The 56650-nt window shown below is 66.6% G+C and carries 55 protein-coding genes and 1 tRNA gene (1 of these 56 cut by a window edge); 32 read left to right on the forward strand and 24 right to left on the reverse strand.

All coding sequences use genetic code 11. The annotated features are described in order from the left end of the window. Window positions 1-98: 98 nt before the first annotated feature. A complete protein-coding gene (locus DIE21_RS24950) occupies window positions 99-578 on the reverse strand; it encodes a DUF721 domain-containing protein (protein WP_124500207.1) in 480 nt (159 codons plus the stop codon). Window positions 579-845: 267 nt separating this feature from the next. Between DIE21_RS24950 and secA the strand changes: the two genes are divergently transcribed. The 4 genes from secA (at window position 846) to DIE21_RS24970 (ending at window position 6373) form a co-directional block, all read left to right on the forward strand. Continuing rightward, window positions 846-3644: a preprotein translocase subunit SecA gene (gene secA / locus DIE21_RS24955; RefSeq protein ID WP_124500208.1), complete on the forward strand. Its 2799-nt coding sequence runs from the start codon at window positions 846-848 to the stop codon at window positions 3642-3644. 143 nt (window positions 3645-3787) lie between these two features. Further along, on the forward strand, window positions 3788-5029 hold the full coding sequence (argJ, locus tag DIE21_RS24960) for a bifunctional glutamate N-acetyltransferase/amino-acid acetyltransferase ArgJ (RefSeq protein ID WP_124500209.1): 1242 nt from the start codon (window positions 3788-3790) through the stop codon (window positions 5027-5029). 19 nt (window positions 5030-5048) lie between these two features. After that, entirely contained in the window at window positions 5049-5918 is an 870-nt protein-coding gene (locus DIE21_RS24965; protein WP_124500210.1) for an ATP-binding protein, read from the forward strand. Continuing rightward, window positions 5915-6373 carry an NUDIX domain-containing protein gene (locus tag DIE21_RS24970; protein ID WP_124500211.1) on the forward strand — a complete coding sequence of 153 codons (459 nt, stop codon included), beginning with the start codon at window positions 5915-5917 and terminating at the stop codon, window positions 6371-6373. Before DIE21_RS24965 ends, DIE21_RS24970 begins: the two co-directional genes overlap by 4 nt. Window positions 6374-6434: 61 nt before the next feature. Here DIE21_RS24970 and DIE21_RS24975 read toward each other — a convergent pair whose 3' ends face one another. From DIE21_RS24975 to DIE21_RS25015, 9 genes are all read right to left on the reverse strand, one after another. Next, window positions 6435-6635 carry a DNA gyrase inhibitor YacG gene (locus tag DIE21_RS24975; RefSeq protein ID WP_124500212.1) on the reverse strand — a complete coding sequence of 67 codons (201 nt, stop codon included), beginning with the start codon at window positions 6633-6635 and terminating at the stop codon, window positions 6435-6437. A gap of 28 nt (window positions 6636-6663) precedes the next feature. After that, window positions 6664-7419: a cell division protein ZapD gene (gene zapD, locus DIE21_RS24980; protein WP_006754990.1), complete on the reverse strand. Its 756-nt coding sequence runs from the start codon at window positions 7417-7419 to the stop codon at window positions 6664-6666. 109 nt (window positions 7420-7528) lie between these two features. Next, entirely contained in the window at window positions 7529-8137 is a 609-nt protein-coding gene (coaE, locus tag DIE21_RS24985) for a dephospho-CoA kinase (RefSeq protein WP_124500213.1), read from the reverse strand. Window positions 8138-8221: 84 nt separating this feature from the next. Next, complete coding sequence (locus tag DIE21_RS24990; RefSeq protein WP_124500214.1) at window positions 8222-9133, reverse strand: A24 family peptidase; 912 nt, start codon at window positions 9131-9133, stop codon at window positions 8222-8224. Between the two features lie 45 nt (window positions 9134-9178). Beyond that, window positions 9179-10384, reverse strand: coding sequence for a type II secretion system F family protein (locus tag DIE21_RS24995; RefSeq protein WP_124500215.1), 1206 nt, complete (start codon window positions 10382-10384; stop codon window positions 9179-9181). A gap of 5 nt (window positions 10385-10389) precedes the next feature. Then, a complete protein-coding gene (locus DIE21_RS25000) occupies window positions 10390-11667 on the reverse strand; it encodes a GspE/PulE family protein (RefSeq protein WP_124500216.1) in 1278 nt (425 codons plus the stop codon). Between the two features lie 82 nt (window positions 11668-11749). Then, window positions 11750-13039 carry an HlyC/CorC family transporter gene (locus DIE21_RS25005; protein WP_124500217.1) on the reverse strand — a complete coding sequence of 430 codons (1290 nt, stop codon included), beginning with the start codon at window positions 13037-13039 and terminating at the stop codon, window positions 11750-11752. A gap of 147 nt (window positions 13040-13186) precedes the next feature. Continuing rightward, window positions 13187-13263 (reverse strand) — tRNA-Pro (locus DIE21_RS25010). A gap of 146 nt (window positions 13264-13409) precedes the next feature. Continuing rightward, window positions 13410-14405 carry a polyprenyl synthetase family protein gene (locus DIE21_RS25015; protein ID WP_124500218.1) on the reverse strand — a complete coding sequence of 332 codons (996 nt, stop codon included), beginning with the start codon at window positions 14403-14405 and terminating at the stop codon, window positions 13410-13412. A gap of 210 nt (window positions 14406-14615) precedes the next feature. Between DIE21_RS25015 and rplU the strand changes: the two genes are divergently transcribed. The 4 genes from rplU (at window position 14616) to proB (ending at window position 17724) form a co-directional block, all read left to right on the forward strand. Continuing rightward, a complete protein-coding gene (gene rplU, locus DIE21_RS25020; RefSeq protein WP_006025184.1) occupies window positions 14616-14927 on the forward strand; it encodes a 50S ribosomal protein L21 in 312 nt (103 codons plus the stop codon). 24 nt (window positions 14928-14951) lie between these two features. Beyond that, on the forward strand, window positions 14952-15215 hold the full coding sequence (gene rpmA / locus DIE21_RS25025; RefSeq protein WP_006476999.1) for a 50S ribosomal protein L27: 264 nt from the start codon (window positions 14952-14954) through the stop codon (window positions 15213-15215). Window positions 15216-15402: 187 nt separating this feature from the next. Continuing rightward, window positions 15403-16515, forward strand: a complete 1113-nt coding sequence (gene cgtA, locus DIE21_RS25030; protein WP_124500219.1) for an Obg family GTPase CgtA — start codon at window positions 15403-15405, stop codon at window positions 16513-16515. Between the two features lie 90 nt (window positions 16516-16605). After that, window positions 16606-17724 (forward strand): glutamate 5-kinase, encoded by a 1119-nt coding sequence (proB, locus tag DIE21_RS25035; RefSeq protein WP_124500220.1) that lies wholly within the window; start codon window positions 16606-16608, stop codon window positions 17722-17724. An 88-nt stretch (window positions 17725-17812) separates the two neighbouring features. Here proB and DIE21_RS25040 read toward each other — a convergent pair whose 3' ends face one another. Further along, the gene (locus DIE21_RS25040) at window positions 17813-18421 is read right to left on the reverse strand and encodes a CNP1-like family protein (RefSeq protein WP_124500221.1); all 609 of its coding nucleotides are present in this window, start codon (window positions 18419-18421) and stop codon (window positions 17813-17815) included. 13 nt (window positions 18422-18434) lie between these two features. After that, the gene (locus DIE21_RS25045; protein WP_124500222.1) at window positions 18435-19085 is read right to left on the reverse strand and encodes an RNA pyrophosphohydrolase; all 651 of its coding nucleotides are present in this window, start codon (window positions 19083-19085) and stop codon (window positions 18435-18437) included. 217 nt (window positions 19086-19302) lie between these two features. Here DIE21_RS25045 and DIE21_RS25055 point away from each other — a divergent pair, with 217 nt between their 5' ends. Together DIE21_RS25055 and DIE21_RS25060 are read left to right on the forward strand one after the other, a co-directional pair. After that, on the forward strand, window positions 19303-21039 hold the full coding sequence (locus DIE21_RS25055) for a proline--tRNA ligase (RefSeq protein ID WP_124500224.1): 1737 nt from the start codon (window positions 19303-19305) through the stop codon (window positions 21037-21039). A gap of 23 nt (window positions 21040-21062) precedes the next feature. Further along, a complete protein-coding gene (locus tag DIE21_RS25060) occupies window positions 21063-21665 on the forward strand; it encodes a MarC family protein (RefSeq protein WP_012363042.1) in 603 nt (200 codons plus the stop codon). A 79-nt stretch (window positions 21666-21744) separates the two neighbouring features. Here the strand turns inward: DIE21_RS25060 and DIE21_RS25065 are convergent, their stop codons facing one another. Both DIE21_RS25065 and ffh read right to left on the reverse strand, forming a co-directional pair. Beyond that, on the reverse strand, window positions 21745-22296 hold the full coding sequence (locus DIE21_RS25065; RefSeq protein WP_059465332.1) for a hypoxanthine-guanine phosphoribosyltransferase: 552 nt from the start codon (window positions 22294-22296) through the stop codon (window positions 21745-21747). Window positions 22297-22390: 94 nt separating this feature from the next. Further along, the gene (gene ffh, locus DIE21_RS25070) at window positions 22391-23758 is read right to left on the reverse strand and encodes a signal recognition particle protein (protein WP_039317379.1); all 1368 of its coding nucleotides are present in this window, start codon (window positions 23756-23758) and stop codon (window positions 22391-22393) included. An 89-nt stretch (window positions 23759-23847) separates the two neighbouring features. Here ffh and DIE21_RS25075 point away from each other — a divergent pair, with 89 nt between their 5' ends. The 7 genes from DIE21_RS25075 to DIE21_RS25110 all read left to right on the forward strand — a co-directional run bounded on the left by DIE21_RS25075 (window position 23848) and on the right by DIE21_RS25110 (window position 31767). Beyond that, window positions 23848-24741, forward strand: a complete 894-nt coding sequence (locus DIE21_RS25075) for an inner membrane protein YpjD (RefSeq protein ID WP_124500225.1) — start codon at window positions 23848-23850, stop codon at window positions 24739-24741. 13 nt (window positions 24742-24754) lie between these two features. Beyond that, entirely contained in the window at window positions 24755-25072 is a 318-nt protein-coding gene (locus DIE21_RS25080) for a PP0621 family protein (protein ID WP_124500226.1), read from the forward strand. Next, complete coding sequence (gene ampD / locus DIE21_RS25085) at window positions 25069-25659, forward strand: 1,6-anhydro-N-acetylmuramyl-L-alanine amidase AmpD (protein ID WP_124500227.1); 591 nt, start codon at window positions 25069-25071, stop codon at window positions 25657-25659. The genes DIE21_RS25080 and ampD overlap by 4 nt, the downstream gene beginning before the upstream one ends. A 451-nt stretch (window positions 25660-26110) precedes the next feature. Beyond that, entirely contained in the window at window positions 26111-29104 is a 2994-nt protein-coding gene (locus DIE21_RS25090) for a ribonucleoside-diphosphate reductase subunit alpha (protein WP_124500228.1), read from the forward strand. A 363-nt stretch (window positions 29105-29467) separates the two neighbouring features. Then, window positions 29468-30679 carry a ribonucleotide-diphosphate reductase subunit beta gene (locus tag DIE21_RS25100; RefSeq protein ID WP_124500230.1) on the forward strand — a complete coding sequence of 404 codons (1212 nt, stop codon included), beginning with the start codon at window positions 29468-29470 and terminating at the stop codon, window positions 30677-30679. An 82-nt stretch (window positions 30680-30761) separates the two neighbouring features. Further along, window positions 30762-31088 carry a hypothetical protein gene (locus tag DIE21_RS25105; RefSeq protein ID WP_081472821.1) on the forward strand — a complete coding sequence of 109 codons (327 nt, stop codon included), beginning with the start codon at window positions 30762-30764 and terminating at the stop codon, window positions 31086-31088. A gap of 28 nt (window positions 31089-31116) precedes the next feature. Beyond that, window positions 31117-31767: a histone H1-like DNA-binding protein gene (locus DIE21_RS25110; RefSeq protein ID WP_124500231.1), complete on the forward strand. Its 651-nt coding sequence runs from the start codon at window positions 31117-31119 to the stop codon at window positions 31765-31767. A gap of 221 nt (window positions 31768-31988) precedes the next feature. Here DIE21_RS25110 and DIE21_RS25120 read toward each other — a convergent pair whose 3' ends face one another. From DIE21_RS25120 to DIE21_RS25165, 10 genes are all read right to left on the reverse strand, one after another. After that, window positions 31989-32462, reverse strand: a complete 474-nt coding sequence (locus tag DIE21_RS25120) for a glycine zipper 2TM domain-containing protein (protein ID WP_059465339.1) — start codon at window positions 32460-32462, stop codon at window positions 31989-31991. A 19-nt stretch (window positions 32463-32481) separates the two neighbouring features. Beyond that, the gene (locus tag DIE21_RS25125) at window positions 32482-33420 is read right to left on the reverse strand and encodes a carbohydrate kinase family protein (protein ID WP_124500233.1); all 939 of its coding nucleotides are present in this window, start codon (window positions 33418-33420) and stop codon (window positions 32482-32484) included. Window positions 33421-33514: 94 nt separating this feature from the next. After that, a complete protein-coding gene (gene tpx / locus DIE21_RS25130; protein WP_124500234.1) occupies window positions 33515-34018 on the reverse strand; it encodes a thiol peroxidase in 504 nt (167 codons plus the stop codon). A gap of 72 nt (window positions 34019-34090) precedes the next feature. Further along, window positions 34091-35458: a DUF3426 domain-containing protein gene (locus tag DIE21_RS25135; protein WP_124500235.1), complete on the reverse strand. Its 1368-nt coding sequence runs from the start codon at window positions 35456-35458 to the stop codon at window positions 34091-34093. A gap of 45 nt (window positions 35459-35503) precedes the next feature. Next, the gene (prmA, locus tag DIE21_RS25140) at window positions 35504-36406 is read right to left on the reverse strand and encodes a 50S ribosomal protein L11 methyltransferase (RefSeq protein WP_124500236.1); all 903 of its coding nucleotides are present in this window, start codon (window positions 36404-36406) and stop codon (window positions 35504-35506) included. Window positions 36407-36408: 2 nt separating this feature from the next. After that, window positions 36409-37776, reverse strand: a complete 1368-nt coding sequence (accC, locus tag DIE21_RS25145; RefSeq protein ID WP_124500237.1) for an acetyl-CoA carboxylase biotin carboxylase subunit — start codon at window positions 37774-37776, stop codon at window positions 36409-36411. A gap of 85 nt (window positions 37777-37861) precedes the next feature. After that, complete coding sequence (accB, locus tag DIE21_RS25150) at window positions 37862-38338, reverse strand: acetyl-CoA carboxylase biotin carboxyl carrier protein (RefSeq protein ID WP_124500238.1); 477 nt, start codon at window positions 38336-38338, stop codon at window positions 37862-37864. Window positions 38339-38402: 64 nt separating this feature from the next. Next, window positions 38403-38855 (reverse strand): type II 3-dehydroquinate dehydratase, encoded by a 453-nt coding sequence (gene aroQ, locus DIE21_RS25155; protein WP_040143361.1) that lies wholly within the window; start codon window positions 38853-38855, stop codon window positions 38403-38405. Window positions 38856-39049: 194 nt separating this feature from the next. Beyond that, entirely contained in the window at window positions 39050-39604 is a 555-nt protein-coding gene (locus tag DIE21_RS25160; protein ID WP_124500239.1) for a TlpA disulfide reductase family protein, read from the reverse strand. Window positions 39605-39611: 7 nt separating this feature from the next. Next, on the reverse strand, window positions 39612-40256 hold the full coding sequence (locus DIE21_RS25165) for a UDP-N-acetylmuramate--alanine ligase (protein WP_124500240.1): 645 nt from the start codon (window positions 40254-40256) through the stop codon (window positions 39612-39614). Window positions 40257-40490: 234 nt separating this feature from the next. Between DIE21_RS25165 and mpl the strand changes: the two genes are divergently transcribed. The 15 genes from mpl to DIE21_RS25245 form a co-directional block, all read left to right on the forward strand. After that, window positions 40491-41876, forward strand: coding sequence for a UDP-N-acetylmuramate:L-alanyl-gamma-D-glutamyl-meso-diaminopimelate ligase (gene mpl, locus DIE21_RS25170; protein WP_124500241.1), 1386 nt, complete (start codon window positions 40491-40493; stop codon window positions 41874-41876). Beyond that, complete coding sequence (locus tag DIE21_RS25175) at window positions 41873-42442, forward strand: YqiA/YcfP family alpha/beta fold hydrolase (RefSeq protein WP_124500242.1); 570 nt, start codon at window positions 41873-41875, stop codon at window positions 42440-42442. Before mpl ends, DIE21_RS25175 begins: the two co-directional genes overlap by 4 nt. Window positions 42443-42523: 81 nt before the next feature. Beyond that, complete coding sequence (locus tag DIE21_RS25180; protein WP_124500243.1) at window positions 42524-44614, forward strand: RNB domain-containing ribonuclease; 2091 nt, start codon at window positions 42524-42526, stop codon at window positions 44612-44614. Further along, the gene (aroE, locus tag DIE21_RS25185; protein WP_124500244.1) at window positions 44611-45477 is read left to right on the forward strand and encodes a shikimate dehydrogenase; all 867 of its coding nucleotides are present in this window, start codon (window positions 44611-44613) and stop codon (window positions 45475-45477) included. Before DIE21_RS25180 ends, aroE begins: the two co-directional genes overlap by 4 nt. 14 nt (window positions 45478-45491) lie before the next feature. Then, window positions 45492-46229, forward strand: a complete 738-nt coding sequence (gene mtgA / locus DIE21_RS25190) for a monofunctional biosynthetic peptidoglycan transglycosylase (RefSeq protein ID WP_124500245.1) — start codon at window positions 45492-45494, stop codon at window positions 46227-46229. A gap of 426 nt (window positions 46230-46655) precedes the next feature. Further along, window positions 46656-48266: a S10 family peptidase gene (locus tag DIE21_RS25195; protein WP_185642840.1), complete on the forward strand. Its 1611-nt coding sequence runs from the start codon at window positions 46656-46658 to the stop codon at window positions 48264-48266. A gap of 84 nt (window positions 48267-48350) precedes the next feature. Next, on the forward strand, window positions 48351-48755 hold the full coding sequence (locus DIE21_RS25200; RefSeq protein ID WP_124500246.1) for an EF-hand domain-containing protein: 405 nt from the start codon (window positions 48351-48353) through the stop codon (window positions 48753-48755). A gap of 317 nt (window positions 48756-49072) precedes the next feature. Then, window positions 49073-49972, forward strand: coding sequence for an IclR family transcriptional regulator (locus tag DIE21_RS25210; protein WP_124500248.1), 900 nt, complete (start codon window positions 49073-49075; stop codon window positions 49970-49972). Beyond that, window positions 49969-50994 carry a 2-dehydro-3-deoxygalactonokinase gene (locus tag DIE21_RS25215; protein ID WP_124500249.1) on the forward strand — a complete coding sequence of 342 codons (1026 nt, stop codon included), beginning with the start codon at window positions 49969-49971 and terminating at the stop codon, window positions 50992-50994. The genes DIE21_RS25210 and DIE21_RS25215 overlap by 4 nt, the downstream gene beginning before the upstream one ends. Window positions 50995-51025: 31 nt before the next feature. Beyond that, a complete protein-coding gene (locus tag DIE21_RS25220; protein WP_124500250.1) occupies window positions 51026-51703 on the forward strand; it encodes a 2-dehydro-3-deoxy-6-phosphogalactonate aldolase in 678 nt (225 codons plus the stop codon). Then, window positions 51703-52482 (forward strand): SDR family oxidoreductase, encoded by a 780-nt coding sequence (locus DIE21_RS25225; protein ID WP_124500294.1) that lies wholly within the window; start codon window positions 51703-51705, stop codon window positions 52480-52482. Before DIE21_RS25220 ends, DIE21_RS25225 begins: the two co-directional genes overlap by 1 nt. A 97-nt stretch (window positions 52483-52579) precedes the next feature. Next, on the forward strand, window positions 52580-53575 hold the full coding sequence (locus tag DIE21_RS25230) for an arabinose ABC transporter substrate-binding protein (protein ID WP_124500251.1): 996 nt from the start codon (window positions 52580-52582) through the stop codon (window positions 53573-53575). Between the two features lie 67 nt (window positions 53576-53642). After that, entirely contained in the window at window positions 53643-55154 is a 1512-nt protein-coding gene (gene araG / locus DIE21_RS25235; RefSeq protein WP_124500252.1) for an L-arabinose ABC transporter ATP-binding protein AraG, read from the forward strand. Between the two features lie 90 nt (window positions 55155-55244). Continuing rightward, the gene (araH, locus tag DIE21_RS25240; RefSeq protein WP_124500253.1) at window positions 55245-56261 is read left to right on the forward strand and encodes an L-arabinose ABC transporter permease AraH; all 1017 of its coding nucleotides are present in this window, start codon (window positions 55245-55247) and stop codon (window positions 56259-56261) included. A gap of 23 nt (window positions 56262-56284) precedes the next feature. Beyond that, window positions 56285-56650, forward strand: partial view of an SDR family NAD(P)-dependent oxidoreductase gene (locus DIE21_RS25245; protein ID WP_124500254.1) — the start only. It continues 450 nt past the right edge of the window; the window shows 366 of its 816 coding nt (coding positions 1-366); the start codon lies at window positions 56285-56287; the stop codon falls past the right edge of the window.

Raw genomic sequence — 56650 nt, forward strand, 5'->3', positions numbered from 1 at the left:
TGAAATACAAAACGCCCGATGCGGTGCATCGGGCGTTTTAGGTCAAAACTACTGTCAACCTATTCCAGGACTTGACACGGCTGCGGCCGGCGGTGCGCTCAGCGCGACGACTTCGCGCCGTGCCGCGCGGCCATTCGCGCGAGCGCGGCCTGCAGTGGCGACGGCTCGAGGTGATCAGCGAGTTCGCGCAACGCGGCGGCGCCGACGGTCGTCATGCGCGCCTGCTTCACGTGCGGCGGCTCCGGCGCGTCCTTCGGCCGCACGCGCACGCGCAGCGCCGAAACCGGCCAGCCGCGTTTCTGGAGATCGGCGAGCAGGCGCGGCTCGACCTGCCGGAGCCGGGCAGCGAGCGCGTTGTGCGCGGCAAAGAGGGTCAGGGTGCCGTCCTTGATGGAGCCCGGTTCGACATGATTCGCAAGATAGTCGGGCAGCAGCGCGGCGAGGTCGCGCTGCAGCGACGCGACCTGTTCGACGCCGGCGCGCAGCGCCGCGAACGCGTCGGTGCGGTTGAGCACTTCGGACACGGGTTGCGGGCGATACGCGGGGAGCGGGCCGAAACGCTTGGAAAATCGGTTCATCGAGGCATTCTTCGGGCGCGCACGGGCGCGGACGTTGACGCCGATTGTACCCGCGCCGGCCCGCGCACGGGCGGCTTTCGGGCCGTGTGCCCGGTTGCCCGCGCGGGTTCGGCACGCGGCGCGAGTCCAGCCGGGACACGGGCGCATGCTTTCCCGCGTGCTAAAATTCCTCGTTTGATTCCACTAATTCGCTAAGCCGCCGAGGCTCGGGCGTCGGGGCGCGCAACACGCGCCGGGCGCCGGTGCTGCGACGCAGGATCCGATCCGATGACAACCGGTTTTCTCCAGAAAATTTTTGGCAGCCGCAACCAGCGGCTCGTCAAGCAATATCAAAAGACCGTCGCGACGATCAATGCGCTCGAAACGCAGATCGAGCAGCTGACGGACGACCAGTTGCGCGGCAAGACGGATGAGTTCCGCCAGCGGATCGCGGGCGGCGAGTCGCTCGACAAGCTGCTGCCCGAGGCGTTCGCGGTCTGCCGGGAGGCGAGCCGCCGCGTGCTGAAGATGCGCCACTTCGATGTGCAGATGATCGGCGGCATGGTGCTCCACTACGGCAAGATCGCGGAAATGCGCACCGGCGAGGGCAAGACGCTCGTCGCGACGCTGCCGGTGTACCTGAATGCGCTGGCAGGCCGCGGCGTGCACGTCGTGACGGTCAACGACTACCTCGCGCAGCGCGACGCCGAATGGATGGCGCGCCTCTACAACTTCCTCGGGCTGTCGGTCGGCATCAACCTGTCCGGCATGGAGCACGACCAGAAGCAGCAGGCCTACGCGTCGGACATCACCTACGGCACGAACAACGAGTTCGGCTTCGACTACCTGCGCGACAACATGGTCTACGAGACCGAGGCGCGCGTGCAGCGGGCGCTGAACTTCGCGGTCGTCGACGAAGTGGACTCGATCCTGATCGACGAGGCGCGTACGCCGCTGATCATCTCGGGCCAGGCGGAAGACCACACCGAACTGTACGTGCGGATGAACGCGCTGCCGCCGCTGCTCGAGCGCCAGATCGGCGAGGAGAAGGCCGACGGCACGGGCGTCGAGAAGCCGGGCGACTACACGCTCGACGAAAAATCGCGCCAGGTGTTCCTGACAGAGTCGGGCCACGAGAAGGCCGAGCGGCTGCTCGGCGAGTGGGGCCTGATCGGCGAGGGCGAGAGCCTGTACGCGCCGCAGAACATCACGCTGATGCACCACGTGTACGCGGCGCTGCGCGCACACACGCTGTTCCACAAGGACCAGCACTACGTCGTGCAGAACGGCGAAGTGGTGATCGTCGACGAATTCACGGGCCGCCTGATGGCGGGCCGCCGCTGGTCCGACGGCCTGCACCAGGCGGTCGAGGCGAAGGAACACGTGAAGATCCAGAGCGAGAACCAGACGCTCGCCTCGATCACGTTCCAGAACTACTTCCGGATGTACGGGAAGCTCGCGGGCATGACGGGCACGGCGGACACCGAAGCGTACGAATTCAACGAGATCTACGGCCTCGAGACGGTCGTGATCCCGACCAACCGTCCGCCGAAGCGGATCGACAAGCAGGACCAGATCTACAAGACGGCCAAGGAGCGCTACGACGCGGTGATCCGCGACATTCGCGAGTGCTACGAGCGCGGCCAGCCGGTGCTGGTCGGCACGACGTCGATCGAGAACTCGGAGCTGCTGTCGCACCTGCTGAAGCAGGCCGGGCTGCCGCACGAGGTGCTGAACGCGAAGCAGCACGAGCGTGAAGCCGCGATCGTCGCGGAAGCCGGCCGTCCGAACCGCATCACGATCGCGACCAACATGGCCGGTCGCGGTACCGACATCGTGCTCGGCGGCAACGCCGAGAAGCAAGCCGCGTTCATCGAAGTCGACGAAGCGATCCCGGCCGACGAAAAGGCGCGCCGCATCAAGCAGCTGCACGACGGGTGGGAAACGCTGCACGAACAGGTGAAGACCGCGGGCGGCCTGCACATCATCGGCACCGAGCGTCACGAATCGCGCCGGATCGACAACCAGCTGCGCGGTCGTGCGGGCCGCCAGGGCGACCCGGGTTCGTCGCGCTTCTACCTGTCGCTCGACGATCCGCTGCTGCGCATCTTCGCGGGTGACCGCGTGCGTTCGATCATGGATCGTCTGAAGATGCCGGAAGGCGAGGCGATCGAGGCCGGCATCGTCACGCGTTCGATCGAATCCGCGCAGCGCAAGGTCGAAGCGCGCAACTTCGACATCCGCAAGCAGCTGCTCGAATACGACGACGTGTCGAACGACCAGCGCAAGGTGATCTACCAGCAGCGCAACGAACTGCTCGAAGCGCACGACATCACCGAGACGATCGCGGCGATGCGTCACGGCGTGATTACCGAAGTCGTCCGCCAGTTCGTGCCGGAAGGCAGCATCGAGGAACAGTGGGACGTGCCCGAGCTCGAGGAAGCGCTGCGCAACGACTGGCAGCTCGACCTCGCGATCCAGGAAATGGTGAACGAGTCGTCGTCGATCGCGGCCGATGAGATTCTCGAGGCCGTGACGACCGCCGCCGACGAGCAGTACGAGGCGAAGGTCGCGATGGTCGGCCGCGAATCGTTCAGCGCATTCGAGCGTTCGGTGATGCTGCAGACGGTCGACCGCCTGTGGCGCGAGCACCTTGCGGCGCTCGACCACCTGCGCCAGGGCATCCACCTGCGCGGCTATGCGCAGAAGAACCCGAAGCAGGAATACAAGCGCGAAGCGTTCGAACTGTTCGCCGCGATGCTCGAGGCGATCAAGCAGGAAGTCACGCGCATCGTGATGAACGTGCAGATCCAGTCGCCCGAGCAGCTCGAGGAGGCGGCCGAGCAGATCGAGGAGCGCGGCGGCCATCTCGAGAACGTCGAGTACCAGCATGCCGACTACGCGGAATCCGGCGCACCGGTCGCGAACGTCGCGGCCGCTACCGCGGCGACGGCGACGGCCGACATGGTCGGCAGCGCGATGACCCATAGCGGCCCCGGGGGCGAGATGCCGAAGGTCGGCCGCAACGACCCGTGCCCGTGCGGCAGCGGCAAGAAGTACAAGCAATGTCACGGGAAGCTGTCATGATCGGCGGCGGCGCGCATTCGCGTGCCGCTTCGTTCGCAGCTTCGAGTCAGTGAAGTGAGTTGCGGCGGCCGGCTCGTGCGGCCGTCGGTTCTTCCAATCAATGCCGGCGCGTGCCGGCATTTTCCATCCGGCAGGTGTGCCCCATGGCTGTCAATTTTCCGTCGATCGATCCCGCCCAACTGCATCCCGTCGCCGGCGTCACGCTCGGCTGGGCGGAAGCGAACATCCGCAAGCCGAATCGCAAGGACGTGCTGGTCATCTCCGTCGACGAAGGGGCGACGGTCGCCGGCGTATTCACCGAGAACCGCTTCTGCGCCGCACCCGTGATCGTGTGCCGCGAGCACCTGGCCAAGGTGCGCACGGGCGGCGCGGGCATCCGCGCGCTCGTCGTCAATACGGGCAATGCGAATGCGGGCACCGGCGAGCCGGGCCTCGCGAACACCCGCGAAACCTGCGCGGAACTCGCACGCCTCGCGGGCATCGAGGCCGCACAGGTGCTGCCGTTCTCGACCGGGGTGATTCTCGAGCCGCTGCCGATCGACCGCCTGAAGGCAGGGCTGCCGGCCGCGCTCGCGAACCGCAAGGCCGCGAACTGGCACGACGCCGCGCAGGCGATCATGACGACCGACACGCTGCCGAAGGCCACGTCGCGCCAGGTGACGATCGACGGCCACACGGTCACGCTGACGGGCATCAGCAAGGGCGCGGGCATGATCAAGCCGAACATGGCGACGATGCTCGGCTTCCTCGCGTTCGATGCGAACGTCGCGCAGCCGGTGCTCGACACGCTCGTGAAGGAAGTGGCCGACCGCTCGTTCAACTGCATCACGATTGACGGCGACACGTCGACCAACGACTCGTTCATCCTGATCGCGTCGGGCAAGAGCACGCTGCCCGCGATCACGTCGACCGACTCGCCGGCCTATGCGGCGCTGCGCGACGCGGTCACGCAGGTCGCCCAGGTGCTGTCGCAGCTGATCGTGCGCGACGGCGAAGGCGCGACGAAATTCATGACGGTGCAGGTCGACGGCGGCAAGAGCGTCGCCGAGTGCCGCCAGATCGCGTATGCGATCGGTCATTCGCCGCTGGTGAAAACGGCCTTCTACGCATCCGACCCCAACCTCGGCCGGATTCTCGCGGCGATCGGCTATGCGGGCGTCACGGATCTGGACGTCGGCAAGATCGATCTCTATCTCGATGACGTGCTCGTCGCGAAGGCCGGTGGCCGCAACCCGGCCTACCAGGAAGAGGACGGCCAGCGCGTGATGAAGCAGAGCGAAATCACGATCCGCGTGCTGCTCGGCCGCGGCGACGCGCAGGCAACCGTCTGGACGTGCGACCTGTCGCACGATTACGTGAGCATCAACGCGGATTACCGCTCCTGATCGGGAGCGCTCGAACGACATGGACAAGCTCGAACAGTTCCTGACGCGCGCGGAAGCGCTGCTCGGCCGCCTCGAGGGGATGCTGCCGCCCGCACCGGCGGCAGTCGACTGGAATGCCGCCACCGCGTTTCGCTGGCGCAAGCGCCAGGGGCGCGGCTATCTGCAGCCGGTGCCGGCCGCGTCGACGATCACGCTCGGCGACCTGCACAACATCGATCGGCAGAAAGGGCTGATCGAGCAGAACACGCGACAGTTCGTGCAGTGCAAGCCGGCGAACAACGTGCTGCTGACCGGGGCGCGCGGCACCGGCAAGTCGTCGCTGATCAAGGCGTGCCTGAACGCGTACGCGAAGGACGGGCTGCGCCTGATCGAAGTCGACAAGGACGACCTGCACGATCTCGGCGACATCGTCGAGCTGATCTCGCAGCGTCCGGAGCGGTTCATCGTGTTCTGCGACGACCTGTCGTTCGAGGAAGGCGAATCGGGCTACAAGGCGTTGAAAGTCGCGCTCGACGGTTCGATCGCCGCGCAGTCCGACAACGTGCTGATCTACGCGACGTCGAACCGCCGCCATCTGCTGCCCGAGTACATGAGCGACAACGAATCGTACAAGCATCTGCCGGACGGGGAGATCCACCCCGGTGAAGTCGTCGAGGAAAAGATCTCGCTGTCGGAGCGCTTCGGCCTGTGGGTCAGCTTCTACCCGTTCAAGCAGGACGACTATCTCGACATCGTCGCGCACTGGCTGCGCCATTTCGGCTGCGCGGCCGCGGAGATCGAGACGGCGCGCGGCGACGCGCTCGTCTGGGCGCTCGAGCGCGGTTCGCGCTCGGGGCGCGTCGCGTGGCAGTTCGCGCGCGACTGGTCGGGTCGCAAGGAGCAGGCATGAGCGTGGATTTCGCAGCGGGCGCCATGCAAGCGCCCGACGGCCGCAAGGTGACGGAAGTCGCGGTCGGTGTCATGGTGCAGCCGGACGGCCCGGTCGGCCGCTGCCGCTACCTGCTTGCGCAGCGGCTGCAGGGCAAGCCGTACGAAGGCTACTGGGAGTTCCCGGGGGGCAAGCTGGAAGCCGGCGAGAGCGTCGAGGATGCGCTGGCGCGCGAGTTGCACGAGGAACTCGGTATCGTCGTCACGGCCAGCCATCGCTGGCATACGCTCGAGCACGATTACCCGCACGCATACGTGCGGCTTTATTTCTGCAAGGTGACGGGCTGGACAGGCGAGCCGCACAGCAAGGAAGGGCAGGCGTTCGTGTGGCAGCAACTGCCGGTCGACGTCGCGCCGCTGTTGCCGGCTGCGCTGCCGGTGCTGGACCTGCTCGAGAAGGAAGCCGCGTCGCAATGACGCCGCGGCGGCCCGCCTGAAAAGCGGGCCATATCGACGGACGGGCGGTGCCGGGCGCCGCTCAACTGTCGTGGCGGCCGTCGGTGCCGTCTTCCTCCGACGACGGACCTTCGTCGGAGGATCCGCCGATCCGGTACTTTTCTGCGGCCCATGCGCCGAGGTCGAGCTGCTTGCAGCGGGCCGAACAGAAAGGGCGGAACTTGTTTTCAGGTGTCCAGCGCACTTCTGCGCCGCACGAAGGACATTTCACAACGGTAGTCATACGAAAGCGTCGAACCGGCGCACGGCCGTTACAGATTGCACAGTGTCAGATGGAACGGCACGTCGATGTCCACCGCGCGCGGCCGCACGTCGCCGTCCTGCATGGTGAACCGTACCCACAGCATGTATTTGTTGGCGCTTGCTTCGGGAATCACGCGCAGCTCCGGCGGCACGCGCACCTGCATCAGTTGGTAGCTACGCCCCGACAGCATCTGCTGGTAGCTGCCCTGCATCGCCATCACCTTCGACGCCTGACCCGATTCGCGTGCGAGCCGCAGCACGATTGCCGCCGCGTCGCGCAGCGGCAGCAGCGGCATGATCCATTTCGCGATGTCCTGGCGCCGCTGCTCGGCGGGCCATTGCTGCCACGCGTAGTACGACGGCAGGTCGAACTTGCACGTGCCGCCGGGAATCACCGCGCGGCTGCGGATGCTGGCGAGCCACTCGTTGTCGACCAGATGCTGCCCGGTCTTGCCCTGCATCTGCGCAAGATTGGCGAGCGTCTGCTCGATTTCGCCGAGCACGGCTTCGAGCGCATTCTGTTCGATGCCCGGATTGCCGCGAAAGGGAGCGAGCGTCTGACGCTGACGTTCGAGCTCCTTCATCAGATCCGATTTCAGGTCCGCGCGGCCCGTGACCTCGGCGATTTCGAACAGCGTCGTCAGCGCGACGTGATGTTCACGCGGGTCCTCCTGAGCCAAAAAGAACGCGAAGCGCTCGAACAGGTCTTCGAGGCGCAACAGCGTGCGAATTCGCTCGTTGAACGGATACTCGTAAAGAATCAAGCGCGCTCGCCTCTAGGGTAGGGATTGAAACAATGCAGGACATTCTAATGCTCACGCTCTACCCTAGCAACGCACCAATTTCGTACACCATCACGATCTCGCGCGGTGGTCAGCGCGCGGCGGCCGCGAATCCGAGATAGCGTTGGTGCAGTGCATCGACCTGCGCGGCGAGCGCTTCGGGTGTCGTCGCATCGTTGACGATCACGTCGTCAGCCGCCGCGAGACGCGCTTCACGCGTCGCCTGTCGTGCGATGATCGCTTCGACCTGTTCGCGCGTGAAACCATTGCGCCGCATCACACGTGCAATCTGCGTTTCGACCGGGCAGTCGACGACCAGTACGCGATCGCTGCGCGCCTTCCAATTACCTGACTCCACGAGCAGCGGTACGACGAAGATCACGTACGGGCCCTGCGCTTCGCGGGCCTCGCGATCGGTCTCCGCGCGGATCAGCGGATGCGTGATCGCTTCGAGGCGCCGGCGTGCGTCGTCGTCGCTGAAAATCAGTGCGCGCATCTTCGCGCGATCGAGCGAGCCGTCGGCCGCGACGAAGTCCGGTCCGAATGCGTGCTCGATCGCGGGCATCGCGAGACCGGCCGGTGCGGTGATGCGGTGCGCGATCAGGTCGGTATCGACGAGCGATGCACCGCGTGCGGCGAACATATCGGCGACGGTCGTTTTGCCGCTGCCGATGCCGCCGGTGAGTCCTATTGCAAACATGTGAGCCTCCGCCGGGCCGCCACGAGGAAGCAAGTCGCCTCCCCGCGACGCAGCGAACAAAGCGGACGCGGGCGGTGCGTCATGTCAGCCGCCGAGCGCCGAATAGAAGGGGGTACCGAAAAACAGCGTGGCGACGCCGCCTGCCGCGAGGAACGGGCCGAACGGAATCGGCTCCTCGAAGCGCATGCGTCCGCGCCAGGTCGCGACGAGCCCGACGATCGCGCCCGTTACCGCGGCAAACAGCACGACCTGCGGCAGCGCGGCCCAGCCCATCCATGCGCCGAGCGCGGCGAGCAGCTTCAGGTCGCCGAAGCCGATGCCCTCGATGCCGCGCAGCCATTTGAACAGCCAGTAGATCGACCACAGGAACAGGTAGCCGGCCATCGCGCCGACCACGGCCGAACGCAGCGACGTGAACGTGCCGCCGAGGTTCAGTGCAAGCCCCGCCCACAGCAGCGGCAGCGTCATCGAATCGGGCAGGTAGCCGGTCCGGATATCGATCGCGCTCATCGCCAGCAGCGCGGTGCAGAGTCCGAACGCGGCGAGTGCGGCGACGGTGGGGCCGAACGCGGCGAGCGACCCGGCGGCGAGCAGCGCACCCGCGAGCTCGACGAGCGGATAGCGCGCGCCGATCGCATGGCCGCACTGGCGGCAGCGCCCGCGCAACATCAGATAGCTGACGAGCGGGATGTTTTCCCACGCGCGCAGCACGTGACCGCAGTGCGGGCAGGCACTGCGCGGGCGCCACAGATCGTAGTGCTGCGGATAGCCGTCGTCCGGCGGTGCGCTCGCGCTGCCGGTCGCTTCGGCGATTTCGGCCTGCCATGCACGCTGCATCATCACCGGGATCCGGTGTACGACGACATTCACGAAGCTGCCGACGCACAGGCCGAGCACGACGGCGAATGCATACTGCACCGCGGGCGGCAGCATCGCCAGCGCGAGCAACGTGCCGTCGGGCGAATCGAAAACGGTGGTCAGGGGCGCGGGCGTCATGGGGCTCGGGTTCGGGCTTGAAAGGCGACAGAATCGGTTGCGATGCTACACCACGTTGCCCAACTGAAGGATGGGCAGATACATCGCGATCACGAGGCCGCCGACGAGTGCGCCCAGCACGATCACGATCAGCGGCTCGCCGAGTGCGGCAAGCGCATCGAGACGTGCGTCGAGCTGGCGCTCGCAGAGTGCTGCGATGTCGGCGAGCATCGTGTCGAGTGCGCCGGTTTCCTCGGCGACGGCGATCGGTTGCACGACGTCGTCCGGGAAGCAGCCCGCCGCGTGCATCGCATCGGCAAGACGCGCGCCGCGCAGCACGCGCGTGGCGATCTGCGCCGTGGCCTGTTCGAACACCGGGTGGCCGGCCGTGCGTTCGAGCGTGGCGAATGCATCGGCAAGCGGTACGCCGGCACCGAGCAGCGTGGCAAGCGAGCGGCACCAGCGTGCGGTCGCGAACCGCGTGAGCGCGCTGCCGACGAACGGCGCATTCAGCACGTGCCGCGCGGCCATGTAGCGCAGCGATGGCGAGCGCCGCAGCGCGTGGCGTGCGGCGAGCCCCGCCGCTGCTGCGCCGGCGACGAACGTGCCGCCCCAGGCCGATGTCGCGGAGGAAAGGGCGAGCAGGGCGCGGGTGGGTGCCGGCAGTGCCGCGCCGAAGCCGTCGAAGATCTGCCGGAACGTCGGCACGACCCATACCATCAGCGCGGCCGAGATCGCGAGCGCGAACACGATGACGGCGACCGGGTAGGCAAGCGCGGCACGCAGCTTGCGCCATTGCACGTCGGCGCGTTCGCGGTGCTCCGCGACGCGGGTCAGCACGGTGCCGAGCGCGCCTGACGCTTCGCCCACCTCGATCAGCTGGCGATACAGCGTGCCGAATTGGGAAGGATAGCGTGCAAGTGCGGCGGCGAAGCGCTGCCCGCCGACGATCTCGCGCGCGAGACCCGCGGCGATGCGCGGCAGCCCGTCGTGCGTACGGGTGCGGGCGAGCATCTCGAGCGACGGTGCGAGCGGCAGTCCGGCCTGCAGCAGGCTCGCGAGCTGACGCGTGAAACGCGTGATCTCCCGTGCGCCGGCTGTCGGTGGCCGGGCCGTGCCGCGGATGTCGAGCGACAGCACCGCGACGCCGTCGCGCGCGAGCGCTGCACGTGCGGCGGCTGCGTCGAATGCGATGATGCTTCCGCGGCACGGTGTGCCGTCGCGACGACGGCCGCGCCACGCGAAGCGGGTCTCGTGCGGCGGTGCATGCATTGCGATCACGCGTCAGGCGTCGCGGCCAGCGCTTCCGCGACGCTCGTCGTGCCGTCGCGAACGTGCGCGAGTGCCGCGTCACGCAAACTGCGCACGCCTTCTGCCGCCGCGCATCGCGCGAGCGCGCCGACGCTTGCGCGCGCGACGATGCGCTCGGCCATCTCGGGCGAAACCGGCATCGTCTGATGCAGGCCGACCCGGCCTCGATAACCGATACCGTGACAAGCGGCACAGCCTTGCGCGACGAACGGGCGCCATCCGGATGCCAGCGCCGCCGAATCGCAGCCCGCATCGCGCAGCGCGCGCGCCGGCGCGTCGGAACGCACACGGCAGGTGACGCACAGACGGCGGACGAGACGTTGCGCGGTGACGAGGCGCAACGCGGCCGCCAGGTTGTACGGCGCGACGCCGATGTCGAGCAGTCGCGCGACGGCTGCCGGCGCGTCGTTCGTGTGCAGCGTCGACAGCACGAGGTGCCCGGTCTGCGCGGCCTTGATCGCGACGTCGGCCGTTTCCGCATCGCGAATCTCGCCGACCATGATGACGTCCGGGTCCTGGCGCAGCAGCGCGCGCAGCGCAGTGGCGAAGGTGAGCCCGGCTTTCTCCGCCACGCCGACCTGGTTGATGCCATCGAGCTGAATCTCGGCCGGATCCTCGACCGTGCATACGTTGTGCGCGTCGCGATCGAGCATCTGCAGCGCGCAGTAGAGCGACAGTGTCTTGCCGCTGCCGGTCGGACCGGTGACGAGCACGAGACCGTGAGGCGTGCGTATTGCGGCCTCCATCGCCGCGGCCTGCCGCGCGTCGAAGCCGAGGCGCGCGAGCGTGAGATCGGGCGGCAGCGTTTCGAGGCGGCGCAGCACGAGCTTCTCGCCGAACAGCGTGGGCAGCGAGCTGACCCGGTAGTCGCCTCGCAGGCCGCCGTCGACCGCGATGCGCAGCCGGCCGTCCTGCGGAAGCCGGCGCTCGGCGATGTCCATGCGGGCGAGCACCTTGATCCGCGTCACGAGCGCGTCGCGCAGATGAGCGGGCGGCCGCACGTGTTCATGCAGGACGCCGTCGATGCGCAGGCGAATGCGCCAGCCCGCTTCGAACGGTTCGACGTGGATGTCGGACGCGTCGCGCACGCGGGCGGCGTGCAGCGTGTCGGTCAGCAGCCGTACGGCGGGCGAGTCGTCGAGTTGCGTCGCATCGAGCGAGCGGGGTGTTTCAGCGGGCGATGCGTCGGTGGTGACAGGCGGCCGCTGCGTGCGCAGCGGCGCCCCGGGAGATGGGAAGTGCATGTTTGCCGGCACGCTGCCGCCTGTTGATCGTGACCGGCAAATGGTCGCGTATCGCGAGCGGCGCCGACAGTCGGCCGTTCGGCTAGCGCGTGGCGGCGCGTGCGCGCGAGCTGCGCGGCTTGAAGAGCTTGACGGTGCGCACGGCCTGGTCGTCGCTGCGCATGACCTCGAGCATCGTGTCGCGGATTTTCATGCACACGTCGCCTTCGGGAATTTCCTCGAGGATCTCGAGGATCAGGCCGTTCAGCGTCTTCGGTCCGTCGGTCGGCAGTTGCAGGTGCAGCCAGCGGTTCAGTTCGCGCAGCGGCGTGCTGGCGGCGACGATGCATTCGCCATTTTCGTCCCAGCCGCCCGCGCGTTCGCCGCGCGGCATCGACGTCGTGAATTCGCCGATCAGTTCCTCGATGATGTCCTCGGGCGTGACGAGCCCCTCGAGTTCGCCGTACTCGTTGACGACGAGCGCAGTGCGCTGCCGGCTTTCCTGGAAGTACTGGAGTTGCTGGACGACCGGCGTGCCCGACGGCACGTAGTACGGCTCGGCAAGCAGCGTGCGCAACGTTTCGCGGTCGAAATCCTGGTTGTGCAGCGCGGTGAGCGTCTTGCGGACGTGCAGCACGCCGAGCACCTTGTCGATGTCGCCTTCGTAGACGACCAGGCGGTTGTGATAGCAGGTCTCGAGCTGATGCAGGATGTCGTCGAGCGGCGCGTAGAAGTTGAGCGACTCGATCTGGCGGCGCGGCACCATCACGTCGTCGACCGTGATGTTCTCGAGGTCGAACAGGTTGAGCAGGATGCTGCGGTGCTTGGTCGGCATGAAGCTGCTCGACTCGAGCACGATCGCGCGCAGCTCATCGGCGGACATCCGCTGGTCGCGGCCCTTCTTCGTATTGATGCGCAGCACCCAGAGCACGCCGTTCGCCAGCGCGTTGACGAACCAGACGACCGGCTTGAACACGCGCATCAGCGGCGCGATCACGAGACTCGCGGGCAGCGCGATGCGCTCGGGAAAGGTCGCGCCGACGATCTTCGGCGCGATTTCCGCGAACACGATGATCAGGAACGCGACGATGCCGGTCGCGATCGACAGCGCGAGGTTGTTACGGCCGAACGTGTGCAGCGCGAGCGACGTCGTGAGGACCGGGATGATCGTGTTGAACAGGTTGTTGCCGATCAGGATCACGCTGAGCAGCAGGTCGGTGCGCGTGAGCAGACCCTGCGTGGTTTTCGCGCCGAGCACGCCCTGGCCGGCGAGGTGCTTCAGCCGATGGCGATTGAGCGCCATCATCGCGGTCTCGGAAATGGAAAAGAAGCTGGAGCAGAGGAGAAGCAGGAAGACGGCGCTGATTTGCGCCCATAAGGGAATTTGGTCCACGCGTCAGAAGGGCAGTGAAGGACAGGGATGGAGGAAATATAGCAGAGGCCGGCGGCCGGGATGTGTCGTGCGTGGCACGAGGGTTCACGCGACCAGGTAAAAAAGGCAAAAAAAAACCGTGCACATGGTGCACGGTTTTTTCAAATCTGGTCGGGGTGAGAGGATTCGAACCTCCGGCCTCTACGTCCCGAACGTAGCGCTCTACCAGGCTAAGCTACACCCCGATTTGGACTCTTCCGACTTCGCCGTCTTCTTCAAGACCGCTGCGTCGTCGAGCAAGAACGTAACTATAACGATGTTTTTTCGAAAAGGGAAGACCTTGGCGAAGAAATTTTTCGAGACAGGCTATCGCTTCTCGTTCGCGGCGCGTTTACGACTGCCGCGACGTCGAGTACGAACACAACGCGAGCAGGCTTTCCTTGTAGATCGAATCCGGGAACGCCGTGATCGCGGCAGCAGCGGCCTGTGCTTCCTGGCGCGCGCATTCGAGCGTATGGTCGAGCGCGCCCGAACGCGTGATCGCATCGAAAATCGTGTCGAAGCGATCGGTGCCGCCTTGTTCGATTGCCTCGCGTGCGAGCGCAGACTGTTCGGGCGTGCCGCGTTCGATCAGATAGATGAGCGGCAGCGTCGGCTTGCCTTCGCGCAGGTCGTCGCCGGCATTCTTGCCCATCGCTTCGGCCGTCCCCGCGTAGTCGAGCCAGTCGTCCATGATCTGGAACGCGGTGCCGATCCGGCGGCCGTATTCGGCCGCGGCGGCTTCGGTCGGCGCATCGGCGCCGGCGAGCACCGCGCCCAGGCGGGCCGATGCTTCGAACAGTTTCGCCGTCTTGTAGCGGATCACCTGCATGTAGCGCGTCTCGTCGACGTCCGCGTCGTGCATGTTCAGAAGTTGCAGCACTTCGCCTTCGGAAATGATCGTCGTCGCTTCCGACAGGATTTCCATCACGCGCATCTTGCCGACGCCGACCATCATCTCGAACGAGCGCGAATAGAGATAGTCGCCTACCAGCACGCTTGCCGCGTTGCCGAACAGCGCGTTGGCCGTCTGGCGGCCGCGACGCAGTTCGGATTCGTCGACGACGTCGTCATGCAGCAGCGTGGCCGTGTGGATGAACTCGACGACGGCGGCCAGCACGTGCCGCTGGTGCGACGTCTCGCCGAGCGCGCCGGCGACGAGCAACAGCAGGGCCGGACGCAGCCGCTTGCCGCCCGCGCCGATGATGTACTCGGCGATCTGGTTGATCAGCAGCACGTCGGACGCGAGGCTTTGCCGGATAACGCGATTCACCTGCTCCATGTCGCTGGCGATCGGAGCGAGCAGGTGGGCGGCGCTGAGTGTGGGGGAGGCGGTGGACGACGACATGATGATCGAAATGGGTGATGCGGCGGATTATAAGTCGAATCCGAGATATCCCGGTCTGTCGGACGTGCCCGCACCGTGATTTTGGCCGTCCGGCCGGCGCTTGCGCGCGGCAATCGTGGATCGGCTTTGACTTGGGCGCTAACCCCATGTATAATCACGTGTTTTCCGCGCGTGGTGTGCGGAAAAATTGGATCCAGAGTGAGGTTCTCAATGTACGCGGTCATAAAAACCGGCGGCAAGCAGTACAAGGTTGCCGTTGGCGAAAAACTCAAAGTAGAACAGATACCGGCTGACATTGACGCTGAAATCACGCTCGACCAGGTTCTCGCAGTGGGCGAAGGCGAATCGATTAAGTTCGGTACGCCGCTGGTCAGTGGGGCTTCCGTCAAGGCCACCGTCGTATCGCACGGTCGTCATGCCAAGGTCACCATCTTCAAGATGCGTCGCCGGAAGCACTACCAAAAGCACGGCGGCCACCGCCAGAACTACACTGAGCTGCGCATCGACGCGATCAACGCGTAAGCGCCTCGGTAAAGGAGCAATCAGATGGCACACAAAAAGGCAGGCGGCTCTTCCCGGAACGGCCGCGACTCCGAGTCGAAACGTCTCGGCGTGAAAGTGTACGGCGGCCAGGCGATCAACGCCGGCGGCATCATCGTGCGTCAGCGCGGTACGCGCATGCACGCTGGCGAGAACGTCGGCATGGGCAAGGATCACACCCTGTTCGCGCTGGTCGACGGTCACGTCAAGTTCGCGACCAAGGGCGCGGACAAGAAGCATCTGGTCATCGTCGTCCCGGCGGCTGCCTAAGTTCAGGCACCCACGGGCTTCGTAGCCGAAAGGCCCCGCAGTCTTCGCGGGGCCTTTTTTTATTTGGCCGCCGGGCGCATGTGCGCGCCGGCGGCTGTCGCGCAACGGCGGGCAATCGGCCGAATGGCAGATTGTTCAAGCGCGCCGGCGCGCGGCACAATAGCGGAAATACTGGTCGGAGTGACGAATGAAGTTCATTGACGAAGCACGAATCGAAGTCATCGCCGGCGACGGAGGCGATGGCAGCGCGTCGATGCGCCGTGAGAAGTTCGTTCCGTTCGGCGGGCCGGACGGCGGCGACGGCGGCCGGGGCGGCAACGTCTACGCGATCGCCGACCGCAACATCAACACGCTGATCGACTACCGTTACGCGAAGAAGCATCTGGCGCGCAACGGCGAGAACGGTCGCGGCTCGGATTGCTATGGCAAGGGCGGTGACGACGTCACGCTGCGCATGCCGGTCGGCACGGTCGTGACCGACATGGACACGGGCGAGCTGATCGCCGATCTGACCGAGCACGATCAGCAGGTAATGCTCGCGAACGGCGGCGCCGGCGGTCTCGGCAACCTGCATTTCAAGTCGAGCACGAACCGCGCGCCGCGCCAGAAGACCGACGGCAAGCCCGGTGAACGACGCATGCTGCGGCTCGAGCTGAAGGTGCTCGCCGACGTGGGGCTGCTCGGCATGCCGAACGCCGGCAAGTCGACCTTCATCTCGTCGGTGTCGAACGCGAAGCCGAAGATCGCCGATTATCCATTCACGACGCTCGCGCCGAACCTCGGCGTCGTGCGGGTCGGCCCGAGCAAGAGTTTCGTGATCGCCGACATCCCGGGGCTGATCGAAGGCGCCGCCGAAGGCGCGGGCCTCGGCCACCAGTTCCTGCGACACCTGCAGCGCACCGGCGTGCTGCTGCATCTGGTCGATTTGGCCCCGTTCGACGAAAGCGTCGATCCGGTCGCGGAAGCGAAGGCGATCGTCGGCGAACTGCGCAAGTACGACGAGGCGCTCTACGAGAAGCCGCGCTGGCTCGTCCTCAACAAGCTCGACATGGTGCCGGAACACGAGCGCGAGGCGCGCGTTGCCGATTTCCTCGACCGTTTCGGCTGGGACGGCCCGGTGTTCGAGATTTCGGCGCTCACGGGCCAGGGCTGCGAAGCGCTGTGCTACGCGATCTACGATTATCTCGCCGAGCATTCGGACGCACATCGCGCGGCGGAAGAGGAAGATCTGGCCGCAGACGTGCGATTCCGCGATGCGCCGCCCGCCGATGGCGGTGCGGCGTCCGGCGACGACGTCTGAGCGGGCCCGAAACGCACCGGGCGTCGGGCCCGGTGCCGGAATTCAATCGCGCCCGGCCGGGCAGGCAGCAGATACAGGAGACAGCGCACGATGCGTTCGATCATCGCGGACTCAAAGCGATTGGTGGTGAAGGTGGGCTCGAGCCTCGTGACCAACGACGGCAAGGGGCTCGATCATGCTGCAATCGGCCGCTGGGCGGCCCAGATTGCCGCGCTGCGCGTGCAGGGCAAGGAAGTGGTGCTCGTCAGTTCGGGTGCGATCGCCGAAGGGATGCAGCGGCTCGGCTGGAGCAAGCGTCCGCGCGAGATCGACGAGTTGCAGGCCGCCGCCGCGGTCGGCCAGATGGGGCTCGCGCAAGTCTATGAAAGCCGCTTTACCGAGCATGACATCCGTACCGCGCAGATCCTGCTCACGCACGCCGACCTCGCGGATCGCGAACGCTACCTGAATGCGCGCTCGACGCTGCTCACGCTGCTGCGGCTCGGCGTCGTGCCGATCATCAACGAGAACGACACGGTCGTCACCGACGAAATCAAGTTCGGCGACAACGACACGCTCGGCGCGCTCGTCGCGAACCTGATCGAAGGCGATGCGCTGATCATCCTGACCGACCAGTCGGGGCTGTTCACCGCCGATCCGCGCAAGGATCCGAACGCGACACTGGTCGCGGAAGCCAGCGCGGGCGCACCGGAGCTCGAGGCGATGGCGGGCGGAGCCGGCTCGAGCCTCGGCCGTGGCGGGATGCTGACGAAGATCCTGGCCGCGAAGCGCGCGGCGCACAGCGGCGCGAACACCGTGATCGCGAGCGGCCGCGAAGCCGGCGTGCTGGTGCGGCTGGCGGCGGGCGAGGCGATCGGCACGCAGCTGATCGCGCGCACCGCACGGATGGCGGCACGCAAGCAATGGATGGCCGATCACCTGCAGGTGCGCGGGCACGTGGTGATCGATGCGGGCGCGGTCGAGAAGCTGACGGCCGGCGGCAAGAGCCTGCTGCCGATCGGCGTGATCGGCGTGCAGGGCGCGTTCGCGCGCGGCGAGGTGATCGCGTGCGTCGGTCCCGACGGACGTGAAGTGGCGCGCGGCCTCACGAACTACAGCAGCGCGGAAACGAAGCTGATTCACCGCAAGCCGAGCGGCGAGATCGAGACGGTACTCGGCTACATGTTAGAGCCGGAGCTGATTCACCGCGACAACCTCGTGCTCGTGTGACCGTCCGGCGAGACGTCGGCCGGCCATGAAAAAGCCCGCATCGTGCGGGCTTTTTCATGGCAACGGGCAGGTAGCCCGTGTCGCGCGGTCAGCGCAGCTGGCTCATCGCGGTGCGATGGAACTTGATGTTCTCGAGAATCTGCTGGGTCGTGCCCTGCGGCATCTTGTTCGAGCAGAAGTAATCCTGGTACAGCGCCGAGTGGTACGCGTTCAGTTCGCCGTTCTCGATACGACGCCAGTCGTTCTCGACCGTGCGGTCCCAGCCGTCGTGATCCGAATTGAGGCCTGCATACTGACGCCATTCATAGGTGTCGCAGCGGATGCCTTCGTAGTTCACGTTACGCGCGCCGGCCGGGCTCGTGATGACGACCGCATAGCGCACGACGCCGTCGGTGCCGACCGCGAGCGACTTCGCATCGACGGAGAACTTGAGCGGCGTGTTCTGCGACACGTTGAACGGCAGCAGGTCGCCCGCTTGCGGCAGCGGCGGCAGCGTGTCGACCGGGTTTTCCTTCCAGTTGCCCTGGCGGTCGAGCAGATAGACGAACTCGCTGTCATCCTTGTTGGAGGGCGCTTTCGAATTCGCGCAGCCGGCCAGGGCCGCCGCCGCGGCGATCGATGCGAGCGCGAGAGCAATCGCTTTCAATATGCATTCCTCGTAAAAAAAGGGCGCGACACCAAGGTCGCGCCCGGTCATGCAGTCCGACTCGTCATTTGCCGACGATCACGCGGGGCGACATCTCGTCGAGCGTGCTCGCCTCCACTTCGATCTCCGAACAGACTACCGATGTGTCGACAATCGTCAGCGTCTGCTGGGCCTGCGCACCGATGACGCGCGGATAGCGCGACGGACGCGGCCCACGCGGCTTTTCGGCTCGCTGCGCCGCCGGGCGGCGCAGGAAGCGCGACAGTTCCGTCAGCGCCAACTGATAGACATCCCGCTTGAACTCGATCACCGCATCGAGCGGCACCCAGTACTCGTTCCAGCGCCATGCATCGAACTCCGGGTGATCGGTCGCGCGCAAACAAATGTCGCAATCGCGTCCGACCATCCGCAGAAGGAACCAGATCTGCTTCTGGCCGCGGTAATGGCCGCGTACTTCGCGTTTGATGAACTTGTCAGGCACCTCGTAACGCAACCAGTCGCGGGTGCGGCCGATTATCTTGACGTGTTCCGGGTGCAGGCCCGTTTCCTCGTGCAGTTCCCGGTACATCGCCTGCATGGGGGTCTCGCCGTACTTGATCCCACCTTGAGGAAACTGCCAGGAGTGCTCGCGGAGCCGCTTGCCCCAAAACACCTCGTTGCGCGCGTTCAAGAGGATGATGCCGACGTTCGGGCGAAAGCCTTCACGATCCAGCATACAACCACCTTCGAATCCTTTAAAATTGCTTTGATTATAAACAGATAACGGGCGCTGCGCACCGTGACGGAGCGAATCCGCGCGGGGTGCACCGGCTGAATTGTCCCTGATTTGTCTGCTACGTCATCTGCGCCATCGTCGTTCGTCGCGCGCAGCTTTTTCACCTTGAAACTTTTTCGGGCGCCCCGCCTGGGGCGCCGTATTTGGAACCGTCCGCATGAAAGCTTCCCGTTTCTTTATCGGCACCCTCAAAGAGGCACCGGCCGACGCAGAGATCGTCAGCCACAAGCTGATGGTGCGCGCCGGCATGATCCGTCGTGTCGCCGGCGGCATCTATAACTACCTGCCGGTCGGCCTGCGTTCGATTCGCAAGGTCGAGGCGATCGTGCGCGAGGAAATGAACCGGGCAGGCGCCATCGAGCTGCTGATGCCGGCCGTGCAGCCGGCCGAGCTGTGGCAGGAGTCGGGCCGCTGGGAACAGTACGGCCCGGAGCTGCTGCGCTTCAAGGACCGCAAGGACAACGACTTCGTGATCGGGCCGACGCACGAGGAAGTCGTCACCGACATCGCGCGCAACCAGATCAAGAGCTACCGGCAGATGCCGGTGAACTTCTACCAGATCCAGACGAAGTTCCGCGACGAGATCCGTCCGCGCTTCGGCGTGATGCGCGGCCGCGAATTCCTCATGAAGGACGCCTATTCGTTCGACAAGGACGCAGCCGGCCTGAACGAGTCGTACCGCAAGATGTATGACGCGTACGTGCGCATCTTCACGCGCCTCGGCCTCGAGTTCCGGGCGGTCGCGGCCGACAGCGGTTCGATCGGCGGCAACTTCTCGCATGAATTCCACGTGATCGCCGATACCGGCGAGGACGCGATCGCCTACTGCCCGACGTCCGACTTCGCGGCGAACATCGAAGCGGCGGAAGCGCTGCCGCTGACGCCCGCGCGCGCGGCGCCGGCCGAAGCGATGGAGAAGGTCGCGACGCCCGGCAAGGCGAAGTGCGAAGCCGTCGCCGAGCTGCTGGCGATCCCGCTCCAGCGCACGATCAAGTCGATCGTGCTCGCCACCGAGAACGAAGGCGCCGAGCCGACCATCTGGCTCGTGATGCTGCGCGGCGACCATGACCTGAACGAGATCAAGGTATCGAAGCTGCCGGGGCTGAAGAACCACCGCTTCGCGACCGAGCAGGAAATCGTCGAATGGTTCGGCACGCCGCCGGGCTATCTCGGCCCGGTCGGCACGAAGAAGCCGGTGAAGGTGATCGTCGATCGCACGGTCGCGAACATGAGCGACTTCGTCGTCGGCGCGAACGAGGTCGACTATCACATCGCGGGCGTGAACTGGGGCCGCGACCTGCCGGAGCCGGAAGTCGCCGACGTGCGCAACGTGAAGAAGGGTGATCCGTCGCCGGACGGCAAGGGTGAGATCGACATCTGCCGCGGCATCGAAGTCGGCCACGTGTTCCAGCTCGGCACCAAGTATTCGGAAGCGATGGGTGCGACGTTCCTCGACGAGTCGGGCAAGCCGCAGCCGATGCTGATGGGCTGCTACGGCGTCGGCGTCACGCGCATTCTCGGCGCGGCGATCGAACAGAACTTCGACGACAAGGGCATCATCTGGCCCGAGTCGATCGCACCGTTCGAGGTCGTGCTGTGCCCGATGGGCTATGACCGCAGCGACATGGTCCGCGAGGCCGCCGACAAGCTGTACGCGGAACTGGCCGCGGCCGGCATCGACGTGATCCTCGACGATCGCGGCGAGCGCCCGGGCGTGATGTTCGCCGACTGGGAACTGATCGGCGTGCCGCATCGGCTGGTGATCGGCGAACGCGGCCTGAAGGAAGGCAAGATCGAGTACCAGGGCCGCCGCGACGCCGAGGCGACGCTGCTGCCGGCTGACGCGGCTGCGGCGGCGGTGACGGAGAAGATCCGCGCCGCCCTCGCGCACTAAGCACCGCGACCCCGGGGGACACGGTGGAATACACCTTCCTGTCGGCCACCGTGCTCCTCGTGCTGATCACGGATCCGCTCGGCAACATCCCGCTGTTCATTACGGCGATGCGGGACGTGCCGCGCGAGCGGCGCGTGAAGCTGATCCTGCGTGAAGTGGGGATCGCGTTCGTGATCCTGCTGTTCTTCATGGTGGTCGGCGACCGCTTCCTGCGGATGATGAGCCTCACCGACCTGTCGCTGCGGCTCGGCGGCGGGATCGTGCTGTTCCTGATCGCGCTGCGGATGATCTTCCCGCATCCGGACGGCGCGCTCGGCAGCGATCCGCGCGCGGGCGGCGAACCGTTCATCGTGCCGCTCGCGATTCCGGCGCTCGCCGGGCCGTCCGCGCTCGCGACGGTGATGCTGCTGACGTCGCAGGCGCCGGGCAAGATGTTCGAGTGGGTCGGCGCGCTGACGGTCACGATGATCGTCTGCGCGATCACGCTGGTGCTGGCCGAACGGATCCAGCAGTGGCTCGGCGAGCGGACCGTCGCGGCGTTCGAGCGGCTGATGGGCCTCGTGCTCGTCGCGATCTCGGTCGAGATGCTGCTGGCCGGCATCCGGGCGTTCGTGCACCAGCTGTAGCACGGGCGGCGTGGCCGACGAAAAAAAGCGGCGCTCCGGGAAACCGGCGCGCCGCTTTTCTATAGGGTGGGCAGGGCGATCAGACGTTCGCGGTCAGCGCACGGATCGTCGGCAGGTTGCGCCAGTAGCCCTTTGCGTCCATCCCGCAGCCGAACACGTAGCGGTCCGGCACCGAGAACCCGCAGAAGTCGGGGTGCAGCGGCTTCGCCTTCGCGAGCGTCTTCTCGCACAGCACGGCGGACATGAAGCGCTTCGCGCCCATGTCGAGGATGCGGTCGCGGATCGCGGCCATCGTCTCGCCTTCGTCGAGGATGTCGTCGAGCACGAGCACGATCCGGTCCTTCACCGATTCGCGCGGTGCGACGCGCCAGTGCATCTCCGGGCTGCCCTGCGTCGTGTTGCGGTAGCGGGTCAGGTGGATGTAGTCGAATTCCAGCGGGAAATCGAGATGCGGCAGCAGCATCCCGGTAAACACCGCGGCGCCGCCCATCACCGAGAGGACGAGCGGGAACGCGTCGCCGATGTCGGCGCGGATCGCGTCGGCCATCCGGGCGATCGATGCGTTGACGGCATCGGCCGAGACGATCTCTTCGGAGTGGTCGAAAATGTGGAGGGCTTCTTCGCGGTTCATGGGTTCTGGCGGGCAGTCGGTATACAAATAAGAATGAAGCAGAACGGCCGGCGCGCGCTACGGCAAAAACCCGCGCGCCGGCCGATGGGCGGAATCAGCGCATGCCGGGCATCATGCCCTTCAGGCCGCGCATCATTTTCTGCATGTTGCCGCCCTTCAGCTTCTTCATCATCGTACGCATCTGATCGTACTGGTTCAGCATCCGGTTGACTTCCTGCACCGGCACGCCCGCGCCGGCTGCAATGCGGCGCTTGCGCGTCGCCTTGATGATTTCGGGTTTCGCGCGCTCGGCGGGCGTCATCGAGCTGATGATCCCTTCCATCCGGCGGATCGACTTCTCGGCCTGGCCCATGTCGGCGCCGGCCGCGGCCTGCTGGAACTGCGCGGGCAGCTTGTCCATCAGCGACGACAGGCCGCCCATGTTCTTCATCTGCGAGATCTGCGCGCGGAAATCGTTCAGGTCGAAGTCGCCGCCTTTCTTCACCTTGTCGGCGAGCTTCTGCGCGGCCTGCACGTCGACGCCGCGCTGCGCCTCCTCGACGAGTGCCAGGATGTCGCCCATGCCGAGGATCCGGTTCGCCATCCGGTCCGGGTGGAACACCTCGAGGCCGTCGAGCTTTTCGGCGACGCCGACGAACTTGATCGGCTTGCCCGTGATGTGGCGCACCGACAGCGCGGCACCGCCGCGCGAATCGCCGTCGAGCTTGGTCAGCACGACACCGGTGAGCGGCAGCGTGTCGTTGAACGCCTTCGCGGTGTTGACCGCGTCCTGGCCGAGCATCGCGTCGACGACGAACAGCGTTTCGGCCGGCTTCAGCGTGCCGTGCAGCGCGGCGATTTCCTGCATCATCGCCTCGTCGATACCGAGGCGGCCGGCCGTGTCGACGATCAGCACGTCATGGTAGTGGCGCTTCGCCCAGTCGACGGCCGCGAGCGCGATGTCGACGGGCTTCTGGTCCGGCGTCGACGGGAAGAAGTCGGCGCCGACCTGTTCGCTCACCGTTTTCAGCTGCATGATGGCGGCCGGGCGATACACGTCGCACGACACCGTCAGCACCTTCTTCTTGTACTTCTCGCGCAGCAGCTTCGCGAGCTTGCCGGCGGTCGTGGTCTTGCCGGCGCCCTGCAGGCCGGCCATCAGGATCACGGCGGGCGGCGTGACCGCGAGGTTCAGCTCGGCGGCCTTGCCTTCGTAGTCGCCGCCGATCACGGCGGTCAGTTCCTTCTGGACCACACCGACGAGCGCCTGACCCGGCGACAGGCTGCTGATCACTTCCTCGCCGAGCGCCTTTTCCTTGACCTTGGCGATGAATTCGCGGACGACGGGCAGCGCAACGTCGGCCTCCAGCAGCGCGAGACGCACCTCGCGGAGCATCTCCTGGGTGTTCGCCTCGGTAAGCCGGGCCTCGCCGCGCAGCGTCTTGACGACGCGCGCCATCCGTTGAGTGAGATTGTCGAGCATGGGGAGCGATGGACAGTGGGGCCCGAAGGCGCAACGGAACCGAACAAAGGGAGCCGTCGCGGGAAGGGGGCCTAGTGTAAACTTCGAACATGGATATTGTACTGTATGCCCTCACCGCATTCCTGTACGGCGGCCTCGCCGTCGCAGGCTGGCGCACGCACCGTCAAGGCGGGGCGCCGCTCGTCGCGAGCGTGCCGGCCGTGCCGGTTCCGGCGTCCGCCGCGTCGGGGATGAGCGGGGCCGGCCGCGCGCTGCTGTTCGCGGCGCTCGTCGCGCACGGCGTGCTGCTGCACATGACGATCTTCCCGCACGACGCGATGATCTTCGGCTTTGCGTTCGCGCTGTCCGCGATGTTCTGGCTCGGCGCCGGCATCTACTGGATCGAGAGCTTCTTCTTCCCGCTCGACAGCCTGCGCCTGCTGGTGCTGCCGCTCGCGTGCGGCGCGTCGCTGCTGCCGCTCGTGTTCGGCGGCGTGCGGGTGCTGCCTTATGCCGCGGCACCGCTGTTCAAGATGCACTTCCTGATCGCGAACATCGCGTACGGCCTCTTTGCGATCGCCGCGCTGCACGCGGTCCTGATGCTGATGGTCGAACGGCGCCTGCAGTCGCTGCGAAGCGGCGGGCGCGACGGTTCGACCGGCTGGATCGCGAGCTGGCTCGAAACGCTGCCGCCGCTGCTCACGCTCGAGAAGCTGCTGTTCCGCCTGATCGGCGCCGGCTTCGTGCTGCTCACGCTGACGCTCGCGTCGGGGATCCTGTTCAGCGAGCAGGTCGATGCGCGCGCGCTGCGGCTCGACCACAAGACCGTGTTCGCGGTGCTGTCGTGGCTGATGTTCGGCGGCCTGCTGGTTGCCCACAAGACATCGGGCTGGCGCGGGCGCGGCGCCGCGCGCTGGGTGCTCGTGTCGTTTGCCGCGCTGCTGCTCGCGTATGTCGGCAGCCGGTTTGTTTTAGAGGTGCTGCTGCACCGCTCCGTGGTTTGAACGCAGGTTTCCGATGCGACAGATTCTTCTCCTGATTCTCCTTTTCTTCGCGGGTTCGTGGCTCACGCGCAAGCTGCGCCAGGCCCAGGAGCACGCGCAGGCACGCACCGGCCGCGATGGCGGCCACGACGGCGCGCCCGGTCACGGCGGCGCCGGTTCGGCACGCCCGAACGGCGATGCGCGCTCGCTGCCCGAGCCGATGGTGCGCTGCGCCGAATGCGGCGTGCATGCGCCGAAGGGCGACGCCGTCGCCGCAGGCGGCGAATACTTCTGCAGCACCGAGCACGCGCAGCGCCACGGCGCACGCGCGAGCGGCCACGACGCGCGATGAGCGACGCAGCGCTGCTGTCGGTCGACGCGCACGGCTGGGTGCGCGAAGCGCGCCACGCGCCTTCGCCGAATGTCGAGGCGCGGCCCGCGGGCGCGGTGCCGACGCTCGTCGTCGTCCACAACATCAGCCTGCCGCCCGGCGAGTTCGGCGGCGACGCGATCGAGTCGCTGTTCCTGAATCGCCTCGATTGCGATGCGCACCCCTATTACCAGAGCCACCTGCGCGGCGTGCGCGTGTCCGCGCACTTCCTGATCCGTCGCGACGGCGAACTCGTGCAGTTCGTGTCGTGCGACGAGCGCGCATGGCATGCGGGCGCGTCCGAGTTCTTCGGCCGGCCGAGCTGCAACGACTTTTCGATCGGCATCGAGCTCGAAGGCGCGGACGACGTGCCGTTCGACGCAGCGCAGTACGCGACGCTTGGCGTGCTCGCACGCACGCTCGCCGCGCGCTACCCGATCGACGCGGTGGCCGGGCATTCCGACGTCGCGCCGGGCCGCAAGACCGACCCGGGGCCGCGCTTCGATTGGCAACGCTTCGCAGGCGATGCCGGCTTTTCCGCCGAATACTTTCCTTTCCGTCAGCACTGAGCGCAGGGTTTTTTGACCGGGGAAAGTTTTTTCTCCGACCAATGCCTTGTCGTGTCTGCACGCGAGCGATGTCAAGACCTCCATCGCAAATTATCCGTTTTGACCTCGTCCGAATGTCCACTATACTTGGTGCCAGTTGAGCGGTTCTGTACTAGATATAGTGTGTGTCGCAGGTGAAACCCGAGCGGCACCGGCCGGCGGGCAACGCCGGCGGACAGGGTTCTCAGGGCGGCGCGCCAGGCCGGGCGGTCCGGGCGTCGCGATCAAGCGCAGCGAACTTCGACGGGGCAGGTATTCATGACGAAGCACACGACCGGACCGGTTGTCGCGCATCGACCGAACCGGCTTCCCCGACGCATCGCTCGCCTCTTACCGCTCGCGCACCCCAATGCGCAGCGTTCGTTTTAATCCGCGGTTCTCTCCGCACCATCCAACACCAGGAGCTTTGCACATGCAAACCACCGACAACGCGACGTCCCAGTACGAGAGCGCCTCGAGCCGTCCGCTCGGCGGGACCGAACAGGGCGCGCAGGCGCTCGCGCCGCAGGCCACGTTCGCCGACTACAAGGTGATCCGCCGCAACGGCAGCGTGGTGTCGTTCGAGCCTTCGAAGATCGCGATTGCGGTGACCAAGGCTTTCCTGGCCGTCAACGGCGGGCAGGGCGCGGCATCGGCGCGCGTACGTGAACTCGTCGAGCAGCTGACGCACAACGTCGTGCGCGCGCTCGTGCGCAGCCGTCCGAACGGCGGTACGTTCCATATCGAAGACATCCAGGACCAGGTCGAACTCGCGCTGATGCGCGGCGGCGAGCACAACGTCGCGCGTGCGTACGTGCTGTATCGCGAGAAGCGTCACCTCGAGCGCCAGCATGCGGGCGAGGAAGCAGCGGCAGCAGGCGGCGAGTCGAGCACCGGCATCAACGTCGTCGACAACGGCGTCGCGCGCCCGCTCGACCTGAACGCGCTGCGTGCGCTGATCGTGTCGGCATGCGACGGCCTCGGCGCTGCGGTTAACCCTGACCCGATCGTCGCGGAAACGGTGAAGAACCTGTACGACGGCGTGCCGATGAGCCAGGTCTACGACTCGGCGATCCTCGCTGCGCGCACGATGATCGAAAAGGATCCGGCGTACAGCCAGGTCACGGCCCGCATCCTGCTGCACACGATCCGCCGCGAGATCCTCGGCGAGGAAGTGGTCCAGGCCGAGATGTCGACCCGCTACGCGGAATACTTCCCGCAGTTCCTGAAGCGCGGCGTCGACGCCGGCCTGCTCGACGACAAGCTGCTGCAGTTCGACCTGAAGCGTCTGGGCGAAGCGCTCGACGCGAACCGCGACCTGCAGTTCGGCTACCTCGGCCTGCAGACGCTGTACGACCGCTACTTCCTGCACGTCGAAGGTTCGCGCATCGAAATGCCGCAGGCATTCTTCATGCGCGTCGCGATGGGCCTGTCGCTGAACGAGATCGACCGCGAAACGCGTGCGATCGAGTTCTACAACGTGCTGTCGAGCTTCGACTTCATGAGCTCGACGCCGACGCTGTTCAACTCGGGCACCCACCGCTCGCAGCTGTCGTCGTGCTATCTGACGACGGTCGCGGACGACCTCGACGGCATCTATGAAGCGCTGAAGGAAAACGCACTGCTGTCGAAGTTCGCCGGCGGTCTCGGCAACGACTGGACCCGCGTGCGTGCGCTCGGCTCGCATATCAAGGGCACGAACGGCAAGTCGCAAGGCGTGGTCCCGTTCCTGAAGGTCGTCAACGACACGGCCGTCGCGGTCAACCAGGGCGGCAAGCGCAAGGGCGCGGTGTGCGCATACCTCGAATCGTGGCACCTCGACATCGAGGAGTTCCTCGAGCTGCGCAAGAACACCGGTGACGATCGCCGCCGTACGCACGACATGAACACGGCGAACTGGATTCCCGACCTGTTCATGAAGCGCGTGATGGAAGGCACCGACTGGACGCTGTTCTCGCCGTCGACCTGCCCGGACCTGCACGACAAGTTCGGCGCCGAGTTCGAGGCGGCTTACACGGCTTACGAAGACAAGGTCGCGCGCGGCGAGATCAAGCTGTTCAAGAAGATCCCGGCGCAGCAGCTCTGGCGCAAGATGCTCGGCATGCTGTTCGAGACGGGCCACCCGTGGATCACGTTCAAGGATCCGTGCAACGTGCGCTCGCCGCAGCAGCACGTCGGTGTCGTCCACTCGTCGAACCTGTGCACGGAAATCACGCTGAACACGAGCGACACCGAAATCGCGGTGTGCAACCTGGGCTCGGTGAACCTCGTCGCCCACCTGGTGAAGCAGGCCGACGGCAGCTACGCGCTCGACCACGACAAGCTGAAGCGCACGGTCAGCGTCGCGATGCGCATGCTCGACAACGTGATCGACATCAACTACTACGCGGTGCCGAAGGCGCGTAACTCGAACCTGAAGCACCGCCCGGTCGGCATGGGCATCATGGGCTTCCAGGACTGCCTGCACCTGCTGCGCACGCCGTACGCGTCGGACGCGGCGGTCGAGTTCGCCGACCGTTCGATGGAAGCGGTCTGCTACTACGCGTACTACGCGTCGACCGAGCTGGCCGAGGAACGCGGCCGCTACTCGAGCTACCGCGGCTCGCTGTGGGATCGCGGCATCCTCCCGCAGGACACGCTGAAGCTGCTGACGGAAGCGCGCGGCGGCTACGTTGAGGTCGACACGTCGGAGTCGCTCGACTGGACGACGCTGCGTTCGCGGATCGCCGCGCATGGCATGCGCAACTCGAACTGCGTCGCGATCGCGCCGACGGCGACGATCTCGAACATCATCGGCGTGTCGGCGTGCATCGAGCCGACCTTCCAGAACCTGTACGTGAAGTCGAACCTGTCGGGCGAATTCACGGTGGTCAACGAGTACCTCGTTCGCGACCTGAAGGAACGCGGCCTGTGGGACGAAGTGATGGTCGCCGACCTGAAGTACTTCGACGGCATGCTGTCGCGCATCGACCGCATCCCGGCCGATCTGCGCGCGATCTACGCGACCGCGTTCGAAGTCGACCCGACGTGGCTGGTCGAAGCGGCATCGCGTCGCCAGAAGTGGATCGACCAGGCGCAGTCGCTGAACATCTACATGGGCGGCGCGTCGGGCAAGAAGCTCGACGAGGTCTACAAGCTCGCATGGCTGCGCGGTCTGAAGACGACCTACTACCTCCGCACGATGGCGGCGACGCACGTCGAGAAGTCGACGGTCGCACACGGTGCGCTGAACGCAGTGCCGACGAGCGGCGGCTCGGGCAGCGGCGGCGCGCAAGGCGCTGCAGGCGGCTTCGGTGCGGCAGGCGGCGATGCATCGTCGGGCGCGGTCAATGCGGCACCGGCGCTGGCGCCGGTCGAGGCAGACGGTCCGGTGTGCACGATGCGTCCGGGCGATCCGGGCTTCGACGAGTGCGAAGCCTGCCAGTAACGCGGCGCGCATGACCTGAAGAAGGTTCGGGCGGCGCGCACGACAACCGATCGAGGTTGAAGTGTGCGCCGCTCTCAACTAAAAAAATGATAAGGAATCTGTAACGCGGCACTTGCGTTGCAGGCAGTGACAAGCGATCGAAACATCCCCGACGACGTCGCGTTTCGATCAGCGTTCGATGCGTCGAGCGCACCTCGCGAACCATGCGCGTCACGCGTCGCGCTCTGCATGAACGACGATGCGTTGCTCAAAGTGTTGTATCGAGGTCGCAACGCGAATCGAAAAAAGGATTTTTCGTGAGCGAACCCTTTTATCGCTCAGGAAAAGATGGTACAAACCGTTCTAAATTGATGGTGAGAATTTATGCTCAACTGGGATGACGAGAAGACTGCCGTAACCCCCGCGAGCGGAGCGCAGCAAAACGCGTTGCGCACCTCCGCAGGGATGGCTGTCGGAATGCAGGCTGCAGCGTCTGCCGCCCATCAGGTCCGTGACATTTTCGAAGGCGATCTTGCGGTGCCCCCGCGAGCATCGGCTGTTCCCGCCGGCGGTTCGGAAGCGCGGGTCAATGTCGCCGACAAGCGCATCATCAACGGCCAGACTGACGTCAATCAGCTGGTGCCGTTCAAGTACAAGTGGGCGTGGGAAAAGTATCTGGCGGGCTGCGCGAACCACTGGATGCCGCAGGAAATCAACATGTCCCGCGACATCGCACTGTGGAAGGACCCGAACGGTCTGACCGAGGACGAGCGCCGCATCGTCAAGCGCAACCTCGGCTTCTTCGTGACGGCCGATTCGCTCGCGGCGAACAACATCGTGCTCGGCACGTACCGCCACATCACGGCGCCCGAGTGCCGGCAGTTCCTGCTGCGCCAGGCGTTCGAAGAGGCGATCCACACGCACGCGTACCAATACATTGTCGAATCGCTCGGTCTCGACGAAGGCGAGATCTTCAACGCGTACCACGAGGTCACGTCGATCCGCGCGAAGGACGAATTCCTGATCCCGTTCATCCATACGCTGACGGACCCGGCCTTCAAGACCGGCACGCTCGAAGCGGATCAGAAGCTGCTGAAGTCGCTGATCGTGTTCGCCTGCATCATGGAAGGCCTGTTCTTCTATGTCGGCTTCACGCAGATTCTCGCGCTCGGCCGCCAGAACAAGATGACGGGTGCTGCAGAGCAATATCAGTACATCCTGCGCGACGAGTCGATGCACTGCAATTTCGGCATCGACCTGATCAACCAGATCAAGCTCGAGAACCCGCATCTCTGGACCGCGGAATTCCGCGCCGAGATCCGCGAGCTGTTCAAGCAGGCTGTCGAACTCGAATACCGCTACGCCGAGGACACGATGCCGCGCGGCGTGCTGGGTCTGAATGCGTCGATGTTCAAGAGCTATCTGCGCTTCATCAGCAACCGCCGTTGCCAGCAGATCGGCCTCGACCCGCTGTACCCGAACGAGGAAAACCCGTTCCCGTGGATGAGCGAGATGATCGACCTGAAGAAGGAACGCAACTTCTTCGAGACGCGAGTGATCGAGTATCAGACGGGCGGCGCGCTGTCCTGGGAATAACCCGCAGCAGCGAACCCGTCACATGATGGAGCAGCCGGTGGCCTCTCGGCCCCGGCCCAAGGTTTAGGAGCAAGAACGCCTGATGCAAAGCATGCCCGGTGCCTTAACGGCCCAACGACATGATCGGCACTTTGCGAACCCTTCAGTGGGATGGGCAAACTTCCCTCCGGAAAAAGCGGACGGCCGTGTGGCGGTCCGCTTGATCAAGCGATTAGGGGTGGCGGCGCGAGGTGCGCCGGCTACCGACTTGATTTGGCGCGCGAGGCCATGGGGTCACGCGCGCCATACCGTATTCATTAGCGTAAGCGCGCGGTATCCGCGTACGCCGATGAATAGCCCGCTTCGAAGCGCACGTCCTGAACAGCGTCCGCGGGAAGCGGGTTTTGACGAAGGGTGTAGTTTGAACTGACTCTCATCTGAACCTGAAGGAGAACAACATGGCTACTGCCAAGAAGAAACCGGCTGCTAAGAAGGTTGCTGCCAAGAAGACCGTTGCGAAGAAGGCTGCGGCTCCGGCGAAGAAGGCCGCTGCAGTGAAGAAGGTTGCTGCCAAGAAGGTCGCGGTGAAGAAGGTTGCCGCGAAGAAGGCCGCACCGGCGAAGAAGGCCGCTGCGAAGAAGGTCGCGGCCAAGAAGGTCGCAACGAAGAAGGTTGCTGCTAAGAAGGTCGCGGTGAAGAAGGTTGCCGCGAAGAAGGCCGCACCGGCGAAGAAGGCCGCAGCGAAGAAGGTTGCAGCCAAGAAGGTCGCAGTGAAGAAGGTTGCTGCGAAGAAGGCCGCACCGGCGAAGAAGGCAGCTGCGAAGAAGGCCGCGCCGGCGAAGAAGGCTGCTGCCAAGAAGGCTGCGCCTGCGAAGAAGGCTGCTGCGAAGAAGGCTGCGCCCGCCAAGAAGGCTGCCCCTGCGAAAAAGGCTGCCGCACCGAAGGCTGCTGCCCCTGCGAAGAAGGCTGCTGCTCCGAAGAAGGCCGTCGTGAAGAAGGCTGCACCGGCAACCACCGCGTCGACCGCATCGGTTGCGCCGGCATCGGGCGTGAAGACCGCGCTCAACCCGGCAGCGGCATGGCCGTTCCCGACCGGCAGCCGTCCGTAATCGCGGCTGACCAGTACCACCCGGACACTCACGTGGTGTCCGCGGGTTGAGTAGCGCTACTCAATCGATCCCGCCATCTGGCTCAGGTGGCGGGATTTTTTTCGTCCGTATTCATCGAAGCGCCGGCCGGCGGCCGGCAGCGCATTGCGGACAAAAAAAACGCATGTGCAGCTTCGCACATGCGTTCGACCGCGGCTTGCGCCGCGTGCTGAGGATGCTCGTTAGTGCGTGACGCGCGTGACGCCGCCGCTCGACAGCAGCCGCACACGCTCGCCGGCGCGGAACATTTCGCCGCTTGCCGCTTGCGTGATCGAGCGCAGGTCGCCGTTGTCGAGGCGCACGGTGATTTCGACACCGTTTGCCGTGCTGAGGTTTTCGCCGACCGCGTTGCCGGCGACCGCGCCGACGAGACCGCCCGCGATGGCCGTCAGGATCGATCCCTTGCCGCCGCCGATCGCGCTGCCCGCGACTGCGCCGAGCGCACCGCCGCCGAGCGTGCCGATCGCGCTGCCGCCGCCGTCGGACTGGATGCGCACCGCGCGGACGCTTTCGACCGTGCCCATGCGCACCGTCTGTTCGCGCTGCGCCTGGCCGACGCTATAGACATCCGCCGAGCCCGGCGCCGTGAAGCAGCCGGCGAGCGTCAGCGTGGCCGTCAGCATGGCCGCGAGCGTGAGGGTTTTCTTGGTCAACATCTTTGCTCTCCCACAATATTCATTTGAGACTGTAACCGAAGGCAGCCTCGAAGCGCGCGTCGATTTCGGCGCGCGTCAGTGCGTAGGTCTGGGGCCCCTGGTGGGCGATCTTGATCGAGCCCATCAGGCTCGCGAGGCGGCCCGTGGTTGCCCAGTCGAGGCCGTTCTCGATGCCGTACAGCAGGCCGCCCCGGAACGCGTCGCCGCAGCCGGTCGGATCGACGACACGTTCTGCTTGCACGACCGGAATCTGTTCTTCGCCGTTTTTGTGAAGAATGGTGGCACCGTGCTCGCCGCGCGTGATGATCAACGCCTGAACCCGGCTGGCGATTTCCTGTTCGGACCAGCCCGTCTTGTCGCTGACGAGCTTGCCCTCGTAGTCGTTGACCGCGACGAAGGTCGCGAGTTCAATGATGCGGCGCAGCGTCGCGCCATCGAACAGCGGCAGCCCCTGGCCCGGATCGAAGATGAACGGGATGCCGGCCTTCGCGAATTGCTCGGCGTGCTGGACCATCCCGTCGAAGCCGTCCGGCGCGACGATGCCGAGCTTCACGCCCGGCACTTCGTCCGCGCGGTTCAGGTGCGACTCCATCATCGCGCCCGGGTGGAATGCGGTGATCTGGTTGTTCTCGAGATCGGTCGTGATCATTGCCTGCGCGGTGTGCGTTTCAGGCACCACGCGCACGCTGGCCTTCGACAGGCCGAGGCTGTCGAGACGCTCGAGATAGCGATCGGCGTCGTTCGCGCCGACCGTCGCCATGATGCGCGCGTCGCCGCCGAGCATGTGCAGCGCGTAAGCGATGTTCCCCGCGCAACCGCCGAATTCGCGACGCATCGTCGGCACGAGGAAGCTCACGTTCAGAAGGTGAACCTGGTCGGGCAGGATGTGCTCGCGAAACCGGCCTTCGAAGGTCATGATGTTGTCGTAGGCGAGCGAGCCGCAAATCAGCGTAGTCAAGGCGTGCGTTCCTGTAGAGAGCAAAGGGAAGCGGCCGCCCGGCCGGTGCGCGCAGACCGTCGGGCCTCGCGCGGCAGGGCCGGGCGGCAGCGGATTACTTCAGTGCGGCGAGCGCTGCGTCGTAGTTCGGCTCGTCCTTGATCTCGCCGACGAGTTGCGCGTGGATCACCTTGTCCTGCGCGTCGAGCACGACGACCGCGCGGGCCGTCAGGCCGTTCAGCGGGCCGCTCGTCACGTCGACGCCGTAGGCGTTCGCGAATGCGCGGCCGCCGCGGAACGTCGAAGCCGTCACGACGTTCGCGAGGCCTTCGGTCGTGCAGAAGCGCGTGGCGGCGAACGGCAGGTCGCCGGACACGACGACCACGACCGTGTCGTCGAGCGACGACGCGGCTTCGTTGAACTTGCGGGTCGACGTCGCGCAGGTCGGCGTGTCGAGGCTCGGCACGATGTTCAGCACCTTGCGCTTGCCGGCGAAGCTGGCGAGCGACAGGTCGGCGAGATCCTTGCCGACCAGCTTGAAGTCGGGGGCTTGCGAGCCGACGGCCGGGAACGTGCCGGCGAGATCGATCGGGTTGCCACCCAGCGTAACTTTGCTCATGTTCGTGCTCCGAAATAGCGCGCCGCTGCGGCGCGCGGGTTGAGACGGCGCGCATGCGCGCGCCGCGGGGCGTCACGGATAGAAGATCTGGACGCGGAAATTCGAGGCGGGCGCGCCGTTCGTGTCGAGACGGACGACCATCGTCTGTGTCGTGCCGGGCGGCAGCCCGGCGTCGATCGGCGTGCCCGGGCGCACGTAGTCGCGCGGCGCGAGCACACGGCGCACGGTCACGTGATTCGTGTCGTCGAGCAGCGTCAGCTCGAGCGACGGGTAGGCGAGCGCGACGCGGTAGCGGTTCGTCAGCGGCACCTTCAGCTCCAGCACGCGCGGGCCGTCGAGCTGGCGCAGGTCGGTCGCGTCGAGCCGCAGGCCGTCGATCGCGCGCGGCGGCGCGACCTTGCAGCCGAGCGGCGCGCACGCCTGGCGGAACCAGCCCTGCGTGACGGGCCAGTAGATCATCACGATTTCGCGCTGCCACCACGCAAGCTGCGCGACGAGCAGCACCGCGAGCGCGGCGGCGACGAGCCCGCCGAAAAAGCCGCCGAGCATCCCGCGGCGCTGCGGCGCGCGCGTCTCGCGCGTGACGGCGAAGTGCGGGCGGTCGTCATCGGTCAGTGCGGCGGGGAAGGGGACGGCCAGTTGGACGGCCAGTTGGACGGCCGGTTCGCTGGCGGCCGCGGCCGGTGCGGCGGTGCGTTCGCCGGCGTGGGTGTCGGGTCCGGATGCGGGTTCGGATGCGGCTTGCGCCGGCCTGAACGCGAAGCGCGGTTCGCGCGGTGCGTGCTCGTCGTCGGGCACCGCGAAGCGCGCGTTGCCAACCGGTTCGGCGGGCTCTGCTGCGGCTTGTTCGGCCGATGGCGTGTGCGCGACGAAGCGCGGTTCGCGCAGGTCGGGCTCGGCAGTCGGCGCAGCCCGCGACGTGCCCGATGCGTCGGTTTCGTGCGGCGTCGCTTCCGGTTCGGCCGGATGCGCGACCGCGGCGTGCAGCTCGGCAGGGGCGGAGGCGATCGGTGCGGGCGTGCCGGACAAGTGAACGACACCGGCCTCCGTGGCCGGCAGCGCGAGCGGCACCAGCGGCTCGGCGCGCACGGTCTGTCCGGTGTGCTGCAGGGACGGGTCGACACCGGCATCGAGCCACGGCGCCCACATGTCCCAGCCTTCCGGCTTGTAGTCGGTATCGGACGCCGACCCGACCGGTACGTCGGTGGCGAAGAGCCGCGCGGGCGCGACGTCGTGTTGCAGGGTGGCGGCCGGCTCGGCCGGCCCCGCTTCGGTCAACGCCGGCTCGGGCTGCTGCGCCGGGTCGGGCACGAGCGACTGCGATGCGTTGAAGACCTGCTGGCAGTGTCCGCAACGCACGAGCCCGTCATGCAGCGAGAGCTGTTCCTGCTGCAGCCGGAAGACGGTTTCGCAATGAGGGCAGCGCGTCGCAAGAAGCATGTCGAGCCGGGCGGCCTGCTGGCCAGAGTGAAGGACAGCGCTATTCTAATGGCTTTCCCGCCGGGTTCCGGCGAGGCATACCCAACCTTCGTGTTCGCGCCAGACCGAGATGTCGACGTAGCGCGCATAGACGGCCGCGACTTCGTCCGCCTGGCGTGCGAGCACGCCCGACAGCGCGATGCGCCCGCCCGGTTTCACCTTCGATGCGAGCATCGACGCCATCAGCTTCAGCGGGTTCGACAGGATATTCGCGACGACGATGTCGAATTCGCCGGCCGGACATGCGTCGGGCAGCCCGTACGTGACATCCGCATGGTTGCGTTCGCTGTTCTGCCGCGCCGATTCGACCGCTTGGCGGTCGATGTCGATGCCGACCACGGGGTTCGCCCCGCATTTCTGCGCGAGGATCGCGAGGATGCCCGAGCCGCAGCCATAGTCGAGTACCGACTGGCCGGGCTTCACCGACTGTTCGAGCCATTCCATGCACAGGCGCGTGGTCGGGTGGCTGCCGGTGCCGAAGGCGAGACCGGGGTCGAGTTCGAGGATCAGCGCGTCGGGGTCGGGTGCGTCGTGCCACGACGGCACGACCCAGATCCGCTCGCCGATCGGAATCGGCTCGAATTGCGACTGCGTGAGCCGCACCCAGTCCTGTTCCTCGACTTCGCGCACGTCGAACTTCGGTGTCTCGGCGACGCCGATTTCGTTCGCGGCCGCCGCGAGCAGCACGGCCGGCTCGTGATCGGGCGACAGCAGCGCGATCACGCGCGAGTGCTGCCACGCGGTGCGTTCGGGAACCAGGCCCGGCTCGCCGAAGAGCGGCTGCTCGTCGGGCGTGTCGGCGTCGGCGTCCTCGACGGACACCGACAGCGCGCCGAGTTCGAGCAGGGCGTCGGACAGCGCCTCCGCATGCTCACGGGCCAGTTCGACGACGAGTTCGCGATAGCTCATGCTTACGCTTCTTCCGGTGCGACCTGCTGCTTCTGGGCGAGCCGGTGTTCGAGGTAATGGATGCTGGTGCCGCCCTCGACGAACTTCGAGTCGATCATCAGCTCGCGGTGCAGCGGGATGTTGGTATGGATGCCTTCGACGACCATTTCCGACAGCGCGATGCGCATCCGGCGGATCGCCTGGTCGCGCGTCGCGCCGTAGGTGATCACCTTGCCGATCATCGAATCATAGTTCGGCGGCACGAAATAGCCATTGTACGCATGCGAGTCGACGCGCACGCCGGGGCCGCCCGGCGTATGCCACGACGTGATCCGGCCCGGCGACGGCGTGAACTTGAACGGATCTTCCGCGTTGATCCGGCATTCGATCGCATGTCCGCGGAACTGGATGTCGCGCTGGCGCAGCAGGAGCTTCTCGCCGGCCGCGATGCGGATCTGTTCCTGCACGATGTCGACGCCCGTGATCATCTCCGACACCGGGTGCTCGACCTGCACGCGCGTATTCATCTCGATGAAGTAGAACTCGTTGTTCTCGTACAGGAATTCGAAGGTGCCCGCGCCGAGGTAGCCCATCTTCTTGCACGCGTCCGCGCAGCGGTCGCCGATACGCTCGATCAGGCGGCGCGGAATGCCGGGCGCAGGCGCTTCCTCGATCACCTTCTGGTGACGGCGCTGCATCGAGCAATCGCGCTCGCCGAGCCAGATCGCGTTCTTGTGCGCGTCCGACAGCACCTGGATTTCGATGTGGCGCGGGTTCTCGAGGAACTTCTCCATGTACACCTGCGGGTTGCCGAACGCACGGCCGGCTTCCTCACGGGTCATGTTGACCGCATTCACGAGCGCGGCCTCGGTGTGCACGACGCGCATCCCGCGCCCGCCGCCGCCGCCCGCTGCCTTGATGATGACCGGATAGCCGATCGCGCGCGCGATCTTCACGATCTCCTTCGGATCGTCCGGCAACGCGCCTTCCGAACCCGGCACGCACGGCACGCCGGTCTTGATCATGGTCTGTTTCGCGGTGACCTTGTCACCCATCAGGCGGATCGTTTCCGGACGCGGGCCGATGAACGTGAAGCCCGACTGCTCGACGCGTTCCGCGAAGTCGGCGTTCTCCGACAGGAAGCCGTAGCCGGGGTGGATCGCCTCGGCATCGGTGACTTCCGCGGCGCTGATCAGCGCCGGCATGTTCAGGTAGCTCAGGTTCGACGGGGCCGGGCCGATACAGACGGCTTCGTCCGCGAGGCGCACGTACTTGGCTTCCTTGTCGGCTTCCGAGTAGACGACCACCGTCTTGACGCCGAGCTCGCGGCACGCACGCTGGACGCGCAGCGCGATTTCACCGCGGTTGGCAATGAGGATTTTTTCAAACATAGCGAGTATTCGTCTCTTCGAGGGGCGCGCGAACGGCGCCTGGCGAGCATCGGCGGCGCGCGGCCGGGTGGGCCGCGCGGGGGACTTAGCCGATCACGAAAAGCGGCTGGCCGTATTCGACGGCCTGGCCGTTCTCGACGAGGATTTCCTTGATCACGCCGGCCTTGTCCGACTCGATCTCGTTGAGCAGCTTCATCGCTTCGATGATGCAGATGGTCTGGCCTTCCTTGACCGTGTCGCCGACCTGAACGAACGGGTCCGCGCCCGGCGACGGCGCGCGATAGAACGTGCCGACCATCGGCGACGTCACGACGTGGCCTTGCGGGACGGCCGGTGCGGCAACGCCTGCGGCGGCCGGCGCGGCAGCCGCGCCGTCGGCCGGCAGCGCGACCGACGGGGCCGGTGCGCTGATCTGCGGGGCAAATCCGCCCGTCGGCTGGACATAGACCGGCGGCGCGTTCTTGACGATACGCACCTTGCCTTCGCCTTCCGTCACTTCCAGCTCGGAGATGCCGGATTCGGAGACGAGGTCGATCAGAGTTTTCAGCTTACGAAGATCCATCGGGAATTCCCCTTTCAATACGTAAAAGCGCCGGTGGGACCGGCGCTGAATCTAGATCGCGAAATCAGCCGCGCGACGCGCCTTGCAGCTTGTCCAGCGCGTACTCGAGCGCGTACAGATAACCTTTCCAGCCGAGCCCGCAGATCACGCCTTCGGCCTGGTCGGAAAAGTAGGAGTGGTGCCTGAACGCTTCGCGGCGATGCACGTTCGACAGATGAACCTCGACGAACGGGATGCCGACGCCGGCGATCGCGTCCCGGATCGCGACGCTCGTATGCGTATACGCGGCGGGATTGATCAGGATGAAATCGGTCTGTTCCTCTCGCGCGGCCTGGATGCGGTCGACGAGCGCGCCTTCATGGTTGCTCTGGAACGACGACAGTTCGGCGCCGGCTTCCTGAGCCCGCGCGGCAAGCGCCTGATCGATCTGCGCGAGCGTGACGCGGCCGTACACCTCCGGTTCCCGGGTGCCGAGAAGGTTCAGGTTGGGGCCGTGCAGCACCAGCAATCGTGTCATGGTCGCTTCTATTTCTGCGGAATTGCGCGAACTTTAGCGCTATTTAGAGAAATTTGTCTAGTTTTGCCGAACGACCGATCGCGCCGGACCTGCAAGAATTACCGGCGCGGCGGCAAAGTATCAGCGAATTCACGTGAATTTGCGGCGATCGACGCACAAATCGCCGCCAACGTGCGCGCGGCCGTTCGGGACGATCACAATGCGTCGAGGGTCTTTTTCAGCTCGGCCGGTTTGATTTGTCCTAATTTTGTCTCGCGAATCTTGCCGTTTTCGTCGATGACGACCGTAAACGGCAGCGCGCCGGCCGTATTTCCGAAATTACGGGCCAGATCGGCGCCCGCATAACCACTGACGAAAACCGGATAGTCGACCTTCACCTTCTGCAGAAAATTCTTCACGTTCTGGTCGGAATCGACGCCGATCCCGATGAAGCGAATGCCTTTCTGCCTGTATTGATGCGACAGCGCGACGAGTTCCGGCATCTCCTCGACACACGGGCCGCACCACGACGCCCAGAAATTGACCACAACCTTCTGGCCCTTGAAGGAAGCGAGCGATGCCGGCTTGCCGTCGACGCCGGTCAGCGACGCCGCCCACAGCTGTTCGACCGGATTGCCCTGTGCGGCGGGCGCCGCGACGGCGATGCCGTCGTCGGCGCTGCCGCCCCGGAACCAGTGGCCGGCGGCGATCCCGCCGGCGACGGCGGCCGCCGCGACCACCGCGAGCGCCAACATGCGTTTCATCATCATTCTTGAATCATTCCGGTTCGGAAGGAGCGTGGCCGGCTTCGAGCAGCACGCGCAAGGCGGCGGCGTCCGCGCGCGCGACCCGGCCGCGGGCATCGGCCTTGACCGCGCCGCGCAGGTCGTCGCTCGCGTAGAGCGCGACGTGAATGCCGATCGCGTCGACGTCACGCCGCGGGCGCCACAGGAAGCTGAGCGTCTCGACGTCGGCGCGGCCGGCGAAATGCCGCGTCTCGGACACGTCGTACTGAACGTTCTGGTTCAGCAGGTAGATCGCGACGTCCTTCGGGTTGTCGGTGAATATCTGCAAATGGATGTCCGAATGCGCGTTCGCGGTGCCGTTCAGCACCGCGCCCGTCACATACGGATTGAACTCGGCGAGCCGGCGCATCCAGTCGAGCGCGATCTCGCGCAGGCGGCGCAGTTCGTCCGGCTGCGTGTCGCTCTGGAACAGGGCGAGGTACTCGCGCAGTTCTTCCTCGATCAGGTCGTTATCCGGCAGCCATTCGCCGGCAACGCGCGTATCGCCGAGCAGTTGGCGCGCGGCCTTGCGCTTCGCGCTGGCGTAATCGAGGCCGTCCTCCGCGATCAGGCGGGCGGCGGACTGGGCGATTTCCTCGCGGGCGCGCCGCGGGTCGACAAGGGGTTTGCGAGACATGATCCGGCAATCATACTCGATCACCGCCACGCCCGAACGCGATGCGGCTGCGTGCCGCCCGCCGCGCCGGCCGGCATCCGGATCCGTCGTTCGGGCCGCCGGGCAGGGCGGACCGTCAGTTACAATAACGGTCTTTGTGTCGCGGCGAAAGTCGTTGGCCGGGTGGCCTGCCCGGCGTGCCGCAGACCTTCCTTTCCGAATCGACGGCGCCCGGCGGCGCGAAAGCATTCATCTATGCACATCCACATTCTTGGCATCTGCGGCACCTTCATGGGCGGTCTCGCCGTGCTCGCGCGCGAGGCGGGCCACACGGTGACGGGTTGCGACGCGGGCGTCTATCCGCCGATGAGCACGCAGCTCGAGGCGCAGGGCATCACGCTGATCGAGGGCTACGGCGCCGAGCAGATCGACCTGAACCCCGACCTGTTCGTGATCGGCAACGTCGTCACGCGCGGCAACCCGCTGATGGAGGCGATCCTCGATCGCGGCCTGCCTTACGTGTCCGGCCCGCAATGGCTCGGCGAGCACGTGCTGGCGGGCAAGTGGGTGCTGGCGGTCGCGGGCACGCACGGCAAGACGACCACGTCGTCGATGCTCGCGTGGCTGCTGGAAGATGCCGGCCTGAACCCGGGCTTCCTGATCGGCGGCGTGCCGCTGAACTTCGGCGTCTCGGCGCGGCTGACCGATTCGAGCTTCTTCGTGATCGAGGCCGACGAATACGATACGGCGTTCTTCGACAAGCGCTCGAAGTTCGTCCACTACCGGCCGCGTACCGCGGTGCTCAACAATCTCGAATTCGATCACGCCGACATCTTCCCGGATCTTGCCGCGATCGAAACGCAATTCCACCATCTCGTGCGCACCGTGCCGGGCGTCGGCCGGATCGTGACCAATGGCCGTTCGGATGCGCTGGAGCGCGTGCTCGCGCGCGGCTGCTGGAGCGAGGTCGAGCGCTTCGGCGTCGATGGCGGCTGGCAGGCGCTGCCGGCCGAGGACGGCGTGCCGGTCGACGAGCGGTTCGCGGTGTATCGCCACGCCGAGCGCGTCGGTGAAGTCGCGTGGCAGGTGCAGGGCGACCACAACCGGATGAACGCGCTCGCGGCGATCGCCGCCGCCCGCCACGTCGGCGTGCCGCCCGCGCAGGCCGCCGAATCCCTCGCCTCGTTCCGCAACGTGAAGCGGCGCATGGAAGTGCGCGGCAGCGTCGACGGCGTGACCGTCTACGACGACTTCGCGCACCATCCGACCGCGATCGACACCACGATCGCCGGCCTTCGTGCGCGCATCGGTCGTCAAAACTCCCGCATTCTGGCCGTGCTCGAGCCGCGCTCGAACACGATGAAGCTCGGCGTGATGAAGGCGCAACTGCCGGCAAGCCTCGCCGACGCCGATCTGGTGTTCGGCTATGGCGCGCCGACCGGGCGCGACGCGCTCGGCTGGAACCTCGGCGACGCGCTCGCGCCGCTCGGCGACAAGGCACGCGCGTTCGACGATCTTCATCTGCTGGTGAAGTCGGTCGTCGCGGCCGCGCGCCCGGGCGACCACGTGCTCGTGATGAGCAACGGCGGCTTCGGCGGCGTGCACCAGAAGCTGCTCGACGCGCTCGGGAGCCGCGCGTGATCCTGTACCTGCACGGGTTCCGGTCGTCGCCGGAGTCGCAGAAGTCGCGGCTGCTCGCCGCGCGCATGGCCGAACTCGGCCGCACGCACGAGTGGCGCTGCCCGTCGCTGTCGGTGTCGCCGCTCGACGCGATCGCCGTCGCGGAAGCCGAGGTGGCCGGTGCGCGCGACGTGACGGTGATCGGCAGCTCGCTCGGCGGCTACTACGCGACCTGGCTCGCCGAAAGGCACGGCTGGAAGGCCGTGCTGCTGAATCCGGCGATCGCGCCGCAGCGCGATCTCGAACAGCATCTGGGCGAACAGCCGTTGTGGCACGGCGGCGGCTCGATCGTCGTCGAACGCCATCACCTGCAGGAGCTCGATGCGCTGCGCGTGCCGGCGATTTCGCGGCCCGAACGCTACTATCTGTTCGCGGCGACGGGCGACGAAGTGCTGGACTACCGCGAGATGCTCGCCCATTACCCGGGCGCGAAAACGCGCGTGATCGAAGGCAGCGATCACGGAATCAGCGAATTTGCCGACTATGTCGACGACGTTCTCGCCTTTTGCGACGACAGAACGTCATGAACCCGGCGTCATGCCGATCGAATTCCCATCATCATGCGGCGCCGCCGGTGCGGCGCCCGGCAGTCTGAACGAGAGTACTGAGTGAACGTTTTCTTCGAGGAATCGGGCAGTTTCAAGGCGGGCAGCGTGCTGTCGCGCCAGGGCGACGCGTTTCAGGTCGAGTTGCCGGGCGGGCGGCGGGCGAAAGTGCGCGCAAAAGACGTGCTGATCGAATTCGAGAAGCCGGCCGCGGGCGAACTGATGCAGGAAGCCGACACGGCCGCGCAGCAGATCGACCTGGATTTCCTGTGGGAATGCGCGCCGGCCGACGAATTCGCGTACACGGCGCTGGCCGCGGAATACTTCGGCGCGACCTACGGCCCGGTCGAGCGCGCGGCGCTGGTGCTGCGGCTGCACGGCTCGCCCGTCTACTTCCGCCGCAAGGGGCGCGGCCAGTACCAGCGCGCGCCGGAAGAGCAGCTCAAGATGGCGCTCGCGTCGCTCGAGCGCAAGCGCCAGCAGGCGCTCGTCCAGGCGCAGTATGAAGAGGAGCTGAAGGCCGGCAAGCTGCCGGAGGCGTTCGCGGGCAAGGTGCTCGGGCTGCTGACGCGGCCGGACAAGAACGCGATCGAATACAAGGCGCTCGAGGCGGCGGCCGGTGCGCGCGGCGTGTCGCCGGCGCGGCTGATGCTCGATTGCGGCGGCATCGCGTCGCCGCGTGCGCTGCACGAGGCGCGCTTCCTCGCGGAATTCTTCCCGCACGGCACGGGCTTCCCGGCCGTCACGGTCGGCGCGCTGCCGGACGACCTGCCGCGCGCGGACGTCGAGGCGTTCTCGATCGACGACATCACGACGACCGAAATCGACGACGCGTTCTCGGTCGAGCACCTGTCCGACGGTCGCGTGCGGATCGGCGTGCACATCGCGGCGCCCGCGCTCGGCATCGTGCGTGGCGACGCGGTCGACGCGATCGCGCGCGCGCGCCTGTCGACCGTCTACATGCCGGGCGACAAGATCACGATGCTGCCGGACGACGTCGTCGACGTGTTCACGCTGAAGGAGGGCGATTACCGCCCGGCGCTGTCGCTGTACATCATCGTCAACCGCGAGACGCAGGACATCGTCGCGAACGAGACGCGCGCCGAACTCGTGTTCGTGAAGAACAACCTGCGCCACAACACGCTCGACGAGCTCGTCAACGAAGAGACGCTCGCGGCCGGCACCGGCGACTACCCGCACAAGGACGACATCGCCGTGCTGTGGCCGCTCGCGCAGGCGCTGTTCGAGAAGCGCCAGGTCGCGCGCGCGGGCTATGGCCTGAAGCGCGAAGTGCAGCGCAACACCGACTACAACTTCTACGTCGAAGGCGAGCACGTGTCGATCACGCCGCGCCGCCGCGGGTCGCCGCTCGACCTGATCGTGTCGGAGCTCGCGATCCTCGCGAACTCGACGTGGGGTGCGTTCCTGCACGATCACACGGTGCCCGGCATCTACCGCTCGCAGCGCGGCTTCGGCGCGCCGGGCCCGAAGCGCACGCGGATGCAGACGACGGCCGCGCCGCACGAAGGCCTTGGCGTCGCGCAGTACGCCTGGAGCACGTCGCCGCTGCGCCGCTACGTCGACCTCGTGAACCAGTGGCAGCTGCTCGCGTGCGTGCAGCACGGCGTCACCGCGAAGCTCGCCGCGCCGTTCAAGCCGAAGGACGCCGACCTGTACGCGGTCGTGCAGGGCTTCGACGACACCTATACCGCGTACGCCGACTACCAGCGCCGGATGGAATACTTCTGGTGCCTGCGCTGGCTCGCGCAGGAGCAGAAGAAGCAGGTGGTCGCGAGCGTCGTGAAGGGCGATCTCGTGCGTCTCGAGGACATTCCGCTGCTGCTGCACGTGCCGGGGCTCGGCGTGCATGCGCGCGGCACGCGCGTGCTGCTCGACGTGATGTCGCTCGACGAGCTGACGATCGAGGCATCGGTGCGGCTGCTGAACGTGCTCGACGCGCCGACCGTGACGAGCGGCGAAGCGGCTGACGACGAGGATGAGGCCGAAGGCGGCGACGACACGCTGGTCGATGCGGAAGACGCGTCGGCGGAAAGCGAGGCCGAAGCGCTGGCCGAATCGGACGGCGTGACGGTCGATGGTGGCGATGCCGCGACCGGCAACGGCCAGGAAACCGAAGAGGGGCGCGCATCATGACCGCAAACGCGTCGACGAGCGGCGCCGACCGCTACGTGGTGTTCGGCAATCCGGTGGCGCACAGCAAGTCGCCGTTCATCCACGCGCAGTTCGCCGCGCAGACGGGCGAGGCGATCGTCTATGAGCACCGGCTCGTGCCGGTCGACGGTTTCGAGGCCGCCGTGCGTGCGTTCGTCGCCGAAGGCGGCCGCGGCGCGAACGTGACGGTGCCGTTCAAGCTCGACGCGCATGCGCTCGCCGACACGCTGTCGCCGCGCGCGGCGGCAGCGGGCGCGGTAAACACGCTGCGCATCGACGCCGACGGCCGCATCCATGGCGACAACACCGACGGCGTCGGCCTGGTGCGCGACATCGAATTGAATCTCGGCGTGTCGCTCGCGGGCGCGCGCATCCTGCTGCTCGGTGCGGGCGGCGCGGCGCGTGGCGTCGTGCTGCCGATGCTCGAGCGCGCACCGCTGTCGATCACGATCGTGAACCGCACCGCGAGCAAGGCCGAGGCGCTCGTCGGCCAGTTCACGCAGGCCGCCCACGATGCGGGCTGCGTGCTGTCGGGCGGCGGCCCGGATGTCGTGCGCGCGGAACCGTACGACGTGATCGTCAACGCGACGGCCGGCAGCCTCGATGCGGCGCTGCCAGAGTGCGACGCGGCCGCGTTCGGCGCGGGCACGCTCGCGTACGACATGATGTACGGCGCGCAACCGACGGTGTTCATGCAGCATGCGGCGACGCTCGGCGCGCGCACGGCCGACGGTCTCGGGATGCTGGTCGAGCAGGCGGCAGAATCGTTCTTCATCTGGCGCGGCGTGCGGCCGGACGGCGCACCGGTGCTGGCCGCGCTGCGCCAGGCGCTCGCGGCGGCCTGACCGGAGCGCGGCGGGTGGTGGCGGTAAGCGGCACGCAGCGTACGCGCACGGTCAGCCCGACCCGCTGGATCGTCTATGCGGGTTCGGTGTTCGCGGGCGCGTGGCTCGCGACGCAGTTGTTCTATCTCGTGCAGATCGCGCTGTGGTCGTTCGTCAATCCCGGTTCGTCCGCGTTCATGCGCACCGACGCATGGTGGCTGTCGCGCGACAAGCCGCCCGCGCAGATCCAGCACCAATGGGTGCCGTACGACCAGATCTCGCGCAACCTGAAGCGCGCGCTGATCGCGTCGGAGGATTCGACCTTCGCGACCAACAACGGCTACGACGTCGACGCGATCCTGCAGGCGTGGGAGAAGAACAAGGCGCGCGGCAAGATCGTCGCGGGCGGCTCGACGATCACGCAGCAGCTCGCGCGCAACCTGTTCCTGTCGCGCGAGAAGAGCTACATCCGCAAGGGGCAGGAACTGATCGTCACGTGGATGCTCGAGACGGTGCTCGACAAGGAGCGGATCTTCGAGATCTACCTGAATTCGGTCGAATGGGGCCGCGGCGTGTACGGCGCCGAGGCCGCCGCACGCTATTACTACAGGATTCCCGCGAGCCGGCTCGGCGCGTGGCAGTCGGCGCGCCTCGCGGTGATGCTGCCGAAGCCGCGCTGGTTCGACGCGCATCGCGGCTCGGCCTACCAGGCGCAGCGCGCGGCCGTCATTGCCCGCCGGATGGGCGCGGCCGAGCTTCCTCAATCGCAGTGAGCGGCGCGATCGCGCCGTCGCATTGTCCGTTCCGTCGCCCGCGCGCCATTGCTGCGCCGCAGCGCATTCGTGTCGCCCGCATGTCGGACCACATCCATTAGACGAAATCGTCTATTTCGCTTGACTGAGCAATGCCTGCGGCGGCGCGGTTTTATTTGCCGACATGGCACGAAATCCGCGTGATTTTAGTGTTTCCCGGTAAACGCGCAGACCGCTGAAAGGCAGCCGAAAAACGATGGTTCGCGAATCGAAGCATTCCTGAAAGGTGTGCACTGCACCGGCCATCAAGCCAATATTTCCAAATTTTTCAAAGCCGACCCGCTCGCGTATATTGGCCAGCGCCTCGGCTTATCGGCCGTAATCGAGGCGGGGGGCGGCCTATCCGGCTGCTCGACACAAAAAACATTCGAGAGAAGGAAGGCAACGATGCCAGCGAGCAAAGCGAAGCTGTTGTTGGGGGTTGTGTTCTCTTCGCTGATTCTGACGGCCTGCAACGACGACGTGACGTCGTCCGCCGCAGCAGGTACCGACAATTCAGCCGATCCCGCCGCGCAGGTGGACAGGCCGTACAACGATCCCAACCGTTATTCGTCGAGTGCGAGCGCGTCGCTCGACGCGTCCGCCGCGGTCGAAAAGGCCGCCGTCACGCATCACCAGATCACGCTGAACGGCCGGACGATCCGTTACACGGCCACCGCTGGCCACCTCGTCGCGCGCAATCCGCAGACGGGTGCACCCGAGGCATCGTTCTTCTACATCGCGTACACCGCCGACAACCAGCCCGCCGCGAAACGGCCCGTCACGTTCCTGTACAACGGCGGCCCCGGTTCCGCATCGGTATGGCTGCATCTCGGCTCGTTCGGTCCGAAGCGGATCCAGACGGGTGACCCGGACGCGAACACGTCGACGTTCCCGTTCGGCGACAACGCGGAAAGCCTGCTCGACACGACCGACCTCGTGTTCGTCGATGCGATCGGTACCGGCTTCTCCGAAGCGATCGCGCCGAACACGAACCAGACGTTCTGGGGCGTCGACCAGGACGCCGGCGCGTTCCGCGATTTCGTCACGCGCTACCTTGCCGTGAACCAGCGCAACGATTCTCCGAAATACCTGTTCGGCGAGTCGTACGGCACGCCGCGCACCGACGTGCTCGCGAACCTGCTGGAGACGGCCGGCGTGAAGCTCGCCGGCATCGTGCTGCAGTCGTCGATCCTGAACTACAACACGAACTGCGACATGGCGAGCGACTATGTCGGCAACTCGAACAACGGCGCGAGCCCGGTGAGCTGCGCGGGCTTCGTGCCGTCCTACGGCACGGTCGGCGCGTACTACCAGCTCGACAATCCGAACCCGTCGAGCCTGCCGCAATACGCGGACCAGATGCGCCTGCTGACGGCCGGCAGCTACGCGCCCGCCGTGAACGCATACCTTGCGGGCCATACGCCGCCGCCGTCGAGTCTCGTCACGACGATGGTGAATTCGACCGGCGTGAAGCAGTCGCTGTGGAATGCGGACTTCAACGTGGTCCCGACCTTCTTCGACAACAGCTTCCAGGTGTCGCTGATCCCGGGCACGCTGATCGGCCGCTACGACGCACGTGTGAACGTGCCGTCGTCGAGCCCGCTCGCCGCGGACGGCGACCCGTCGAGCACGTTCATCACGAAGCCATTCACGGACACGATCGGCAGCTACCTGCCGAACGTGCTCAGGTACAGCGCACAGTCCGCGTATTCGCTCAGCAGCAATGCGATCCAGACCTGGGACTGGTCGCACGACGGCCTCGCGATGCCCGACACGATCCCCGATCTCGCCGCGGCGCTGACGCTGAATCCGTCGCTGAAGGTGTTGTCGCTGAACGGCTATCACGACATCGCGACGCCGTTCTACCAGACCGAGCTCGACCTCGCGCGGCTCGGATCGCAACCGAACCTGACGATCAAGGACTATCAGGGTGGACACATGGTCTATCTCGACGATACGTCGCGTCCGCAGGAGAAAGCCGACCTCGTGACTTTCTACAACGCGGCCGCGCACTGATGCGATGTGCGGGCCTGGCGACGCGCGCCCGTGGGCTCGCCGTTCGCCGGCCGTCGACGACCTCATTCCAGACTGGAGCCTGACATGAAGAAACGTTTCATCGTCGTTGCCGCGGCGCTTGCATGCGCCGGCGTTGCAGCATCCGCATCGGTGTCCGCGTTCGCGCAGGCGAGCGACGCCGCCATCCCGGCACGCGCGCGCCAGGCGCAGCTCGGCGATCCATACGTGCCGCCGGCCGCGCGCAAGCCGACCGCCGGCACGCAGACGACCGGCGCCGCGCTGCATGCGCAGGTGGTGCGCAAGCTCGCGCGGCAGTTCGGCGCGGCCGATACGCAGAACACCGGTTCGATCACCGAAGCGCAGGCGCGCGCGGCCGGCCTCGGCTACGTCGCGAACCACTTCCGGCAGATCGACGCGACCGGTAGCGGCCGCGTGTCGTTCTCCGACGTGCAGCGCTACATGCAGGCGCGCGGCACGAACCAGCAGTAAGCGCGGCGCGCGTGGATAACGGGGGCGGAACCCGCGGCACGTCGGGTTCCGCCCCCGTGCACATGGCATGGCCGTTTTCTCATTATCTGGACAACGCATTCAAATATTGGAGGCGAGTGCGTGCGCTCCTACAATCCGAAGCACATCGACAGCTTCGGACCCACGCATCGCGCGGCGCCCGACGCACACGGAGACACATTCCATGAAGTTCGCCGGGCGCTTTCCTCGGTGCATCGACCGCCGCATTGCCGCGACGCCCGACCTCGTTCCGGCCTCGCGACCGCGGCTTCACCGATTCCGTTGAAGAAGCCTGTTCCATGACCAAGATGCCCGATTCCCTTGCTCTCGACGCCCGGCGCGCGACGCCGGACGATGCGCCGCTGACCGACAGCATCGGCGCGACCAGCACGCCGCTCGACCTTGCCGCGCAGCAGGCCGGCACGCAGACGCTGTTGCGCGGTCTCGCGATCCTCGAAGCGATCGCAAACGGCGCGCGCGACATGCGTGCGATCGGCGCGGCGCTCGGCACGACGCGCAGCACGACGCACCGCCTCGTCAGCAGCCTCGTGCAGGCGCGCTACCTGCGCCAGGTGCAGGGCGGCTACCTGCTCGGCCCGAAGCTGATCGAGCTCGGCACGATCGCGCTCGAGCAGATGCCGCTCACGGCGGTCGCACGGCCGCACCTCGAGGCGCTCGCGGAAGCGACGCTCGACACGATTCACCTCGGCGTGCGCGACGGCGACGACGTGCTGTACATCGACAAGATTCCCGGCACGCGCGGCCTCGAGATGCGTTCGCGCGTCGGCCACCGGATGCCGCTCGCGTCGACCGGCATCGGCAAGGCGATGATGCTTGATCTCGATCCAGACCTGTGGCGCTCGCTGTTCGAGGCCGCGCGGCGCGCGCTGGCCGGCGTCAATTTCAAGCCGGACAACCGCCCCGAGACGAGCGCGTTCCTGCAGCGCATGGCGCATTACGCGGCCGGCGGCTATACGTTCGACCTCGAGGAAAACGAGGCGTCGATCCGCTGCGTGGCCGCGCCGATCCGCGACGCATCGGGCGCGATCGTCGCGGCCGTGTCGGTCGCGAGCACGATCCCGTACATGCCGCACGACCGGATGGACGAACTGATTCCGCTCGTGCGGCGCGAAGCGCGAGCCATTTCCGCGGAGCTGGGCTGGAGCCCGCCGCAGGGTACCCGCAGGATCAAACGATGACCAATTCGACCCGGACCGCTCCGGACGCCAGTTCCGCCGCACCGTCGCTGATCGCGCTCGACTGGGGCACGACGTCGCTGCGCGCGTATCTGTTCGACGCGCACGGCGCGCTCATCGACACGCGCAGCCGCGCGGCGGGCGTGATGCACGTGCCGGCCGGCGGCGCGCGTGCATTCGACGTCGTGTTCGAGGAAGCGTGCGGCGACTGGCTCGACCGCGCGCCGGGCGTGCCGGTGCTGGCCGCCGGGATGGTCGGCAGCGCGCAGGGCTGGCGCGAGGCGCCGTACGTCGCGGTGCCGGCCGGCGCCGACGCGCTCGTCGCGGGCCTCGTCACGGTGACGACGGCGCGCGGCACGACGGTGTCGATCGTGCCGGGCGTGATCGCGGCGGGCGAACTGCCCGACGTGATGCGCGGCGAAGAAACGCAGATATTCGGCGCACTGGCGAACGATCCCTTGCTTGATGCCGATCGTTCAGGGGTACTGATCGGATTGCCGGGCACGCATGCGAAGTGGGCATGGGTGAAGGACGGGCTCATCGAGCGCTTCCAGACCTTCATGACGGGCGAGCTGTTCGCGGCGCTGCGCGATCACACGATCCTCGGCCGCACGATGCGCGCGAGCGCGTTGCCCGACCGAGCGGCATTCGCGCGCGGCGTCGCGGTGGCCCGCGGCGCGCAGCACACGGGGCTGCTCGCGACGATCTTCAGCACGCGCACGCTCGGCCTGACCGACCGGCTTGCGCCCGACGCGCAGGGCGACTACCTGTCCGGTTTGCTGATCGGCCATGAATTGAACGCGCTCGACGCGATGCTCGCGGAGCGCGGCGTCGCGCTCGCGAACCAGCCGCTGCTGCTGATCGGCGACGACGGATTGTGTGCGCGCTACGTCGACGCGCTGCGCGTGTTCGGCTGCACCCATGCGCGTGTCGTCGCGCAGGCGACCGAGCGCGGCCTGTGGTGGATCGCGTCGCGTGCCGGACTCGTGCGCGCGGACGGCGAACCCGTCTGCGCCGATCAATGAACCGATTGAAGAGATTGAAGAGGAACTGCCGATGTCGTCCGACCTTAAGCTGCCCGCGCCGTACACGCCGCATCCCGCACTGATGCGTGCGTTCGACGCGTGCCCGCTGATCGCGATCATGCGCGGCATCACGTCCGCCGAAGCGGCCGACCACGGCCTTGCGCTTCATGAAGCCGGCTTCCGGATCGTCGAGGTGCCGCTCAACTCGCCCGATCCGTTCGGCAGCATCGCGGCGCTGCGCCGCGCGCTGCCGGACGACATGATCGTCGGTGCGGGCACCGTGCTGCGCGCCGAATTTGTCGACCGTGTGCAGGATGCCGGCGGCACGCTGATCGTGATGCCGCACAGCGACGCGGCCGTGATCCGCCGCGCGCGTGAGCGCGGGCTCGCGAGCGCACCGGGTGTCGCGACGCCGACCGAGGCGTTCGCCGCGCTCGCGAACGGCGCCGACGTGCTGAAGATGTTCCCGGCCGAGCAGCTCGGCGTGCCCGTCGTGAAGGCATGGCGCGCGGTGATCGATCGCGCGGTGCCGCTGATTCCGGTCGGCGGGATTGCGCCGGACAACATGCAGCCGTTCCTCGCGGCCGGTGCCAATGGCTTCGGCCTCGGCTCGGCGCTGTACCGGCCCGGCCAGTCGCCGGATGCGACCGCGGCGAATGCACGCGCGTTCCAGGCCGGCCTGCGCGCGGCGCGCGCCGGAGCCGCATGATGGGACGCCTCGCGGGCAAGGTCGCGATGGTGACGGGCGCGGGCCGCGGGATCGGCGCCGCGATCGCGCGGGCGTTCGCGCGCGAGGGCGCGGCCGTCGCGCTCGTCGACCTCGATTTCCCGCAGGCGCAGCGCGCGGCTGCCGCGATCGCCGACGACATCGACGGTGCGCGCGTACTGGCGCTGCATGCGGACGTCGCGCGGCAGGACTCGGTGCGCGACGCGCTCGCGCAGACCGAAGCCGCGCTCGGCACGCTCGACGTGCTGGTGAACAACGCCGGCATCAACGTGTTCGCCGATCCGCTGACGATGACGGACGACGACTGGCGCCGCTGCTTCGCGGTCGACCTCGATGGCGTGTGGCACGGCTGCCGCGCGGCGCTGCCCGGGATGGTCGAACGCGGTCGCGGCAGCATCGTGAACATCGCGTCGACGCACGCATTCCGGATCATTCCGGGCTGCTTTCCGTACCCGGTCGCGAAACACGGCGTGCTGGGCCTCACGCGTGCGCTCGGCATCGAATACGCGGCGCGCAACGTGCGCGTGAACGCGATCGCGCCCGGCTACATCGAGACGCAGCTCACGCGCGACTGGTGGGATGCGCAGGCCGACCCGGCCGCGGCGCGTGCCGAGACGCTCGCACTGCAGCCGATGAAGCGGATCGGCAAACCGGAGGAGGTCGCGATGACGGCCGTGTTCCTCGCGTCCGACGAGGCGCCGTTCATCAATGCCGCGTGCATCACCGTCGACGGCGGGCGCGCGGCGCTGTATCACGACTGACGCAACGATTCGAAAGACCGCACGTGCGACGGCCGCGCGCACGCTGCGTCGAAACCAACAAGCGGCTGCATCCCGTTCGATGAAGGAGACACTGGAGATGAAACGCAGAACGTTCGTAACGCTGGCCGCCGCGGCCGCGGTGGTAATGGGGAGCCCGGTCGCGCACGCGGCCGATCCGGTCAAGATCGGCTTTCTGGTGAAGCAGCCGGAAGAGCCGTGGTTCCAGGACGAATGGAAGTTCGCCGAGATGGCCGCGAAGGACAAGGGCTTCACGCTCGTGAAGATCGGCGCGCCGTCGGGCGAGAAGGTGATGAGCGCGATCGACAACCTGTCCGCGCAGAAGGTGCAGGGCTTCATCATCTGCACGCCGGACGTGAAGCTCGGGCCGGGCATCGTCGCGAAGGCGAAGTCGCACAACCTGAAGATGATGACGGTCGACGACCGCCTCGTCGACGGCGCGGGCAAGCCGCTCGAGGCGGTGCCGCACATGGGGATCTCCGCGTACAACATCGGCAAGCAGGTCGGCGACGGCATCGCGGCCGAGATCAAGAAGCGCGGCTGGAACATGAAGGACGTCGGCGCGATCGACATCACGTACGAGCAGCTGCCGACCGCGCACGACCGCACGAGCGGCGCGACCGACGCGCTGGTGGCGGCCGGCTTCCCGAAGGCGAACGTGATCGCGGCGCCGCAGGCCAAGACCGACACCGAGAATGCGTTCAACGCGGCGAACATCGCGCTCACCAAGAACCCGCAGTTCAAGCACTGGGTTGCGTACGGCCTGAACGACGAGGCCGTGCTCGGCGCGGTGCGCGCGGCCGAAGGGCGCGGCTTCAAGGCGGACAACATGATCGGCATCGGCATCGGCGGTTCCGAATCGGCGCTGAACGAGTTCAAGAAGCCGCAGCCGACGGGCTTCTACGGCACCGTGATCATCAGCCCGAAGCGCCACGGCGAGGAAACCTCGGACCTGATGTATGCGTGGATCACGCAGGGCAAGGCACCGCCGGCGCTGACGCTGACGACGGGCATGCTCGCGACGCGCGACAACGTGTCGAAGGTGCGCGAGGAGATGGGGCTCGCATCGAAGTAAGCGGCTTGCCGGCTGCCGCGGCGATGCGGCGGCCGGCGATCGATGGATCTGCAAGTGGGGAGACGACGTGTCAGCGGCACTGCGTTTTGACAATATCGGCAAGGTATTTCCCGGCGTGCGCGCACTCGACGGCATTTCGTTCGACGTGCATGCGGGCGAGGTGCATGGCCTGATGGGCGAGAACGGCGCGGGCAAGTCGACGCTGCTGAAGATTCTCGGCGGCGAATACCAGCCCGATGCGGGCAGCGTGCTGGTCGACGGCCAGCCCGTGCATTTCTCGAGTGCGGCGGCGTCGATCGCGGCCGGCATTGCAGTGATTCACCAGGAACTGCAGTACGTGCCCGACCTGACGGTCGCGGAAAACCTGCTGCTCGGCCGCCTGCCGAATGCGCTCGGCTGGGTGAGGAAAGGCGAGGCGAAGCGCCACGTGCGCGAGCGGCTCGCCGCGATGGGCGTCGATCTCGATCCCGACGCGAAGCTCGGGCGGCTGTCGATCGCGCAGCGGCAGATGGTCGAGATCTGCAAGGCGCTGATGCGCAACGCGCGCGTGATCGCGCTCGACGAACCGACGAGCTCGCTGTCGCATCGCGAGACCGAGGTGCTGTTCAAGCTGGTCGAGGACCTGCGTGCGCAGGGCCGCGCGCTGATCTACATCTCGCACCGGATGGACGAGATCTACCGGCTGTGCGACGCGTGCACGATCTTCCGCGACGGGCGCAAGATCGCGTCGCACGAATCGCTCGCCGACGTGCCGCGCGAGCGGCTGGTCGCAGAGATGGTCGGGCGCGAGATTTCGGACATCTACCATTACGCGCCGCGCGCGCTCGGCGACGTGCGGTTTTCGGCCGAAGGCGTCGACGGCCCGGCGCTGCGCGAACCGGCGAGCTTCTCGGTGCGCGCGGGCGAGATCGTCGGGTTCTTCGGGCTGGTCGGCGCCGGGCGCAGCGAACTGATGCGGCTCGTGTACGGCGCGGATCGGCGGCGCGCGGGCGAGCTGACGCTCGACGGCAAGCGCATCGACGTGAAGCGCACCGGCGACGCGATTCGTCACGGCATCGTGCTGTGCCCGGAAGACCGCAAGGAGGAAGGGATCATCGCGATGGCGTCGGTCGCGGAGAACATCAACATCAGCTGCCGCCGTCATTCGCTGCGCGCCGGGCTCTTCATCGACCGCAAGACCGAAAGCGCGACCGCCGACCGCTTCATCCAGCGGCTGAAGATCAAGACGCCGAACCGGCGGCAGAAGATCCGCTTCCTGTCGGGCGGCAACCAGCAGAAGGCGATCCTGTCTCGCTGGCTCGCGGAGCCCGACCTGAAGGTCGTGATCCTCGACGAGCCGACGCGCGGCATCGACGTCGGCGCGAAGCACGAGATCTACGACGTGATCTACCGGCTCGCGGAGCGCGGCTGCGCGATCGTGATGGTGTCGTCGGAACTGCCGGAAGTGCTCGGCGTGGCCGATCGCATCGTCGTGATGCGCGAAGGCCGCATCGCGGGCGAGCTGCCGCGCGAGCAGGCGAACGAGCACGCGGTGCTGAGCCTCGCGCTGCCGCAGACGAGCGTCGTCGAGGCGGCCTGACGCGGTGTCAGGTCGCCGCGGGCGACGCACGATATTCGAATCGATCACGCGCGGCGCGGGCCGCGCGATGCAGGAGCAGGAGACACAACCATGCAAGTCAGGGAAAACCTCGCCAGCGCAGCCGTGAAGCCGTCGGCCGACGCGCTGGTTCCACAGCAGAGCGACCGCCAGAAGTGGTGGCAGCACCTCACCGAATACAGCCTGATCGCGATCTTCGCGGTGATGTTCGTGACGATGTCGCTGACGGTCGATCACTTCTTCTCGATCGACAACATGCTCGGCCTCGCGCTGTCGATCTCGCAGATCGGGATGGTCGCGTGCACGATGATGTTCTGTCTGGCCTCGCGCGACTTCGACCTGTCGATCGGCTCGACCGTCGCGTTCTCCGGCGTGTTGTGCGCGATGGTGCTGAACGCGACCGACAACACGTTCGTCGCGATCGTCGCGGCGGTCGCGGCCGGTGCGGCGATCGGCTTCGTGAACGGCGCGGTGATCGCGTACCTGCGCATCAACGCGCTGATCACGACGCTCGCGACGATGGAAATCGTGCGCGGGCTCGGCTTCATCGTGTCGAAGGGGCAGGCGGTCGGCGTGTCGTCGGATACGTTCATCGCGCTCGGCGGGCTGTCGCTGTTCGGCGTATCGCTGCCGATCTGGGTCACGCTCATGTGCTTCATCGTGTTCGGCGTGCTGCTGAACCAGACCGTGTACGGCCGCAACACGCTCGCGATCGGCGGCAATCCCGAGGCGTCGCGTCTCGCGGGGATCAACGTCGAACGCACGCGCGTGTATATCTTCCTGATCCAGGGCGCGGTGACGGCGCTCGCCGGCGTGATCCTCGCGTCGCGCATCACGTCGGGCCAGCCGAACGCCGCGCAGGGCTTCGAGCTGAACGTGATCTCCGCGTGCGTGCTCGGCGGCGTGTCGCTGATGGGCGGCCGCGCGACGATCTCGGGCGTCGTGATCGGCGTGCTGATCATGGGTACCGTCGAGAACGTGATGAACCTGCTGAACATCGACGCGTTCTACCAGTACCTGGTGCGCGGCGCGATCCTGCTCGCGGCCGTGCTGCTCGACCAGCTGAAGAACCGCGGCGCACGCGACTGACCGATTCCACGGAGACGATTCGCATGACCATCGACACTTCCGCGCAGGATCCGCGCGCCGCGAGCGACGCGCGCCATGCGCGCTACCCGAGCCTCGAGGATCGCGCGGTACTGATCACCGGCGGCGCGACCGGGATCGGCGCGGCGTTGGTCGAGCACTTCGCGCGGCAGGGCGCGCGCGTCGCGTTCGTCGATCTCGACGCGCAGGCGGGCCAGGCGCTCGCGGAAAGCCTCGCGCAGAGGCCGGACGTGCGCCACGCGCCGCTGTTCCTCCCGTGCGACCTGACCGACATCGATGCGCTGCGCCATGCGATCGACGCGATCCGCGCGCGGATCGGCGCGATCGCGGTGCTCGTGAACAATGCGGCCAACGATACGCGCCACGCGATC

The sequence above is a fragment of the Burkholderia sp. Bp9140 genome (genome assembly GCF_003853425.1).
In the GTDB taxonomy this organism is placed as follows: domain Bacteria; phylum Pseudomonadota; class Gammaproteobacteria; order Burkholderiales; family Burkholderiaceae; genus Burkholderia.

Coding starts and splice junctions, on each gene's coding strand:
- DIE21_RS24950 (WP_124500207.1), bottom strand. CDS start 578: ATGAACCGATTTTCCAAGCGTTTCGGCCCGCTCCCCGCGTATCGCCCG.
- secA (WP_124500208.1), top strand. CDS start 846: ATGACAACCGGTTTTCTCCAGAAAATTTTTGGCAGCCGCAACCAGCGG.
- argJ (WP_124500209.1), top strand. CDS start 3,788: ATGGCTGTCAATTTTCCGTCGATCGATCCCGCCCAACTGCATCCCGTC.
- DIE21_RS24965 (WP_124500210.1), top strand. CDS start 5,049: ATGGACAAGCTCGAACAGTTCCTGACGCGCGCGGAAGCGCTGCTCGGC.
- DIE21_RS24970 (WP_124500211.1), top strand. CDS start 5,915: ATGAGCGTGGATTTCGCAGCGGGCGCCATGCAAGCGCCCGACGGCCGC.
- DIE21_RS24975 (WP_124500212.1), bottom strand. CDS start 6,635: ATGACTACCGTTGTGAAATGTCCTTCGTGCGGCGCAGAAGTGCGCTGG.
- coaE (WP_124500213.1), bottom strand. CDS start 8,137: ATGTTTGCAATAGGACTCACCGGCGGCATCGGCAGCGGCAAAACGACC.
- DIE21_RS24990 (WP_124500214.1), bottom strand. CDS start 9,133: ATGACGCCCGCGCCCCTGACCACCGTTTTCGATTCGCCCGACGGCACG.
- DIE21_RS24995 (WP_124500215.1), bottom strand. CDS start 10,384: ATGCATGCACCGCCGCACGAGACCCGCTTCGCGTGGCGCGGCCGTCGT.
- DIE21_RS25000 (WP_124500216.1), bottom strand. CDS start 11,667: ATGCACTTCCCATCTCCCGGGGCGCCGCTGCGCACGCAGCGGCCGCCT.
- DIE21_RS25015 (WP_124500218.1), bottom strand. CDS start 14,405: ATGTCGTCGTCCACCGCCTCCCCCACACTCAGCGCCGCCCACCTGCTC.
- rplU (WP_006025184.1), top strand. CDS start 14,616: ATGTACGCGGTCATAAAAACCGGCGGCAAGCAGTACAAGGTTGCCGTT.
- rpmA (WP_006476999.1), top strand. CDS start 14,952: ATGGCACACAAAAAGGCAGGCGGCTCTTCCCGGAACGGCCGCGACTCC.
- cgtA (WP_124500219.1), top strand. CDS start 15,403: ATGAAGTTCATTGACGAAGCACGAATCGAAGTCATCGCCGGCGACGGA.
- proB (WP_124500220.1), top strand. CDS start 16,606: ATGCGTTCGATCATCGCGGACTCAAAGCGATTGGTGGTGAAGGTGGGC.
- DIE21_RS25040 (WP_124500221.1), bottom strand. CDS start 18,421: ATGACCGGGCGCGACCTTGGTGTCGCGCCCTTTTTTTACGAGGAATGC.
- DIE21_RS25045 (WP_124500222.1), bottom strand. CDS start 19,085: ATGCTGGATCGTGAAGGCTTTCGCCCGAACGTCGGCATCATCCTCTTG.
- DIE21_RS25055 (WP_124500224.1), top strand. CDS start 19,303: ATGAAAGCTTCCCGTTTCTTTATCGGCACCCTCAAAGAGGCACCGGCC.
- DIE21_RS25065 (WP_059465332.1), bottom strand. CDS start 22,296: ATGAACCGCGAAGAAGCCCTCCACATTTTCGACCACTCCGAAGAGATC.
- ffh (WP_039317379.1), bottom strand. CDS start 23,758: ATGCTCGACAATCTCACTCAACGGATGGCGCGCGTCGTCAAGACGCTG.
- DIE21_RS25075 (WP_124500225.1), top strand. CDS start 23,848: ATGGATATTGTACTGTATGCCCTCACCGCATTCCTGTACGGCGGCCTC.
- DIE21_RS25080 (WP_124500226.1), top strand. CDS start 24,755: ATGCGACAGATTCTTCTCCTGATTCTCCTTTTCTTCGCGGGTTCGTGG.
- ampD (WP_124500227.1), top strand. CDS start 25,069: ATGAGCGACGCAGCGCTGCTGTCGGTCGACGCGCACGGCTGGGTGCGC.
- DIE21_RS25090 (WP_124500228.1), top strand. CDS start 26,111: ATGCAAACCACCGACAACGCGACGTCCCAGTACGAGAGCGCCTCGAGC.
- DIE21_RS25100 (WP_124500230.1), top strand. CDS start 29,468: ATGCTCAACTGGGATGACGAGAAGACTGCCGTAACCCCCGCGAGCGGA.
- DIE21_RS25105 (WP_081472821.1), top strand. CDS start 30,762: ATGCAAAGCATGCCCGGTGCCTTAACGGCCCAACGACATGATCGGCAC.
- DIE21_RS25110 (WP_124500231.1), top strand. CDS start 31,117: ATGGCTACTGCCAAGAAGAAACCGGCTGCTAAGAAGGTTGCTGCCAAG.
- DIE21_RS25120 (WP_059465339.1), bottom strand. CDS start 32,462: ATGTTGACCAAGAAAACCCTCACGCTCGCGGCCATGCTGACGGCCACG.
- tpx (WP_124500234.1), bottom strand. CDS start 34,018: ATGAGCAAAGTTACGCTGGGTGGCAACCCGATCGATCTCGCCGGCACG.
- DIE21_RS25135 (WP_124500235.1), bottom strand. CDS start 35,458: ATGCTTCTTGCGACGCGCTGCCCTCATTGCGAAACCGTCTTCCGGCTG.
- prmA (WP_124500236.1), bottom strand. CDS start 36,406: ATGAGCTATCGCGAACTCGTCGTCGAACTGGCCCGTGAGCATGCGGAG.
- accC (WP_124500237.1), bottom strand. CDS start 37,776: ATGTTTGAAAAAATCCTCATTGCCAACCGCGGTGAAATCGCGCTGCGC.
- accB (WP_124500238.1), bottom strand. CDS start 38,338: ATGGATCTTCGTAAGCTGAAAACTCTGATCGACCTCGTCTCCGAATCC.
- aroQ (WP_040143361.1), bottom strand. CDS start 38,855: ATGACACGATTGCTGGTGCTGCACGGCCCCAACCTGAACCTTCTCGGC.
- DIE21_RS25160 (WP_124500239.1), bottom strand. CDS start 39,604: ATGATGATGAAACGCATGTTGGCGCTCGCGGTGGTCGCGGCGGCCGCC.
- DIE21_RS25165 (WP_124500240.1), bottom strand. CDS start 40,256: ATGTCTCGCAAACCCCTTGTCGACCCGCGGCGCGCCCGCGAGGAAATC.
- mpl (WP_124500241.1), top strand. CDS start 40,491: ATGCACATCCACATTCTTGGCATCTGCGGCACCTTCATGGGCGGTCTC.
- aroE (WP_124500244.1), top strand. CDS start 44,611: ATGACCGCAAACGCGTCGACGAGCGGCGCCGACCGCTACGTGGTGTTC.
- DIE21_RS25195 (WP_185642840.1), top strand. CDS start 46,656: ATGCCAGCGAGCAAAGCGAAGCTGTTGTTGGGGGTTGTGTTCTCTTCG.
- DIE21_RS25200 (WP_124500246.1), top strand. CDS start 48,351: ATGAAGAAACGTTTCATCGTCGTTGCCGCGGCGCTTGCATGCGCCGGC.
- DIE21_RS25210 (WP_124500248.1), top strand. CDS start 49,073: ATGACCAAGATGCCCGATTCCCTTGCTCTCGACGCCCGGCGCGCGACG.
- DIE21_RS25215 (WP_124500249.1), top strand. CDS start 49,969: ATGACCAATTCGACCCGGACCGCTCCGGACGCCAGTTCCGCCGCACCG.
- DIE21_RS25220 (WP_124500250.1), top strand. CDS start 51,026: ATGTCGTCCGACCTTAAGCTGCCCGCGCCGTACACGCCGCATCCCGCA.
- DIE21_RS25225 (WP_124500294.1), top strand. CDS start 51,703: ATGGGACGCCTCGCGGGCAAGGTCGCGATGGTGACGGGCGCGGGCCGC.
- DIE21_RS25230 (WP_124500251.1), top strand. CDS start 52,580: ATGAAACGCAGAACGTTCGTAACGCTGGCCGCCGCGGCCGCGGTGGTA.
- araH (WP_124500253.1), top strand. CDS start 55,245: ATGCAAGTCAGGGAAAACCTCGCCAGCGCAGCCGTGAAGCCGTCGGCC.